Origin of the sequence: Pseudoclavibacter sp. AY1H1, assembly GCF_002931055.1 — a bacterium.
Lineage (GTDB): Bacteria > Actinomycetota > Actinomycetes > Actinomycetales > Microbacteriaceae > Pseudoclavibacter.
On record NZ_PSXX01000009.1, the window covers coordinates 55,919 to 111,565 of the forward strand.

Sequence of the window (55,647 nt, forward strand, 5' to 3'; positions counted from 1 at the left end):
CCTCCGTGAGGTCGGCGATGGGCCCTGCCCCGACCCAAGGGTTGCGGACGACGGCGACGGCACTCGCCTGCCGGATCGCGGTCGGGGCGTCGACGCCTCCGTCCGAGATGATGTCCTCGTAGGCAGTCGAGATCTTTCGCACGCCGAGGGCGACGGCGCGCTCGCGCAGCGTCTCGCCGCGACGCTCGGTCGCTGTGGCGGTGGTGGTCATGGTGGCTCCTGGTCTCCTCGAACGTCTGGTGTGCCCGGATGGGCGTCGGCGACTCAGGCGGTGATCGACTCGCTGTCGGCCGGGTTGCCGTGATCTGCCGGCGCGAGCGCTGCGCGGCTCGACGCCTCGACGTGCGTTCGCATGGCGAACTCGGCGCCGATCGCATCCTTCTCCACGATCGAGCGCACAACCGCGCGGTGCTCGTGGTTGGAGGCGAGCAGACGGCCGGGGCGCTCGATCGTGCGCAGCACGATGCGGTGGTAGGCGAGCTGGTTCATGAGGCGCTCGTAGTGCTCCGCGAGCTTGGCGTTGTCGGCGCCGAGCACGATGGTCCAGTGGAACTCGTGCACGAGGCGGGCGTACTCCGCCGTGTCGCCGGCCTTGGCGGCGGCGTCGCTCTCGTCGAGATTGCGCGACAGGGCGGCGACCTCCGAGGTGGGGCCTCGGCGGGCGAGCAGGTTCGCGGCGAGCCCTTCCAGCGATTCCTTGAGCTGGAACAGCTCGACGATCTCCCGCCGGGTGGGTGTTCGCACGAACGTCCCGACGCGGGGACGGATCTCGACGAGCCCCTCGTTCTCCAGCTGCTTGAGCGCCTCGCGGATGGGGGTGCGGCTCACGCCGAACTCCTGCGCGAGCACGAGCTCCGGCATCGGGTCGCCGGGTGGGTACGTGCCGCTCGTCACGAGACGGCGGAGTCGCTCGAGGAGAGGGAGGTCTGCGTACGCCTCATCGCTGAGACCCAACGGCGTGATCTGTTGCATACAAGAACGCTAGCTGGCATGCCACAGAATTGTCAACGACTCCGATTTTTCTCAGGAAACACAACGTTTACAACCAAGCGTTGACGCATGCATGAACCCAGGGTTACGCTCCGTTGCATGCAAGCAAACATCAAAGATGCTGTCGCAGCTGCATGGTCCGACGTCTGGGATCGGGGTGACTTCGGTGCGTTCGAAGCCCTCGTGACCACGGATTATCGGCGCGAGAGCACAAGATCGGGTCGGGTGTCCGCACTCGACGAGTTCAAGCAGGAGGTCACCGAGGTGCGCGCCGCGTTCCCGGACCTCGTCACGCGCATCGATCAGGTCCTGGTCGAGGACGACGCGCTCGCCGTCTTCTGGACCTCCGACGGCACGTTCAGCCAGCCGCTCGGCACTGTCCCCCCGACAGGCAAGCGCGTCGTCACGAACGGATCCAACTACGGCACCCTGCGGGACGGACGCGTCTCTTCCGAGCGCGTGACCTGGGACTCCGCCGAGCTGCTCACCCACCTCGGTCTCCCCTCCCTGCACTCGGCCTTCGAGGATGCTGACGCCGACTACGCCGACGAGTCCGCAGCTCCCCCGCGCGAGATGCTCAAGGCGTTCAACAAGCAGTTCATCTCCGGCGTCACCGTCGTCACGACGAAGGACGAGGAGGGCCGCCCCCGCGGCCTCGCCGTGAGCGCCTACTCCTCGGTGTCCCTCGACCCGCCCCTCGTGCTCGTGTGCGTGCAGAAGTCGTCGTCCACGTACCCCTCGCTCTTCCGGTCGACGAACCTCGGCATCAACATCCTGTCCAGCGAGCAGCAGCACGTGCTCGCGACCTTCGCCTCCAAGTCCCCGGACAAGTTCGCCGACATCACCTGGCACGAAGGGCCCGAGGGCAGCCCGCTCATCGACGGCTCCTCCGCCTCCATCGAGGTCGAGATCAAAGAGCGCTTCCAGGCGCTCACGCACACCATCTTCATCGGCCGCGTGCACCACGCGACGACCACCGACGACGCGCCCATTCTGTACAAGGCCGGCAAGTTCTTCGATGGACGAGGGCTCTCAGAGCTCTGACCAGGTCATCACAACCGCGATGACCGTTCCGCCCTCCCGGGCCTGCCTCCTCCGAAGTGGAGCAACACCATGACTCTTCACCATCCTCCGAAGCCCGAGCTGCATGATGACGACGCACTCGATGGTCACGGGCTCGAGCCGACGTCCGGCCCGAGTCGAGCTCAGGCGGCCGCCGACGCGCTGCGTCACCGACCCGGCGTCGTCTTCTGGGTTTCGATCGGCCTGATCCTGGCGTTCGTCTCGTGGGCGGCGATCTCGCCGGACACGCTCAACGGATCCATGACGGCCGCGATCAACTGGGCCTCGGCGACCGTGGGCTGGTCGTACCTCCTCGTGACGATCGGCTGCATCGGCCTGCTCGTGTACCTCGCCTGCAGCCGGTTCGGGCGCATCCGCCTCGGTGCTGACAGCGACCGGCCCGAGTTCAGCACGTGGGCCTGGCTCGCCATGATCCTCTCGGCCGTCATGGGCGTCGGCCTCATCAGCTACGGCGTCGCCGAGCCCATCTCCCACTTCGTCACGCCCCCGCACGGACTCGCCGAGTCCGGCACCGTCGAGGCCGCCGTCGTCGCCATGCAGTTCTCATACTTCGACTGGGGCCCCCACGCCTGGGCCGTCTTCGGCGTCTTCGGCGTCGCGATCGCCTACTCCACGCACCGCAAGGGCAACACGGGGCTCGTCTCCCCCATGCTGCGCCCCATCTTCGGCGACCGCGTCGACGGGTGGCTCGGCAACGTCATCGACATCTTCGCGATCATCGCGACCCTGTTCGGCACCACGACGTCCCTCGGGCTGGGCGCCTCGCAGATCACGGAGGGCCTCAACCGCGTCATGGGGCTGCCGACGGAGACCTTTATCCAGATCCTCGTGATCGCCGTCATCACGGTCATCTTCACGCTCTCCGCGCTGTCTGGCGTGAACCGCGGCATCAAGTACATCTCGCAGATCACGATGCTCGCCTCGGTGGCCCTCGGCATCTTCGTCTTCTTCGTGGGGCCGACGAACTTCATCACGAACCTCTTCGTGCGCTCGACCGGCGCCTACGTGAGCAACTTCTTCGAGATGAGCCTCACGACCCCGCTCACGGCCGACGACGGTCAGTGGATGCAGTGGTGGACGTACTTCATGATGGCCTGGTGGCTCAGCTGGGGCGCGTTCGTCGGCGTCTTCCTCGCGAAGATCTCGCGCGGCCGCACCATCCGCCAGTTCGTCCTCGGCGTCATGGTCGTGCCGAGCCTCGTGTTCTTCGGCTGGTTCACGATCTTCGGCGGCTCGGCCATCAAGTTCGACCTCGACGGCGACGGCAGCATCGGCACCGCGGCCACGGCCGACGTGAACTCGGCGTTCTTCGAGATGCTCTCGAACCTGCCGCTCGTGGAGATCACGTCGATCGTCGCGATCGTCCTCGTCGTGCTGTTCTTCATCTCGGGTGCCGACGCGAACACGTTCGTGCTGAGCATGCTCTCCTCCAGGGGCGCACTCGAACCGGCCAAGCCGGTCCTCGCGATCTGGGGCCTCCTCACCGGCCTGTGCGCATCCCTGCTGCTGCTCACCGGTGGACTCGCGGCGCTCCAGCAGGCGGCGATGCTCTCGGCGCTGCCGTTCACGATCATCGTCGCACTGCTGGGCATCTCCCTCATCCTGCAGCTGCGTGAGGACCCGCACTTCGACTACACGAGGGACGTGCGCCGCGAGGACCTCCGGACGGGCGTGCTGCGCCTGCCGGAGCACGGCCCGAGGCGCAAGCCGAATCCCGAGTCGCCGCGCCCCTGACCCCCGCGCCCCGAGACACCTGAGCCGGGAGCTGAGTTGTGGTCGTCAACATACCGTTGAAGCGACCACAACTCAGCTCCCGGTTCGGGCTATCGCGGCGTGGGCGGAGGAGAGGGGCGAGAGGACAGGTGATGTCTGCTCCAGCCCTGGAGAGCTATTCGACGAGCTTGCCCTCCACGGAGACCTCGCCGATGAGCTCGGCGATCTCGGCGGGGACGGGTGGGATCTCCTCCCGGGTGATGCCGCCGCCCGGCGACCACACGAGGTTGACCTGCATGGCGGGGTCGAGCTCGGGGAAGTCGCTGCGGTTGTGGCAGCCGCGCGTCTCACGACGCTCCAGGGCGGCCTCCAGGGTCGCCCTCGCGGCGAGCGCCGAGGACTTGAGGTCGAAGGCGTGCGCGAGGTCCTGGAAGCCGGCGATGTCTGGGTGGATGCCGACGTCCTCCATCCGAGCCTCGATGACGTCGAGCGCTGCGATGCCGGCCTTGAGCCCCTCCTCGTCTCGCACGACGCCCGCGTACTCGGTCATCGTGTCGCGGATGGCGCGCTGCAGGGCGCGCACGTTCTCACGACCGTCGGCGCTGAGCAGCTCGTCGATCTCACCGCGCGCCTGCGCGACGGCTGCCGGCGACCGGAGCTGTGCATCCAGGCTCTCGGAGTGGGCGACGGCCGCCCGGCCGACGATGCGGCCGAAGACGAGCAGCTCGATGAGCGAGTTGCCGCCGAGGCGGTTCGCGCCGTGGAGGCCGCTCGACGCCTCGCCGATCGCGTAGAGCCCGTCGACGTCGGTGCCGTGGTCGTCGGGGCGAACCCACACGCCACCCATCGAGTAGTGGGCGGTTGGCGCGATCTCGATCGGGCTCACGGTGATGTCGAGCATCTGCAGGTCGAGCATCTGCTGGTAGATGCGCGGCAGGCGGTTCATGATCGTCTCGCGGGGCAGGTGCGAGACGTCGAGCCAGACGCCGCCGTTCGCGGTGCCGCGGCCCTCCTTGATCTCGGTGTACGCGGCGAGCGCGACCCGGTCACGCGTCGAGAGCTCCATGCGCTCGGGGTCGTAGCGCTCCATGAAGCGCTCCCCGAGGCCGTTCGTGAGGATGCCGCCTTCGCCGCGGGCGGCTTCCGAGACGAGCGTGCCGGCCGCGTTCTCGGGCTCGATGATGCCGGAGGGGTGGAACTGCACGAGCTCGGGGTCGCGCAGGCGCCCGCCGGCTTCGACGGCGAGGCGGAACGAGTCGCCCGTGTTCTCGTCGCGTCGCGAGGAGGTGCGGCGCCAGATGCGGTTGTGCCCGCCGGCGGCGAGGATCACGGAGTCGGCGTGGATGAGGTACCTCGTGCCGTCGTTGATATCGAACCCGTAGGCACCGAAGACGACGTTGTCGCGCACGAGGATGCGGGTGATGTAGACGGTGTCGAGGATGGGGATGTTCAGCTGCTCCGTGCGGGCGACGAGCGAGCGCTGGATCTCGAGGCCCGTGTAGTCGCCGGCGAAGGCGGTGCGGCGGAACTTGTGGGCGCCGAAGAAGCGCTGCGAGATGCGGCCGTCGCCTTCGCGCTGGAAGCCCATGCCGTAGCGCTCGAGGTCGCGGATACCCTGCTCGGCGCCCCGGGTCACGATCTCGACGGTGTGCGGGTTGGCGAGCCAGTAGCTCTCCTTGATGGTGTCGGCGGCGTGCTGCTGCCAGCTGTCGTCCGCGTCCATCGTGCCGAGGGCCGCGTTGATGCCGCCGGCGGCGAGCGAGGTGTGGGCGTCGTGCTTGGGGCGCTTGCCCACGGCGAGCACGTCGACACCCTGCTCGGCGACTTCGATGGCGGCGCGCAGGCCGGAACCGCCGGTTCCGATGACGAGCACGGTGGTGGAGAACTGGCGTTCGATGGACTTGGTCGCGGTCATGTCAGCAACGTTAGAGAGCACCCGATGATTACTCCAATGCATAGTCCTGTTCGTCCTGATGCGCGTAGGCTATCGGCATGAACCTGGACCAGTTGCGGAGTTTCGTGGAGGTCGCCTCGCAGGGGCACTTCACACGGGCAGCGGAGGTGCTGCACCTCGCGCAGCCCTCGCTGAGCCGCCAGATCTCGACCCTCGAGCAGGACCTCGGCGCCCCGCTCTTCAACCGCACGCCAGGTCGAGTCGCGCTCACCGATGCGGGTGAGTCCCTGCTGCCGCTCGCGCGGCGAATGCTCGCCGACGCCGACTCGGTGCGGCGCGAGATGGCGGAGCTCGCCGACCTCAAGCGGGGCACGGTGCGGCTCGGCGCCACGCCCTCGCTGTGCGTGAGCCTCGTCGCGGACGCGCTGCAGTCGTTCCACGCCTCGCATCCCGGCATCGAGCTGCACGTCTCGGAGAGCGGCTCCCAGGGCCTCATCGAGCAGCTCGCGGAAGGCGCGCTCGATCTCGCGCTCATCACGACTCCCGAATCCAGGCAGACCCCGCGCGCCACCCTCACCAGGCTGCCGCTGCTCAACGAGGAACTCGTCGTGGTGTCCCCCGTCGACGGGGCCGCGGCGATCCGCTCCCCCACCATCTCCCTCGAGGAGCTCGCCGCCGCCCCGCAAGTGGTCTTCTCGCGGGGCTACGACCTCCGTGCAACAGCAGAGGCCGCGTTCCTCAAGGCCGATCTGCGACCGAACGTGGTGGTCGAGGGGCCGGAGATGGATGCGGTGCTGCGCTTCGTGGAGCTCGGACTCGGCGTCGCGGTTGTGCCGGCCATGGTCATCCGCGGGCGGGCGGGCTTCCGCTCCGCCAGGCTCACGAGCTCCATCCTGCAGCGCACCGTGAGCCTCGCGCACCGGAGCGACGTGCCCCTCTCACGCGCCGCACGCGCCATGGCGGCGACGATCGAATCGATCGCCGCCGCCATGGTCGGCCAGACGCCGGGAACCAGCAGCGTGGAGCCGTGAGGCAACTGCTGGGAACGGCGCGCTAGCTGTTCACGAGCTCCTTCTGCTCCTGCTTCGCACGCTTGCGAGCGACCAGGCGGCCGCGCACGGTGAAGGCGAGCACCAGCGCCAGGAGGGTGTAGAGCGCGATCGCGATCGGCCCCTGCACCAGCACCGAGAAGTCGCCGTTGGCGCTCATCGCCGCGTCCCGCAGGCTCGTCTCGGCCAGCGGGCCGAGGACCATGCCGATGATGAGCGGTGCGATCGGGAAGTCGAGGGCACGCATGAGGAAGCCGAGCAGGCCGACCCCAAGCAGCATCAGCAGGTCGAACGTCGAACCCGACGTGGCGTAGATGCCGAGCGCGCAGAAGATCGTGATGCCCGCGTACAGGTAGGGACGCGGGATCAGGAGCAGCTTCGCCCACAGCATCGCGAACGGCAGGTTCAGGACGAGCAGCACCACCATGGCGATGAAGAAGCTCGCCAGCAGCGCCCAGACCAGCTCGGGGGCGCGGTCGAAGAGCAGCGGGCCCGGCTGCAGGCCGTACTGACGGAACGCGGCGAGCATGATCGCCGCGGTCGCCGAGATGGGGAGGCCGAGCGCCAGGAGCGCGCCCATCGCCATACCGGTCGTCGCATTGCCAGCGGCCTCCGGGGCTGCGAGGCCCCTGATCGCGCCCTTGCCGAACTGCGGGTCCTTGCGGCGCGCATCCAGTCGCTTCTCCAGGCCGAAGGCGAGGAACGTGGGGATCTCGGAGCCGCCGGCCGGCACTACACCGAACGGGAGACCGATGACCGTGCCACGCAGCCAGGCCGGGGTGGCCTCCTTGAACTCCTTGCGGCTCAGCCACGGGCGACCCTTCGGACGGATCATGCCCTTGTCGTTGACGTGCCGCTCGAGGCAGGCGACGTAGATGACCTCGCCGAGCGCGAGGACCGCGACGGTCACGGTCACCAGCGAGATGCCGTCGAACAGCTGCGGGGAGTCCATCGTGAAGCGCGGGGCGCCGGAGACGCCATCGATGCCGATGACCGCGATGCCGAGGCCGATGAACAGGGCCGTGAGCCCCTTGACGACGTTGTCGGTGACCACCGTGGAGGTCGCCGCGAACGCGAACACCGCGAGGGCGAAGAACTCCGCCGGCCCGAAGCTGCTGGAGAAGTCGGCAAGCGCAGGGGCCAGGAAGACCACCACGATCGAGGCGATGAAGCCACCGATGAACGCGCCGATGGCAGCCGTCGCGAGTGCCTGGGCGGCCCGACCGTTCAGCGCCATCTTGTGGCCCTCGAACGTCGAGGCGATGGCCGAGGCCTGCCCGGGCGTGTTCATCAGGATGCCCATGGTCGAGTCGCCGAAGAGGCCACCGAAATAGACGCCGGCGAACATGATGAACGCGGCCGTCGGCTCGAGCGAGAACGTGACGGGCAGCAGGAGGGCGACCGCCATCGAGGAGCCGAGGCCCGGCAGCACGCCGACGGCGGTCCCGAGGAGGCAGCCGATGAAGACCCACATGAGGTTCTGCCAGGTGAGGGCACCGGCGAACCCCTCCATGAGGAGTTGGAGCGTTTCCATGTCAGATACCTCCGAGGATGCCGGACGGGAGCGACATGCCGAGTGCCATGTCGAAGGCGATGTAGGCGAGCGAGCTCAGCGTGAACCCCACGACGAGGCTCGCCACCGGCTTCGTCGAGCCGAAGCCGCGGGCCACGCACCAGAAGAGGAGGGCTGCTGCGATGACCCAGCCGAGCAGGTCGAGCGTCAGCGAGAACACCAGGAACGAGCCGACGACCCAGGCGAACGATTTCACGTCGACGCGCACCTTGCGGGGAGCGCCGGCTGCGCCCGCCGCAGCGAGCGCCTCGTCGTCGGCCAGCGCACGGGCGAGAAGCTCCTCCTCGGTCATCGTCGACGAGGCCGCGGTCGCGCGCAGCTCACGGACGGCACCGACGGCGAGTAGAGCCGCGAAGAGGTACAGGCCGGCGGCGATGAGGCCGGGGAAGAACTGCGGCCCGGGGAAGTCGGCCCCCTCTGGCACCTTCATCGTGAAGATGCCGTAGAGGAGGTAGGTGGCGAAGGCTGCGATGACCAGCGGCATCGTCAGCCCCTTGAGGAGGGTGGCCGTCTTGCTTGGGCCTGCGGCGAAGGTCAGGTCTCCGCCGATGACCGCCGACGCGGCAGTCGGGTTCGCGTGGTGCGTCATTGTCCCATCTCCTCGTAGAGCGCCGTGATGCGCAGTTCCTCTTCAGCGAGGAACGTGTCGAGCTCGTCGCCCGTGATGAGGCGCTCGTTCCAGTGGTACCTCTCGATGGCTTCCTGCCACTCGGGTGTCTCCGTCGTCTGCACCACGAGTTCGGCGAGGGCGTCCGTCTGCTCCTCGGTCAAGCCTGAGGGAGCGTGGATCGAGCGCCAGTTCGTGAGCGAGATGTCGTAACCCTGCTCGGCGGCTGTCGGAATGTCGACGCCTTCGATGGGCTCCTCCGCCACCACCGCGAGGGCCCGCAACCTGCCGGCTTCGATCTGGTCGATGTTGTCTGCGTAGCCTCCCGCCGCGGCCTTCGCCGTGCCGTTGAGGAGCGCCTGGATGGCCTCGCCACCGCCGTCAGACGAGATGTAGGTAGTGTCGACGGGCTCGATGCCTGCGCTCAGCGCGAGGTCGGTCACCACGAGCTGGTCGAACGAGCCACCGCCGGTCCACGGGATGGACTTCGGGTCGGCCTTCCATGCCGTGGCGAGTTCCTCGAGGGTCTCGTACGGGGAGTCGGCTGGGACGACGATGACGTCGTACTCCTCGACCATCACCGCGAGCGGCGTGACGTCTTCGAGCTTTGCCGCGGAGTCGTACTGGATGGTGGCGGCCAGCAGGCCGGTTCCACCGACGAGGAGGTTGTTGGGTTCGCCATCGAGCACGGAGACATTGCCAAGCGCGATCGTTCCGCCGGCCCCTGGCATGTTGACCACCTGCACGTTGTTGACGAGCCCCTCGGCTTTCTGCGCCTGCTGCAGTTCGCGGGCGACCGTGTCCCAGCCGCCACCGGCAGCTGCCGGGGCGATGATCGTCATGGACGCGTTGATGTCCTGACCCGCCGCGGCGGACGTGATCGACCCGAAGCTCGCGACGGCGATCGATGCGGCGGCTACGACTCCACCGATGACGCGGCCGACCACACGCCTGCCGCCGGGCTTGGCCTGCCGGCCCGGTTCGTCCGGCGCCGCCGGGTCTTTCGTTGCTCGGATCATCATTGCTCCATTCGCGCGGACATCGTTGTCTCCGCAATATCGACCTAGGATTGCACCGCGCTCGCACGTGAGGAGCTCCACGAGGAGTTGTGCTCATAAGTGCTCGCGAGCCCGGCGCGAAGAGGCGCCGCTCGGGTCTGCGCAGGCCGAAGGCTCGAGCCAGAAGCCGCAAGCCATGGGCGCGGGAAGTGAGGATAACGATGCCGTTCAAGCTCAGCCAGCGAGCCGTGCGCCTGGGGATGCTCGTGGTGCCGAGTCTCATCACGCTCGGCTCCGTCTCGATCACGGCCGCGATCGCCTTCTCGGCGCAGGAGAGGGAGCTTCGCGAGACCACCGCCGAGCGCGTGCATGAAGTCGCGTCGAGCCTGGCACAGCTGGACGAGGTACGTGGAGCGCTCGAAGCCGTCACGAATGCGGGCACCACCTCAGCGCTCGCGGACGCGGACGACCTCGCCGGGGCCACCGATGCCCTGCAGCCGCTTGCCAGCCTCGTGGAGAACGCGACGGGCGTCTACTACGTCGTCATCACCGACGACGAGGGCGTGCGCATCACGCATCCGGACCCCGCCGAGCGTGGGGTGCAGGTCTCGACGGCCAACGCCTCCGTCCTCGCCGGGGAGGCGTTCCACGGCACGGAGGAAGGTGCATCCGGCCCCTCGCTGCGCGCGAAGGTCCCCGTGGTCGGGCAAGACGACACCGTCCTCGGAATGGTCGCCGTCGGCGTGCTCGAGTCGAGCATCTCCGCGGACAGCGCCGAGGCCCTCGGGGAGCTCCTCCCCTGGACGATCGGCGCACTCGTCCTCGGCACGCTCGCCAGCTCGGCCCTCGCGTTCGCGGTCGAGCGCCGGTTCCGCAGACTCGACGCGCTCGCCGCCGAGCACGCGCAGATGCGGCGCACGACCACCGCCCTGCGCGAGCAGTCTCACGAGTTCAGCACCCGCATGCACGTGGTCCACGGCCTCGTCTCGAGAGGCGACACCCAGGACGCGCTCGAGTACATCGACGAGGTCGTGCCGGTTCGGACGGCAGGGGTCGACGCTTCCGACAGCACCGATTCGAGTCTCCACCTCCCCCTCCTCGACGCCACGACGCAGGCGGTGCGGGCCGAACTACACGAGCTGGGAGCGCAGGCGAGCTTCGACCTCGAGCTCGACGAGGACATCGACGACGGCGTCGTGACCGTCATCGCGAACCTCTGCCGGAACGCGGGCGAGGCGGGCGCATCCCAGGTCCTCTGCACGCTTCGCGAGAGCGGCAGCCGCATCATCGGGCTCGTCGACGACGACGGTCCCGGCCTGGACGCCGAAGCGAGCGGCCGTATCTTCGCCCCTGGGTTCTCTTCCAAGCCCGACCCGAGCGGACTCGGACGGGGCATCGGCCTCGAGCTCGTCCGCCGGACGGTCACGTCGCGCCGCGGCACCATCGAAGTCGGGGCGTCACGACTCGGCGGGTCCGCTTCGCCTTCGAGATCGAGCGGCTGCCATGACCGAGATCATCGACGCCGTCGTTGCGGCCAGGAGAGGAGCGGCATGAGCAGAACCGAGGAGAGCCCGCGGGCGGCCTCGAACCCGATCCGAGTGCTCGTGGTCGACGACGATCGTGGGGCCAGGGCCCTGCATAGCGGGTTCATCACCGACATCCCCGGATTCTCGCTCGCCGGTACCGCCAGCACCGGTGAGTCCGCGCTCGCGCAGAGCATGAGCGGGGTCGACCTCATGCTCCTTGACATGCGGCTTCCCGACATCAGCGGAGTCGAAGTCCTTCACCGGCTCAGAACACTCGGCGCGAAGGTACCGGACGTGCTGGTGATCAGCTCGTCCCGCGACCAGACGACGGTGCGACAGGCCCTCGCGGCCCACGTCGTCGGCTACCTCATCAAGCCGTTCACGCAGGCCGCCCTGCAGGAGCGCCTCGACCTCTACAGCGCCGAGCGTCGAGCGAGTCCGGAGAGCGACCGCGAGCGACCCCTCGGCCAGGGTGAGATCGACCGGCTGCTGGCCACAGGCAGCATTCGTCAGCCCGCCGTGCCGCGCGGCCACTCGAGCGTGGCGCGAAACGGTGCCGCGCAGTCGGCGCAGCTCCCGAAAGGGCTGGCACAGGTCACGCTCGAGCGGGTCGTCGCCTCGCTCGACCCGGTGATCCCGGCCACGGTGCTCGACGTCGCCGAGGCCTGCGACATCTCCCGTGCGACCGCGAGGCGCTACCTCGACCACCTCGTCGAGACGGGGGTGATCGACCTGGCGCACCGGTACGGCAAGCGCGGGCGGCCGCAGGTGCTCTACCGGTTGTCTCCCTCCCCCGAGCGCTGATCTCCCGGTCATGGTCACCGCGGTGCGCGCTGGGCGATCCCTACGCGCACCGCTTCTTCTGGATGTCCGAGACCAGGTCGCTCGTCGTTCCGACGACGCTGTAGTTGGCCCCGGGGTACTTCGAGGTCACGGCCCACGCAGTCTGAGGAACGCACGTCTGCGTGGCGAGCACCAGCGGATACCCGGTGCGCGCGGAGACGAGCAGGGCCACGGCGATGTCCGCGGAGCTTCCGGGGTTCGCGAGCGCGAAGCCCTTCGGACGGATGCTCCCGGCGTCGAAGTCGCCCAGGAGCGCCCCGTTGATGGCGAACGCGTCCGAGGAGTTGACCCGGGTCGTGTTCGAGACCTTGGCCTTCACCTCGTTGAAGACGGTCGCCGAGAGCGACGCCACTGGGCCGATGACACGGGCCGAGGTGACCTTGCCGGTTGCGAAGTAGGACTTGAAGCTGGCGCTGGTCTGCGTCGGCCCGGTCAGGAGCACCGGCGCCTTGGCGAGGGTGGCCCTCCCGGAGGCGTTGGCGATCTCCGTCGCCTTGCCGCTGTTGGCGATGTACACGTTGGGATCGTTGGGGAAGAACCGCTTCGCCACCACCAGCGCGGTCTCCGATTTGTCGGCGGCGGTCACGACCTCGAGCCTCGGCGTGAGCTTCCCGAGCGCGGTCTTCTGCGCCTCCGAGATCGTGCCGATGACGAAGATCGCCGAGGGTTTCAGCCTCGTCACCTCGGCGGAGATGCTGGACGGGAGCGCGTCTGGCTTCGTGAGCAGCAGGTTGCCGTTGATCTTGGCGGCGACGGGGGCCGCGAGGAGTGCATCCACACCGCCCTCGCCGTTTGCGATGACCAGCTTGTTGCCGACCGTGTTGACCTTGCCGGAGGCCGTGACCGCGTTGGCGTAGGTATCGGTGGAGCCCAGGCGGTCGACGACACCCGGTGCCGCCGTCGGGCTCGGCGTTGCCGGTGTCGTCGGCGTCGCGGTCGGTGTCGGCGTGGCGGTCGGCGCCCCGAACTGCGGGAGCTTCGTGCTCGAGGTGATCTCGCCCCACTTCGTGAGGGTCCATGGGATCTTGTTGATGAGGTCGACGCTGCCGTGCGCGTTGTGGACGATGCCTCCGGGGAGGTACGGGTTGGGCTTGCCCTGCGCGGTGTACGTGACGGGATGCTGCAGGTTGAGCGCCATGGTCCAGAAGTTCTGGTCGGTGATGATGCCGCCGTACTCCTGCAGGTTCTTGACGACGACCTTCTCGAAGCTGGAGAGACCGAGCGCGGCGATCTTCGCGTTCGTGGCCGCGTCGTTGGGAATCCAGAACCGCTGCCCCATCTTCGGGGCGTGCGCCTCGCTCAGCTTCCCGTCGGTCTGGTAGGCGGGCCACATGGCCGTGCCGGACCGCGTGGAGGGGAAGGTCCAGCTCGTGACGTGGTTGATGGAGCCAGCCGCGATCTCCTCAGCGCCTGCCATGAGGAACTCGTTCATGACGCCGCCGACGGAGCTCGTGCCCCGCTCCGCCTTGAGCCATTCGTTCTGGTCGAACCAGTTCGTCGACTTCGGGGAGTTGAGGGTGGTGAGGTAGCCGCCGCCCATCATCCAGGACCCGTCGCTCTGCTTCTCCGCGACGTAGTACCCGCGCACGATGCCAGTGGCGATATCGACGACGGTCATCGACTGGTCGCCGCCCGGAATCGGACCGCCGGGCAGGGCGTGCGCCGGGATGACGACCTTGCCGTAGTTCTTCGCGGTGGTCGCGAACGGAGTGATCTGGAACCCGTACGTGCCTCCGGTCGCCGAAGCGGTCGCCTTGCCCTCCATGACGGGGTGGATGTCCGGGTAGAGCGCGTAGCTCTGCATCTTCACCTTCACCCAGTTGGCGTCGGCTTTCGAGCTGTCGACCGTGTAGATGGGGATCGTGAAGTTCTCGCGGTTCGTGGAGGTCTTGAGTCGGCCCTTCCAGTAGTCGCTGAGGTACCGGTCGGGCAGCGTGTCGACCATCGCGGCCGTCTGGTCGGACAGTGACGAGACGGGCGCGCCCTGCGGTGTCGTCGTCGCGTAGCTGCCTTTGGCGACGTAGTTCGCTGGCGACATGACGTCTTGGCCCACGGTCCCGAAGTTCGCGGCCTGGGCTGGTCCGGTTCCGAGGAACGTCAGCAGTGAGGCCGCGAGCATCGCGGCGAGAGAGAGGGAGAGCGCTTTCTTCATGAGTCACATCCGTGTTCATTGATCGAGCGGTGGCCCCCTTTCCTGATCGTAGGGTGAAATACGGGGTGAAATCACTCGTGCATGTGAAATCACGTGAATTGGCACGGATTCGCGGAGCGACTACCGTCGCTGGCATGCGCAGCCTTCCGGGACACCTCACCCTCGGCGGATGTTCCCTCCGCTACTCCGACAGCCTCGACGCGGCCGACGCCGACGCCGACGCGGTTGTCCTGCTGCACGGGGCGGGCGCCGACCACACGATGTTCAGGCGCCAGGCGGATGCGCTTCGTCTGGCAGGCCTGCGCGTCGTGCTCGTCGACCTTCGCGGGCACGGGGCGTCGCGTCCGAACTCGACGGACCTCTCCCCCGAGCTGTTGGCGAGCGACGTCGAGCGGCTCATCGCGCACCTCGGCCTCGGCAGGGTCTCGCTGCTCGGGCATTCGCTCGGCGGGAATCTCGCGCAGGAGCTGGTTCGGCGCTCCCCGGAGCGGTTCCGGAGCCTCGTGGTGCTGGATTCCACCTGGAACGCCGGCCCGCTCAGCTTCCTGGAGCGTGCCGGTGTCCGCGCCGCGGCGCCCATCCTCCAGCTGATCCCGGCGAGGAGCCTGCCGAAGCTCATGGCGGATGCTTCAGCCGTGACGGCGACGGCACGTGCCGAGCTGACGCGAACGTTCAGCGCGATGTCGAAGCGGGAGTTTCTGGCGGTCTGGCGTGCGACGACGCAGTTCGTGCGTCCGACTCCCGGCTACCGCACGCCCGTGCCGACACTGCTGGTCCGTGGCGCGAGCGACACCACCGGGAACATCTCGCGAGCCATGCCTGCCTGGGCGGCGGCGGACGGACTCACGGAGCTCGTCGTCGCCGGCGCCGGCCATGTCGTGACGCTGGATGCGCCGGACGAGGTCTCTGCGGCGCTCGTCGAGTTCCTCGGTAGCTGAGCTTGACAGCAGCCGCTGCAACGCAATCGGCCGCGGTGACCCGCTTGTCGTCGAGGACAAGCGGGTCACCGCGGCCGAGACGCGCGATGCGCGCGCGATGCGGGTGGAGCGGAGGCTAGGCCGTGATGGCGCGTCCGCCGGGTCCGCGGTACTGCGCAGAGCCGTAGCCCACGATGAAGTACCCGATGATCGACAGCAGCCAGAGCAGGAAGAAGCTGAACACTCCGCCCTTGCCGAACGCCTTGCCGATGCGCATCGCGACGAAGATCGAGAACACGACGTTCACGATCGGGATGAGGTAGAGCAGCACCGTCGCGCCGTGGTACCCGGCGATCTTGACGAGGATGTAGACGTTGTAGATCGGGATGATGGCGCCCCAGCCCGGGTAGCCGGCCTTCCGGAAGACGGGCCAGAGGGCGATGATGAGGAGGACCCAGCCGACAAAGCCGCTGGCGGTGCCGCCGGGCGAGAGCGCTTCCCACTGCCAGGAGTCCATCTGGGTGGAGTTTTCGAGCGTGAACATAGTGACGTCCTTGAGGTCCGTGAAGCTGGTGAGATCCCCTGGGCTTCGGGGAGCGGAGCAACGCTACCGCGAGCTGTCAACTTCCTGGGAGCCTTTCGTCGCTGGAAGGCACGAATTGCACGCTTCGAGGCCTGAGGTGCAGGCTCGGCCAGTCGTCGACGTCCCGCAGGAGCTGCCGATCGTGGCTCGAGAGCACAACCGCGGCCTGCGTTCCCGCGAGCGCATCGGTCAGCTCGTCGACCAGGGCCATCGAGAGGTGGTTCGTGGGCTCGTCCAAGAGCAGCACGTGCGGCTTCGCGGCGAGGACCAGCGCGAGGTCGAGTCTGCGCTGCTGCCCCATCGACAGCTCGCCGACCCGCTTGCCCGCCTCCCTCGCCCGCAGCAGGCCGAGCTGCGAGAGCCCCACCGTCTCGCTCGGTGAGACGGTGCCGGCGGCTTCGAGCTCGCCCAGCCGCAGCTCGTACACCTCCGCCGCGCGCTGCTCGAGCGGGAGCGACGATTCCTGCGGGAGCACGCCGACTCGGGTGCCGGGCTGCACACGCACCGAACCCGCATCCGGGGCGAGGGAGCCCGCCAGCACGCGCAGGAGCGTCGACTTCCCTGCACCGTTCGGGCCGGTGACGGCCAGCCTGCCCCGATGGGAGAGCGCGAGGGACACGGGACCGTGGAGGCGCCCCGTGACGGCCACCCCGTCGACGCTCAGCAGCTCAGCTCCTGCCCGGGTGCGGAGCTCCGGGAACCGGAAGAGCCGCGGTGGTTCCGGCACCGTCACGGCGTGCGCTTCGAGGGCCTCCTGGCGACGGTGCACACTCTGCGCGAGGCCAGCTGCGCGGGTGGCTCGGCCGTGCTTGTTCGCGCCCTTGCCCGGGCGCCACCCCGTGACGAGGCGGTTCTGCGCCGCGCTCAGGCTCTCCTGCAGGCGGGCCTGCTCCTGCTGCTGGCGCTCGTAGTCCTGCTCCCACCGCTCGCGCTCGGCGGCGCGCGCCTCGCGGTACCCGGCGAAGCCATTGCCGGAGACGCGGGGCCGCTCGTCCGGCGTCGGGTCGAGGTCGACGATCGTCTCGGCGACGTCGGCGAGCAGCGCCCGGTCGTGGCTCACGACGACAACCGCCCCCGTGCGCGAGCGGAGCCGCTCGGTGAGGAAATCGAGCCCCGCGCGATCGAGGTGGTTGGTCGGCTCGTCGAGCAGCAGGAAGTCGTCGTCTGCCCCGAGGAGACAGGCGAGGCGGACCCGGTAGCGCTGTCCCACGGAGAGCTCGCGGAGGAGGCGGTCGGGATCGGTCTCGGCGTCGAGGGCCTCGAGCGCGATGAGCACTCGCCGCTCCGCGTCCCACGCGTCGAGCACCTCCGCGGCCTCGAGGGCCGCGGCGTAGCGCTCTTCGGCTCTCGGACCGCCCTCCGCGAGTGCCGCTCCTGCGGCGTCGAGCTCGGCGAGGATGGCGAGCGCCGTCGCGATGGAGTCTGCGATGGCCTGGCCGACGGTCCGAGCGTCGTCGGCGTGCATCTCCTGCTCGGCGAGACCGAGGGTGCCGATGCGCTGCACGGTGCCGCTGTCTGGCGGGAGGATGCCCGCGAGCACGTGCAGGAGCGACGACTTTCCGCGGCCGTTCTCGCCGACGATCGCGATGCGCGACGTGGCGGTGACCACGAGGTCGACGGAGGTGAGCACGGGCCTCGCGCCGCGCAGCAGCGAGACGTCGGTGAGGGTGAGCTGCGCGCGATGGCGCGCTGGAACTGACTTGGGGGTGGTGTGCACGATCATTCCTTCAGAGCGGCGCGGCGCGAGCCGCCGAGGGCTCGGAGAGGTCTCAAAGAGGGCTCGGCAAGGCGTCAGCGGCTGGGCGCGCGAAAACGGCGACCCGGAGTCGGGTCAGAGCAGGTGGCCACCGTGATGCTCGGGCGGTCTCGGTTCGAGAGACCGGCGTCAGCGAGCGCGGAAGGCCAGCTCAGCCGTTAGCAGAAGAGAAGAAGGAACACGCGTTCACGGTACCAGCGGGGCGCGACGTCGTCGAGCTCGCATGCGCGTCACGGCCAGGTCTGCGCCGAGCATGACGCCGCCGCCGAGCGCGTACACGAGCAGGTCCCTCACCTCGAACCCGGAGCCGAGGACCAGCCGGGCCGGTGCGAACGCCTCGTTCGCGCGGGCTGGCAGCTCGGTCAGCTGCAGCAGCTCGACCGCGAACGACCAGGCGACCGCGAGCGCGAACGCGGTCCACGCTCTGGCGCGGGGCGCGAGCAGGACGACCCCGAGGTAGACGGCGACCGTGTACAGGCCGGCACCGACGATGTCCCCGAACTCCCCATCCGGAAGCGCGTAGTGCACTGCGAGGCCCAGCGCGACGGTCGCGGCGAGCAGAACCGCGGCCGCGACTCGGCGGCGCAGGGCATCCACGCGCGAGGTCAGCTCCTGCTGGGCTTCAGCCGCGCCGCTCACGCTGGGCCGCCGCTCGTCTCGGTCAGGCGCTCGACGGCCCCGATCGCGGTGACCGCGCGGAGGCCGGAGACGACGGCGCCGTTGAGGGTCTGCTCGAGGCCCGTGTGCTCGCCCGCGAAGGCGACCCGGCCCGCTGGCACGTCGAACGCGTCGAGGTCGGCCGGAGTCCAGTCCAGCGAGGCCGCCGAGTAGGAGCCGCGCGTCCACGGGTCGTCGCTCCAGTCGGTGAGGAGCACGTCGCCGTCGATGACGAGCTCGGGCCGCAGCGCCTGCAGCTCGCTGACCCAGCGCCCCGGTCCCGCTTCCGTGTGCAGGGCGTCGAGGGTGGCCCTGCTCCCCGCGAAGCAGGACAGGGCGGGGATGCGGTGCTCGCCGTCGGCAGACAGGGAGCGCCAGGACCACCAGCTCAGGTCCGCGCTCTGCAGGGCGATGTCGTCGTCGACGGCGGCGAGGGGCACGCCGAGCTTCGCGGCGGTGCCCATGATGCGGTGCGAGAGGGCGGCATCCTGCCCCGGGGTGAGGGCGAAGCCGAGTCGCAGGCTGCGCAGGATGGGCAGCGGCACGGCGATCACGGCCGCGTCGGCGTGCAGCGTGCTTCCGTCAGCGAGGGTCACCTCGACCCCGCTGCTCGACTGGTCGATCGCCCGGGCCGGGTGCTCGAGCCGCACCGCGGCCCCGAGCCGGCGGGCCAGCTCGATGGCGAGCGACTGGTTGCCGCCCACGAAGCGCCCGCCGTCGTCGATGAACGGCTGGTCCGCATCCGGGTCGTAGAGGAACGCGGAGGCGGCGCTCACGAGGTTCGGGTCGTTCGCGAGGGAGGTGACCATGCGGCGGTAGACCGGGTGTTGCTGGTAGTCGGGGCCGAGCGCCTCACGGTGGGCGTCTTCGACCGAGACGCGCGTGAGTCCGTCGGCGAGCATCCCGCGGAGGGTCTCGGTGATCTGCTCGGTCGTCGCCTCAAGCTCGGCGAACGACACGTGCCGGCCGTCGACGGTGCGCCTCGCGTAGCGCACGTTGTGGCTCAGGATGGGCACCCCGAGCTCGGCGGAGAGCCGACGGATGGCGAACTCGGTCGGGAACACGTACTCGTCGCCGCGCTCGGTGATCGCGCCGTTGCCGAGCCGCTGCGACCAGGTTCGGCCCCCGACCCGGGCCCTGGCCTCCAGCACGCTGACGTCGTGGCCGCGCTTCCGCAGCTCCCAGGCGGCGGTGAGGCCCGCGAGGCCAGCTCCGATGACGATGATGCGCATGGGTCTCCGCCGCCTTCCGTGGTGAGCGGCCAGACGGGCCGCGCATCTGATTCTCGCGCAGTCGCGGCCCGTCGGGGGCGGCTCAGTGCTGGAGCTGCGCGAGTCTCCCGTCGACCAGCTGCACCGTGTCGTGCATCCGGGGCAGGTGGGTGAGGTCGTGCGTGACGAGCAGGGTTGCCGTGTCCAGCTCCTCGGTGAGGCGCAGGATGAGCTCGATGATCGCGGCCCCGCGCTCCTGGTCGAGCGCGCTTGTCGGCTCGTCGACGAGGAGCGCACTCGGGTCGTTCATGAGGGCCCTCGCGATGTTGACACGCTGCCGCTGGCCGCCGGAGAGCTGGTGCGGGCGCTTCGCGCCGTGCTCCGCGAGACCGACCGCGGCGAGCAGCTCGTCGGCGTGCGCCGCTGCGGCGGGCCTGCGGCGGCGGCTCCCGGGTGCACCGAGCTCGTTCATGACGAGCAGCTGCTCGCGCGCCGTGAGCGACGGGAGGAGGTTCGCCTGCTGGAAGACGATGCCGATGCTGGACCGACGCAGTGCCGCCGACTCCGTGCGGCTCATGTCGCTCGCATCGACGCCGCCGATCATCACGCTGCCGTAATCCGGGCGGATGAGGGTGGCCGCCACGGCGAGCAGGCTCGACTTGCCCGAGCCGCTCGGCCCCGTGATGCCGGTCACGGTCCCCCGGTCGGCGGTGAGGCTGACGCCGTCGAGCGCGGTCAGGCGCCCTCCCCCGTCGGGGAAGGTGAGGGTGATGTTGTCCAGTGCGATCATCGGTTGCTCCCGAGTGCGGTGAGGGGGTCGGCTGTGGTCACGGAGCGCAGCGCGAACGCGGCCCCGGCGAGCCCGAGGGCGATCATGATGGCTCCCGGGAGGAGGGTGGTGAGGGGGCTCAGCAGGAACGGCAGGGCCTGGCCCGCGAGGGCGCCGAGGATGGCGACGAGCCCCACCCCCACGCCGATTCCGGCGACGAGCACCAGGAGGGCCTGGCCGAGGGCATCCCGTGCGAGCGATCGTGTGCTCGCCCCGAGCGCCTTGAGCACGGCGATGTCGCCCTGCCGCTGCATGGTCCACACCGTGAAGAACGCGCCGATCACGAGCCCGGAGATGCCGAACAGCATTGCGACCATGAGCAGCAGCGAGCCGACCTCGGAGCGGAACGCGGCGAGCGCGCCGAGGGCGCCGAGCAGGGACTCGGAGACGGTGCGGGTCTCCGCATCCGCTGCGGCCCAGTCCGCATTCCCCGAGACGGCGAGCACGGTGGCGTAGGCGCCGGGAGCCCCCGTCTGCTCCGCGAGCGCCTGCCAGTCGGCGAGGGTGATCTGCACGACCGGCGTGTGGCTGTACCAGGCCTCCGGTCCGATCGAGGCGACCTCGAAGGCAGCGCCGCCGATGGTGACCTCGTCGCCGACCGTGGCGTCGAGGTCCTCTGCCGCGGATTCGGAGAGCGTGATCTCGCCTCCTGCCGCTGGCGAGGTATCCGCGAACCCGACCGGGACCCCGAAGACGGCGACGGCGGCCCCCGTCTCGGCGGTCTCGGCCCGCAGCTGGCTGATGCCGAGCGGGTCGACGCTGCTCACGCCGGGGAAGGAGGCGAGCGTGTCCGCCTGCTCACGAGACGGTGACGAGGTGGAGAAGCTCGGTGCGTCGTCGCCGGCCGGGACGGTGAAGACGAGGCGGTCGGCTGGCAGCGCCAGGACTCCCGAGATGTTCTGGGTGGCGAGGCCGCCCGTGAGCCCACTGAGGAACCCGACGAGCACGGTGATGAGCGCGACGACGGCGCCGATCAGCACGAATCGGCCTCTCGCGAAGCGGAGGTCGCGGAGCGCGACGAACATGGTGGTCCTTTCCTGCCGCCAGTTCCGGCGGCTCAGGCAACCCTCCCGCCGAGCACCCCCGCCCGGCATCGCCCGTCGGCACACTCCTCGCGGACCGCACGATGGAGTCGTCGCTCCACCTTTCGAAGGATGACCACGACGCGAGCCGTGTCTAGGCTGAGCCGCATGCCGACCACTGCGCTCACTCCCGTCTTCGTGGGACTGCGCACGGGGCTCCACGCCCTCTTCTTCGGACTCCTGGCGCTGGTCGCCGTGCGCGCGGTGCTCACCCCCGAGCAGAGCACGGCGCTCGTGCTGGCCGCGACGCTGCTCTTCGGCGCGACGTACGCGCTCGGGGCGATCGCCGCATCCAGGCGCACGCGGCTGGTGGCCGCACTGCCCAGGCAGCGGCTGCTCTGGGTACTCGCCCTGACGCTCGAGTGGATGCTGCTGCTCTGGCTCTCCCGGGAGGCCGCGTACCTCGTCTTCCCGCTCTTCTTCGTGTACCTGCACCTGCTCGGCCGACGGGCTGGCATGCTCGCGGTCGCCGCGACGACGGCCATCGCCGTCATCGGCCTCGGGCTTCACGAGGGCTGGTCGGTCGCCGGTGTCATCGGCCCCTGCATCGGCGCGGGCGTCGCGGTGCTCATCGGGATCGGCTACGAGGCGCTCGCGAAGGAGGCGAGGGAGCGGGAGCAGCTGATGCGGGAGCTGCTCGCGACGCAGGAGCACCTCGTCGCGACGGAGCGGGAGGCTGGCACCCTCACGGAGCGCTCCCGCCTCGCCCGCGAGATCCACGACACGGTCGCGCAGGGCCTCGCGAGCATCCAGATGCTGCTGCACGCCGCCGAGCGCGCCGACCCCGCCGGCGCCGGGGTCGGGCACATCCGGCTGGCGAGGGAGACGGCCGCCGACAACCTGGCCGAGACGCGACGCTTCATCCGCGAGCTGTCGCCGCCGGACCTCGACGGCATGGACCTCGAGCAGGCGCTGCGGCGGCTCGCGGACGCGACGTCGGCCGCGCACGGCATCCACGTCGAAGTGCACAGCAGCGCGGACTCCCTGCCCATGCCCGTGCAGACCGCCCTGCTGCGCATCGCGCAGGGCGCTATCGCCAACGTCGTGCAGCACGCTGGCGCGAGCCGCGCGACCATCACCCTCGACGAGTCGGCGGCCGGGCTCGTCTTCGCCGTCGCCGACGACGGCCGCGGCTTCGACGCCAGCACCCACGAGCAGGCTGGCGGCGCGAACTCGGACTCGTTCGGGCTCGTCGCCACCCGCGAGCGAGTGCAGCAGCTCGGCGGCTCCCTCGACGTCACCTCCAGCGTCGGCCAGGGCACCACCCTGACCGTCACACTCCCAACGCTCCCCCGGGAAGGCACCGCATGATCCGCGTCGTGATCGCCGACGACCACCCCGTCGTGCGAGCAGGCCTCCGCGCCCTCCTCGGCCTCGAGCCCGACATCGAGGTCGCGGCGGAGGCGTCCACCGCCGAGGAGGCCGTGCAGGCGGCGGCCACCGAGCGGCCCGACCTCGTGCTCATGGACCTCCAGTTCGGTGCGCGCGAGAACGAGTCCGGCGCATCCGCGACCCGCCGCATCCGCAGCCTCCCAGACCCGCCGCACGTGCTCGTCGTAACGAACTACGACTCAGAGGGCGACATCCTCGGGGCCGTCGAAGCCGGCGCCAGCGGCTACCTGCTGAAGGATGCGCCGCCCCACGAGCTGCTCGCGGCGGTCCGGGCCGCGGCGAGCGGTGCGAGCGCGCTCGCGCCGCCCATCGCCTCCCGCCTCATGGACCGGCTCCGCACGCCCCAGCAGAGCCTCTCGCCGCGGGAGATCGAAGTGCTCGAGCTCGTCGCATCCGGGCTCTCGAACACGGACGTCGCCGCGGCGCTCTTCGTCACGGAGACGACCGTGAAGTCGCACCTCGCGCACGTCTTCACGAAGCTCGGCGCCACGTCCCGCACCGCGGCGGTCTCCGAGGCGAGGGCACGCGGCATCCTCCGGTAGCCTGCTCGTTCCCCCCGTCGAAGCCGCGCCTGAGCGCAGCAGGCTGAGACCCGTTCCAGGGAAGGCGTTTGCATGGCAGTCCTCACACCGCGGCGACGGCGTTCGGCTCACCCCGCGCAGCGCCCGTCTCCCGCGGGGTCTCCGTCAGGCTCTCCCGCCGGCGATCGAGCCGCGCGATGATCACAGGCGCACTGCAGAAGCTCGGCTGGTGGGCGCTCGATTACGTCTACGCGGTCGAGCGGCAGGTCCGTGCCGCCTTCAGCCGCGCCGAGGCCAGCTCGTACCTCAGCGGCGACGGGGCCCCCGTCGTCATCATCCCCGGCGTCTACGAGCCCTGGCGGTTCATGCTGCCGCTCATCGAGGCCATCCACGAGAACGGCCACCCCGTGCACGTGCTCGAGCCGCTCGGCTTCAACCACCGGCCGGTCCCGGACGCGGCCGAGCACGTCGCCGCGTACCTGCGGGCCAACGACCTCACGGACGTGCTCCTCGTGACGCACAGCAAGGGCGGGCTCGTCGGCAAGTTCGCCATGTCGTTCGGCGACAGCGCCGAGCGGATCGCGGGGATGCTCGCCATCGCGACGCCGTTCGCGGGCTCCCGCTACGCCCGCGCGATGGCCGTCTCGAGCCTGCGCATCTTCTCCCCCAGCGACGCGACGATCCTCGCGCTGGCCCGCGAGAGCGACGCGAACTCCCGCATCGTCTCCGTGTTCGGCCGCTTCGACCCGCACATCCCCGACGGCAGTGTGCTCGAGCTCGCGCGGAACATCGAGCTGCCGACGGGCGGCCACTTCCGCATCCTCACCCACCCCGGCATCCTGCGGGGCTTCGCGGTGCTGAAGGAGCTGACCGGGGCCTGAGCCGGCGAAGCTGAGGCGCACCCGGCCTGGCGGCGACCGGTCACGGCCCGGGATTCGCGACACAGGACTCGCGACCCGGGACTGACTGCCTGGGATCACGCCCCAGAGTTCGTGCCCCGGGTTTCAGCTCAGTGGTGCTCGCCGCGCAGCAGCTGCACGGGGTCGATGCCCTGCCGGCGCAGGCGGCGGTTGGTGAAGGCGCACGCGATCGCGATGACGGCCGTCATGGCGAGCGTCGCGAGCAGCTGCTCCCGTGAGCCCTCGTTGAGCATCGTCAGGACGACGATCACGACGAGGATGACGCCGGCGAGGATGCTCAGCCACGGGAACCCGGGCATGCGGGCCGTGAGGGTCTCGCCGCGCGCATCCGCCCGCCGCCGCAGCACGAACTGCGATGCCGTGACCGTCGCCCACAGCACGATGAGCGTCGAACCGACGATGTTGAGGAGCGTCGGGAGCACGGCGTCTGGGGCGAGGAAGTTGAAGATCACCGTGAGGAAGCCGACACCGACCGAGACGAGCACCGCGATGGTCGGAGTGCCGTTCTTCGCGAGGCGCTGCATGCCGCGGGGCGCGAAGCGACGCTCGGAGAGCGAGTAGACCATGCGGGAGGCGCCGTAGAGGTTGGCGTTGAGCGCCGAGAGGAGGGCGATGACGATGATGGCCGACATGATGAGGTCGACGCCCGGGATGTTCGTGAGTGCGAGCACCGCGGCGAAGGGCCCCGCGACGACGGCGGGGTCCGTCCAGGAGAGGGCGGCGACGATGACGAACACGGAGCCGATGTAGAAGAGCAGGATGCGCCACAGCACGCTGCGCACGGCGCGGCGGATGCTCGTGGTCGGGTCGCGCGTCTCGGCGGCGGCGATCGCGGTGAGCTCGGTGCCGCCGAAGCTGAACATGACGATGAGCAGGGCCGCGGAGATGCCGAGGATGCCGGTTGGCGCGAATCCGTCGCCGGCGACGAGGTTCGAGAGGCCCGGGGACGGGACGTCGGGGATGAGCCCGAAGAGGAGGGCGGCGCCCAGCACGAGGAAGCCGATGATGGCGGCGACCTTGAGCACCGCGAACCAGAACTCGAAGGAGCCGTAGCGGCGCACGCCGAGGAGGTTGATGAGCGTGAACGCGACCATGAAGGCGAGCGCCCACACACCCTGCGGGATGCCGGGCGTCCAGGCTGCGACGATCGCGGCCGCGCCCGTCGCCTCGGCGGCGATGACGATGACGAGCTGCATCCAGTAGAACCAGCCGAGCGTCGCGCCGGCCGTGGCGCCGAAGGCCTTCGCCGCGTACACGGAGAAGGCGCCGCTCTGCGGGTCGGCGGCGGCCATCTCGGCGAGCATGAACAGCACGAGGATGACGAGCAGGCCCGCGACCGCGTAGGAGACGAGCACGGCGGGGCCCGCGACGGCGATCGCCTGCCCCGAGCCGACGAAGAGGCCGGCGCCGATCGCGCCGCCGAGGCCCATCATCGCGAGCTGGCGTGGCGAGAGGGAACGCTGCAGGTGGTGGGCGGAGCTCGCCTGCCTGGCCACCGCTTGCGGTTCTCGCGCAGCCTCGTGCTGGTTGGTGTTCTCGGATGCGCTGGCGGAAGTCACAAGCCGGAAGTCTCTCACGAATGGCGACCCCGGCACGGCGCCCGTGGCTTCCCCCGCGCTGGCGGGTATCGTCCGCGTATCGAAACCCGCATACGCCGCCGCAACACGCCCCTCGAGAGGCTGTAGCCATGAGCTACAGCCGAGCAGACCAGACCCTGGAACTCCCGACGACCGGGGCGTTCGCCACCGCCCAGCGGGCCCCGCGGACTCGTCGACGCTCGCGGGCGCCGCGCTTCCTCGTGGCCGTGCTCTTCCTCGCGTACCTGGTGCTGCTGACGTGGCTCATCGTGTGGAAGCTCGAGGTGCCGTTCGTCGGGTGGGGCGAGACGAGGCAGCTGAAGCTCATCCCCTTCATCGCAAGCGAGGGGTACGCGGCGAGCAAGCCGCTGGAGGTGCTCGCGAACGTCGCCGTCTTCGTGCCGTTCGGCCTCTGCACCGGGTACCTGTGGCGCGTCCTGCCTGGCCCGAAGACGTTCTTCGCGGCCGGCTTCACGAGCCTCGCGATGGAGACGACGCAGTTCGCGCTCGCCGTCGGCAGCTTCGACACGAGCGACATCGTCGCGAACACCGTGGGTGCGCTGCTCGGCGCGGCCGTCGTCGCCCCGAGCGTGCGTCGCGCGGCGTTCAGCTAGCGCGGGCGCTCGGCTGGGAGCCGAACTCAGCCCGGGTCGCGGCCCGCGTGGCCGGCGGCAGCTGGACGGTCACGCGCAGCCCGCCCCCGTCCCGGGCCGCGAGGCGCATCGTCCCGCCGTGGGCCTTGACGACGCTCTTCACGATCGCGAGGCCCAGCCCCACTCCGGCGTGGTCGCTGCGGGCGCGCTGCTCGCCGCGCTGGAACGGCTCCGTGAGGGTTGCCAGCAGCTCGGGGCCGACCATGCTTCCCGTGTTCTCGACGACGAGGGTCGCCGCATCCGGTGCCGACGCCGTCGTCAGGCGCACCATGCCGCCCTCGGGGAGATTGTGGACGATCGCGTTGTGCAGCAGGTTCGTCGTGAGGAGGGAGATGAGAGCAGGCGAGCCGATCGTGTCCGCGGCCTCCCCCTCCGTCTCGATGGCGACGCCGCGCTTCTCGGCGAGCGGCAGCAGCGTCTCGGCCGCCTCCTCGGCGACGAGCGACAGGTCGACGCGCTCGGTCGCGAAGGTGCCGTGCTCGGTGCGGCTCAGCACAAGCAGCGCCTCGGTCAGCTCGATCGCGCGCGCGTTGACCGAGTGGAGGCGCCCGAGTACCTCGTCGTGGTCGTGCCCCGGGTCTCGGCGGGCGACGTCGAGGAGCGTCTGTGAGATCGCGAGTGGCGTTCGCAGCTCGTGCGAGGCGTTCGCCGCGAAGCGCTGCTGCTGCGCGACGTGCGCCTCGAGCTGCGCGAGCATGGCGTCGAAGCTGTCCGCCAGCTCGGTGAACTCGTCGCTCTTGCCGTCGAGGCGGATGCGGTGCGACAGCGACCCGGCCGCCGCGGCCCGCGTGGCGTGGGTGATGCGGGTGAGCGGGGCGAGCATCCGCCCCGCCAGGAACCAGCCGCCGACCAGCGCGAAGACGAGCAGGAACAGCAGCGCCCAGGCCGCGGCCGGCACGAACGCGCGGACGAGGTCGGTGCGGCCGGGGAAGAAGGTCCACTCGCTGGCCATCGCCTCGGCCGGCACGTAGCGGAGGAGGAAGGCGTAGACGACGGCGAGCAGCAGGGCGCCCGCGATCATGAGGAAGCCTGCGTAGCTCAGCGCGAGCTTCAAGCGCACGCTGAGGCCGCGCTGCCTCGTCACCGGAGTTCGTTCTCGTCGAGCACCGATGCTGCCTCGGCGTCGATGCGGTAGCCGACGCCGGGCACGGTCACGATGAGCCACGGCTCGCCGAGTCGTTTGCGGAGTGCGGAGACCGTGATGCGCACGGCGTTCGTGAAGGGGTCCGCGTTCTCGTCCCACGCCTTCTCGAGCAGCTCCTCAGCGCTGATCACTCCCCCGCCGGCGCTCATGAGCACTTCGAGCACCGCGAACTGCTTGCGGGTGAGGGCGACGTAGCGCCCGTCGCGGTACACCTCGCGGCGGAACGGGTCGAGCTTGAGGCCGGCGATCTCGTGGATGGGCGGGCGGCTGTGCGCGCGGCGGCGGTTGAGGGCGCGCAGCCGGAGCACGAGCTCCTGCAGCTCGAACGGCTTCGTGAGGTAGTCGTCGGCGCCGAGCTCGAAGCCCGACGCCTTGTCGTCGAGGCGGTCGGCGGCCGTGAGCATGAGGATGAGCACCCCGCTCTTGGAGGCGACGATGCGTCTCGCGACCTCGTCGCCGGACGGGCCGGGGATGTCGCGGTCGAGCACGGCGACGTCGTAGTCGTTGACGCTCAGCAGCTCCAGCGCCGCGTGCCCGTCGCCGGCGACGTCGGCGGCGATCGCCTCGAGCCGCAGCCCGTCACGGATGGCCTCCGCCATGTAGGGCTCGTCCTCTACCAACAGCACACGCATGTGCCGATGATACGAGCCGCGGCATATCGCCCGCATATGGGAAACCCGCAACGCCACGGCAACGTGCGCTCGCCTGAACTTGTCCCATGACGCTCACCAGCTCGCCCCGCCACCAGCGCACCGTCGCCGACCCACCCGCGAAGAAGCGCAGCGTGCGCCTCCTCGTGGGCGGCGCATCCCTCGTCGCGCTCGCAGGTCTCGGCGTCGCGCTCTTCTCGGCGCAGCTCGGGCAGACAGCCGCGTCGCACCGTGAGGCTCCGGCGCCGGATGCGGTGCTCGCCGCCCCCTCCACGGCCGGGTCGGGCGGCGAGTCAGCAGTCGACACCAGCTCGGGGAATGCCGGCGCGGAGAACCCAGACGGGCGGCTCCAGTTCGGCACGACGGCGTTCGAGACCGAGTACGCCGGCATCGCCAACCTCTCCCCCGTGCTCCTCGATGCGCTGCAGGAGGCGACGAGCGACGCCGAGCTGGACGGCGTGTACGTCATGGTCAACAGCGGGTGGCGGTCGGCGGAGCTGCAGCGGCAGCTGCTGCAAGATGCGGTCGCCGAGTACGGGTCGTTGGAGGAGGCGTCGCGCTGGGTCGCCTCCCCGGAGACCTCCCTGCACGTCTCGGGCGACGCCGTCGACGTGGAAGGCGGGGGCGCATCCGACTGGCTCACCACCAACGGGTCGCGGTACGGCCTCTGCCAGACCTACCTCAACGAGCCGTGGCACTTCGAGTTCCAAGCCTCAGCCCCCGCAAACGGCTGCGCCGAGCAATACCCAGACCCGACGTACGACCCGCGGCTGCGGAGCTAGGTTCAGCGCCCTCGCGTCGGCTCTCCCGCCTCTTCCTCCTCGTCGAGCAGGTGCCCCGCGTGGACGGCGTCGCGCGGGTCGGCGAGGCCAAGCGGCTTCACAGCGCGCAGCGCCCAGGTGAGACCGAGGTAGAGGGCGAAGCTCACCGCGAAGGCCGGGATGTTCGCCCCGATGGGGCTCGGAGCGACGTACGCGAGCACGTACGAGAGCGCGGCGCCGAAGATCCACACGAACACCGCCACCCAGTTGATGCCACCCAGGTACCAGTAGCGGCTCTCGGGCCGCTCCTGCAGGATCTGCCGCGAGTAGCTGCGGCGCTTCAGCAGGTAGTAGTCGGCGATCATGATCGCGAACACGGGCACGAAGAACGCGCTGATGATGAAGAGGAAGTCGGTGAACTGGTTCAGCAGGCCGAGGAACGTGGATCCGATGATCGAGATGATGCCGAGCACGATCGCCGTCGGCAGGAAGCGCAGGTGCCACTTCGACTGCGCGTTGATGACCGAGGTGACCATGCCGAAGACGACCATGGTGTTGGTCGCCATCACCGACAGGAAGATCGCGATGCCGAGCGGCCAGCCGAACTCGGCGACGATCACGGTCGGGTCGAAGGCGATCGCCTCGCCTCCGCGAAGGAGCACGACGCTGAACGCGACGAGGCCGAGGAACATGGCGATCGTGGTCGAGAGCGTGTAGCCCACGCCCGAGCCGACGACTCCGGCAACGCTGTTCTTCGCGTGCCGATTCATGTCTGCGGAGAGCACGGTCCACGAGATGGCCGTCGCGATGACCAGGTCAAGCGTGATGAACGGGGTGCCGCCGAGCTCCGCATCCACGGGCAGCGCCGCGAAGTCGCCGGGGCTGAACGCGCCGAACGCTGCCGCGAACACGAAGCCCATGACCACGAGGATCACGAGCGCAAGCCACGGCTCGACTCGCGAGATACCGGTGTGGCCGAAGATCGCGAGCACCACGACGATGCCCTGGCAGATGGCTGAGAACAGCATCGGGTTCGAGAAGCCCGTCGCCTCGAACACGAGGAAGTCGACGGTGACGCCGGCGAGCATCGCCTGCACCCAACTCCATCCCATCAGCACGACGAGGTTGGATGCCGCCGGCACGAGGCTGCCGCGGATGCCGAACGCGCCACGCGTGAGCGCCATCGTCGGGAGGCCTGTGCGGGTGCCCATGTTGCCGATGAGCACGAGCACGATGACGCCGATCAGGGTGCCGAGCACGATCATGCCGGTCGCTGTGCCGAACGAGACGCCCGGCACGAAGAGCGTGCCCGTGAGGAGCGTCGTGACGACGAGGTTCGCGGCGAGCCAGATGAGGGCGATGCGGATGAGCGACTGCGTTCCCCGCACGGGTCCCGCGGAGTCGTCCTGGCCGTCGAGGTTCAGGGCCATGGTCTTGGGGCCGGTCATGAGGCTGCCTCCGCGTCAGTCGTCGGCGCAGAGAGGTGCTCGTGGATCGCGATGAGCGAGCCTCCGTCTCCGACCGTGAAAACGATGCTCTCCCGCTCGAGGTAGGAAGCCGGTCCATCGGCGGAGTCGACGCTCGTCGCGACCGTGTGGCTGAAGACCGCGCCGCCCGGGAAGACCTGCACGAGGCGGTCGGTGGATGCGCAGGAGGTGACCCGCCACCCCGCCGCGACCCAGCCCGCCCACAGCGCCTCGTACTCGGCGCGCGAGTCGAGGCGCGCTGGCTCTGGATGGAAGACGAACGACGCGTCCGGCGCGAATCCGGCGAAGTACGCCTCGGTGTCTGTCGCGCGGAACGCGTCGATGATGGCGTCGGCGGCAGCGAGCACCGCATCCTGCGTGGGTGTGGTCGACATTCAAGTGCTCCTTTGGACTTGGTGGGCTCTGCTGACAAGCATCAACCGGCGATCGGTGCTTCCGGCCGTCACAGTGCAGTTGCCGCACTCACCAAGCAAACACCCACCCGCCGAGCCTCGTACAGGGAGGAACCGAACTCATTTCGGTTGACAAAGGGCATTATGTCCGAGTCGTCCAGCGCTCAGCGCGCCGCATCGGTCATGGTCAGTCGTGGGACGGGCGCCTGCGCTGCGCCTTCGTCGCCGACCGCTGGCCTTTCGACTCGAGCCTGCGGCGCTGCGAGCCCTTCGTCGGCTTGGTCGCCCGACGCTTCGGTCCGGGCGGGGCGAGGCCCTCGCGCACGAGGTTCGCGAGCTTCTCTAGCGCCGCCTCGCGGTTGCGCAGCTGGGAGCGCCGCTCGGAGGATGCAACCGTGACCACCCCGGACACGAGGCGCTTGCCGAGTCGCGACAGGAGTATCCGCCGCTGCTCGTCGCTGAGCACGAGCGAGGCTTCGACGTTCCAGAAGAGCTCGACGCGGCTGTCGGAGGTGTTGACGTGCTGCCCGCCCGGCCCGGAGGATCGCGAGAAGCGCCAGCCGAGCTCCGCGGCTGGAATCGTGAGCGAGCGTGACACCTCCAAATCCATGCGCCAAGCCTCCCACGCGCCGGGACGTTCGGAACGGCGGCTCGTGGATCGCGAATGCCTAGGGTGGCCCCATGGCGCACACGCATCCGAAGATCGTCGACCTCACGCATCCGCTCACCTCAGGCATGCAGATCTACCCGGGCGACCCTGAGGTGCAGATTGCGCCTGCCACCTCGCTCGCCGAAGACGGGGTCGTGGTGCACGCCCTGCAGCTCGGGACGCACACCGGCACGCACCTGGATGCGCCCTCGCACTCGATCGCGGACGGCCACACCGTCGACGGCCTCGATCTCGGCCGGCTCGTGGCGCCGCTGCTGGTCGTCGATGTGACTGAGTTCGCGCAGCCCGGAGGCAGGATCGAACTCGCTCAGGTCGCTGGTCAGCTCGAGCGGCTCACGCCTGGCGCGATTGTCGTCTTCCGGACCGACTGGTCGAAGCGGTTCGGGCGGCCCGAGTACCTCGAGCACCCCTTCTTGGACGCGGCGATCGCCGAGCGTCTGCTTGCTGCAGGTGTGACGGTCGTCGGTGTCGACACCCTCAGCCCGGACCGCACCGACGCGACTGCGGAGTCGGCCGACCTCCCGTTCCACGACGTGTTCCTGGGCGCGGGCGGCGTCATCATCGAGAACCTCTCGAACCTGTCGGCCATCGACACCGCGCGCGACCCGTGGATCTCCGCGCTGCCGCTGCCGTTCACGGGCCTCGACGGGTCGCCGGTTCGCGCCGTCGCGATGCACCGCTCATAGCCGTCGGAGGCCTCGCGATCGCCGAGCGGATTTCGGCCGTGAAGGTGGCGCGAAACGGAGACCAGGCCAAGCTCTCCTTCTCCCCCGACGTCCCGAGCACCCCGGACGGCGTCGCGGAGGACAACGCGTCCGTCGAGGCCGAATCGGAGCAGGTGTGGATTACCTACATCGAACGTCCTTCGCCCCTGGCGGACAACCGCAATCGCGGGCAGACCGCGATCTAGGCTGAGCCTCCTGCTGACGGGAAGGAACCGCTATGAGCATGGAAGGCGCTGCCTGGAGTTCGCTCTACAAGATTTCGTCCGCCAGGGATGGAAAGCACGGCTTCTCGCGTGAATCGGTGCGGCGCATCCTGACGTTCGCGGTGCCCTACCGGACCAAGCTGGTGCTGTTCATCGCCCTGTCAATCGTTGGCGCGTTCCTCGCGGTCGCGACGCCGGTGCTCGCCGGCCAGGTGGTCGACGTCATCGTCGCCCGGGGTGCAGTCAGCACGATCGTGTGGATCGCCGTGGTCATCGCGGTCGTGGCCATCGCCGACGCGGCCGTGTCGCTCGTGACGCGCTGGTACTCGGCGAGGATCGGCGAGGGCGTGATCCTTGACCTCCGCACCGCCGTCTTCAACCACGTGCAGAAGATGCCCATCGCGTTCTTCACCCGCACGCGGACGGGCGCTCTCGTGAGCCGCCTGAACAACGACGTGATCGGCGCTCAGCAGGCCTTCAGCGGCACGCTGTCTGGCGTGGTCACGAACCTCGTGGCGCTCATCCTGACCCTGATCGTCATGCTCAGCACGTCCTGGCTCGTCACCGTGCTCGCCGTGATCATGCTCCCCATTTTCCTGATCCCCGCGCGCCGCATGGGCAGCCGCCTCGCCGCGCTGCGCCGCGAGGCCGCCGACCACAACTCGGCCATGAGCACGCAGATGACCGAGCGCTTCTCGGCACCCGGCGCCACTCTCGTCAAGCTGTTCGGCCGGCCCGATGAGGAGGCCGAGGAATTCCGCGTGCGCGCCGCGCGTGTCCGCGACATCGGCGTTCGCACGGCGATGCTGCAGTTCGTCTTTTTCACGGCGCTGATGCTGGTCTCCGCGCTCGCCCTCGCGCTCGTCTACGGGCTCGGCGGCGTGCTCGCGCTCGGCGGCCAGCTGGAAACCGGTGACGTGGTCACCCTCGCGCTGCTCCTCACGCGTCTCTACGCGCCGCTCACGAGCCTCGCGAACGCACGCGTCGAAATCATGAGCGCGGTGGTCAGCTTCGAGCGCGTCTTCGAGGTGCTGGATCTCGAGCCGCTCATCCAGGAGAAGCCCGACGCGACCGTCGTCCCCGAGGGCCCGGTGTCGGTCGAGTTCGACGACGTCCGCTTCGCCTACCCGTCCGCGGACAAGGTGTCGCTCGCCTCCCTCGAGGAGGTCGCCACGCTGGATACCCGAGGCGGCGAGGAGGTGCTGCACGGGGTGTCCTTCCGCATCGAGCCGGGGCAGACCGTCGCCCTGGTCGGCACGTCCGGTGCCGGCAAGTCCACGATCGCGCAGCTCCTCTCGCGCCTCTACGACGTCGACAGTGGTGCCGTGCGGCTCGCGGGGACGGATGTCCGCGACGTCACCTTCGCCTCGATGCGCCACACCCTGGGCATGGTGACGCAGGACGGGCATCTCTTCCACGAGACCATCCTCTCCAACCTGCGCCTCGCGAGGCCCGAGGCGACCGACGACGAGGTGTGGGACGCGGTGCGCCGTGCGCGGCTCGAGCCACTCATCCGGTCGCTGCCCGACCAGCTGGACACCATGGTGGGCGAGCGCGGCTACCGGCTGTCCGGCGGTGAGCGCCAGCGGATGACCATCGCGAGGCTGCTCCTCGCCCAGCCGCGGGTTGTCATCCTCGACGAGGCGACGGCCGCGCTCGACTCGACGTCGGAGGCCGCTGTACAGGCGGCGCTGAGCGAGGCGCTCGAGGGACGCACCGCGATGGTGATCGCCCACCGCCTGTCCACCATCCGCAGCGCGGACCAGATCCTCGTGATCGAGGACGGCTCCATCGTCGAGCGCGGCACGCACGAGGAGCTGCTCGCCGCGGCCGGGCGGTACGAGGAACTGCACCGGACCCAGTTCGCCGTGCAGAAGAGTGTCGCGGTGGATGAGGATGCCAACGTTTGAGTTCGCAACGGGAAGCTGCTTCCACCGCACCTGCCCACAGCACGGTCCGCGTAGGGTGAGCTGATGCCTGAAATCACTTCCTCGAATCCTGCGCCCGTTCCTGTAGACCTCCCGCTCGAGCAGCGGCTGGCGGCTGCCGTCGAGCGATACGGCCAGTCCGAGTTCGTTGAGCGGGTACTCAACCTCATGAAGGGGTACGACGAAGGCGACGACCTTCTCCTCTACGTTGGCGGCGATCACGCGCAAGGGATCCTCGACGGCGCGCCGGTGCTCTACTGGCCCGAGCTCTGGGGCACCCGAGCGCTGCTGTACGTCTGGGATGAGTCGGCCTCACCCGCGGTGATCGGCACGCTCGGCAACCCGGCATGGCGCGTCCGTGAAATGGGGGCACGGGTTGTCGCAGCGCGCGAGCTCCCAGCAGCATCCGAACTGGCCGGGCTGCTCGGCGACAGCGTGGCTCGAGTGCGATCGGCAGCCGCGAGGTCTTTGGCAGCCGTGGGCGCGCTCGAAGACGTGGATCGCCTGCGCCCGCTGCTGAAGGACCCCGAAATCGAGGTGCGGCGAAGCGCTCAGCAGGGCCTCGACGCGCTGCGCGCGAGGTTCCCGAAGAACTAGGGCATGCTGACGAGGTTGCGGCGTCAGACGAACCCTCGCCCGAACCCCATGAAACTCCTCATCCAAGACCTGGGTGTGACGGTCATCAATGCCGCTGCCGGCGAAGTCCTGCGCGAGCTCACCATCGATCTCGGCAAGGCCTACCAAGCCACCGACAACCCCAAGGGCCCGGCCAGAAAAACGGAATAGCCCGAACACGCAGTTGCAGGTTCGAGCTATTTCTATGTCTTGCGACATCGCATGGTCGGGCTGACAGGATTTGAACCTGCGACCCCCTAGACCCCAGGTAGACGGAAGGCCCGTTTTTGGCTTGGAACCGAGGTTCTTCCGTTCCATTCGTCACAGGGCGCGTCACTCATTCCATGCGTTGCAGGAGATCTGACCACAAGATTGGCCCACTGACGTCCGCCAACTCATGGCTGACGACCCTAGGCGCCTTGCGGAGCGTTGCACACCCCGTCACCGACGGCATGTCGTTCTCATTGCTGGCCTTAGCTCGGCCCTGTAAGGTCCTCCATACCCGCTTCGCCTCGTCCAGGCTTCATCTCGGCACTTCTCGGTTGCGACGACGGCTTCCTCTCCCCCGACGGCTTCGGGTCCGGCACGTCGGGATACTGCATGTACTCGTAGGATGGAAACGGGAGATATCCATCGTCGGGGTGGTCCTCCGGATGGTTCCAACTCGCGACGAGGTCGATCAGATAGAGGTAGGCCGATCGGGTCACCTGCAGCGCGAGGATCGTGGAGTCGACGAGCTCGAACAGATCGATGCGGCTCCGTGCATCGATCGTTACACCAGTTGCTTCTCGGATCGCAGCGTGCACGATACGGTGCGTTCCTGCGTTGCGCATGGCTTGCGACGGCGCATACATGCCGTCCTTGTCCATGTCGAAGGCAAGCTCCGAGAGGGCGAACGCCGCTAGCGACCGCTGCGGAGTTGCTTGGAGTCCCACGCGGACACCGCCGTCTTTGCCCGCCCAGAACTGACGGAAGGAGACTCGACTCGGGTTGTCTCCGACTCCGAAGTGCTCGTTCGCGACCACGGCAGTCTTGTCGAGCACGTCGAGGGCGGACCGCTGCGCGAGAAGCAGCTTCGAGTACTGCGTTCCGTAGAGCGAGTAGTCAAGTGTCTCGATGTAGTACCCCGAGTCGTCGCCTTTCTGGTCCGGACCTTCCGCGACCTGCGTGTACCCGTCGAACGCCAAGCGACGGGAGACGAGGAAGTCGGACTTGAGCACGTTCATTTCTGCCAGAATCGGCGGAGTCATCTCCTCGATCGACGTACCGAAAAGAAACTCTATGGCTGCGTCGTCCCAGTGCGCATCCTCCGATCCGAGCCCCTCGACGGCCGCGGAGAGAGCCAGGCGGTATGTCGCGACCCACGACCGGTACTCGCCGTCTTGGCCATCCGTATCGTCCAGCCCGTGTGAGAGATGTCCGGGACTCTGCGTCGCCTCAAGACCGTCCCACCTCGCTGCCGTCCCTTCACCCGCGAAAGCGACCGTTCCCTCCCGCAACGATTGAGCGAGCCGGACGTACTTGTCGTAGACAGCCGCGATATGCCCCGTTTGCCCGACACCCGAACGAATGCGGTTCATCAGGAGCTGTGCGAGGTTGCCCGCCGCGTTGCCGTTCGTCGGGTCAACATCGAGGGCGAGAAGGTAGAAGTCGTAAGCTTCCGCCCAGCGTTCGGAATGATCGAGGCAGTTGGCGAGATTGCAATATGCTGCAGACCTGGTACGAGGATCGGCGATCGGTGACGATCCAATGGTCTTGAGTATCCGACGAATGTCACGGAGCGCCGTTCGGTTCGTCCGGCGGTTCTCTCCGACACCGGCGAGCTGCTCCTCCCGCGTTCCACCGGCCGGCAGTCCGAGGTCGAACACCTCGAGCGCAGCGTTCGCGACGTTGTACATGCACTGGTAGTGCAACGGCTCATCTGATGGCGTGGCCTTCTGTGCCCGTGCCGCGAGCTCCTTTCCCAGAGTCAGCAGATCGACATCACCAAGGTCGGCGCCTGCGTTGATGACGAGCGACGAGCACGTGAATCGGAGTGCCGCCTTGTCCAGCTCGGAGAGGCTCGATGAGCTGATCTCCTCAGCGACATCCAGAACACTACGTGCATTTGCTGCTCGATCCGGAGCCTCGTCATGGGCTGTCAGGATCCTCTGAAACCAGGCGGTCGTCGATACCATGATCCTCCGATCCTCGATGGGTTGCTCGCTTCTTGCTCACGGTGGCAGGTCAGGATCTCCAGGCTACTCACGAGCGCCGACATTGCCGTCGACGGCCTCTGGTTCCGCTGCAACCGGAGTAGATCTACTGACCGCTGACATCCCACACTCTCGACAGTCCGCATCACGTGCTTCCGACTTCGGTGCGGTCAACGGCGCGGGCGGGCACGCAAGCGAACGGTGCCCTGCCCACGATCGTGCTGGTCGTCGCTGTGCTCATGATTCCCGTCCGCACGATCGGCTGGACCCCCGCCTCCGTTACAAGAACGCGCACCTCGTGCACAGAAGTTTCGGCTCGGCGCGTTCTGCGTCCTCGCCGCCGCCGCGCTCGCCGGGGCCAACGTCATTTGGGTGAACGTCATCCTCGCGCTCGGGGACGCCCTTGAGCAAGATGTCTTGTGCGTAGCACTCAGCGAGCCGACACAGCGGGGTCAGGAGGAACGCGATTCGGTTGGCATCCCGCAGGCTGGCATACGGTCCGCCCGCGGAGGTCTCGCCGAACTGGCCTTCGACTAGGAAGTACCAGCCAACGAGATCCCCAACGGATTGGACGTCCGCGGCCTTGAGAATATTCGGGATTGCGTCCTTCCGCATGCGCACGGCAGACAATTTCTCGTCTCGAAAGCCGGAGTTGATCCAGTCGGCCTTAGTGGTCTTGATCTTGCCCCAGACGATGGAGGTGGCGTCCGTGGGGTGGTAGACCTCGACATACTGGCACCCCTCGGCGATCGTGGTGCGGGTCCCGTCACTGAGGGTCAACGGCCTCCGATCGACACAGAACTCCGGGGAGCTGATGAGCTTACGTAGCAGCGGCCGCAACCCGGTCGATCCTGCTTGCACGGCCCGATCGTTTCCACGGCGTTGATGCGTGATCCCAATGCCACCGATCGCGCCTGGAGTGTCTTGAGTTTTCGTTCGTCCGCCCTTCGGAGGTTCGAGGCGGATCTGCATTTCTTCGCAGGTGTTGATGACAGCGTCGGCTTCTTCGAGTCCTCGTTGGGCGATCTGCTCGTCGGACTCGGTCCTGTAGCCGCATCCATCAAGGTGGTTGCCGCAGAACGTCGAGGCTTTCCCGTCCTTGGATCGCTTGCGCCAATGAAACCCTACGCGGCAGACAGCATCGGGGCAGGTGATCCCTCCCCGATAGAGGCGACGATCGGATTCGTGGATCTCCCAGGCGTCGATGTCGGCCGTTCCGTCAAGTCGCGCCCAACGCATCCGCGAACCCCATATCTGCCCCTCGAGGTCGGCATTGTTCGTGAGCGCCGCTGACGGACGAAGTCCTTTCGTGCTTCGCCCGGAGATGAAGTCACGCCCAAATGGGTAGTGTTCCATTGCCCACGCAACGATCGCCGCGTTAAGGTACTCACCTTCCAGCGGGACGATGCACAGCTCACGGACTTCAAGGTGATGCTCAGTGCTCGGACAGAGTGGATGCCGAGGATCTGCAGCGCCTTCTCGTTCACCGGTTCAAACGCACACTCCACGAACGTCGCGCACGCCTTCTTCAGTGCGAGACGAAGCACCGTTCGGATTGTGTCCGACAATAGCCCTGTCGGCAGCGATCCCAGGATCTCTGCGACGAGACGGTGGACGAGGCCGCCTGCGATCGCATCCACGGCCGACGCGAACTCTTTCCTAGCTTGCAGGACGAGCACGCACAACGCACAGAGGAGATGGAGTTCCGGGAGGATCAGCTTGAGCTGTGCACGCTCTTCGGATGAGAGTTTAGAGTTCGCAATCTCGCCGACGAACGGACCGACGATCTGCGTGATTCCTTCCTCAACGCGCTGCGCCTAATCAGGCTCGTCTCGCAGGACGACTGCATCGACGATGAGCGTCAATAACAGGTCGGTGCCGCGCATTGTAAGCGCGTCACCGTCGGCATTCCGGAACTCGTTGCGCGTAGCGGTGACTTGTCGGCCGGAATAGCTCCGCCGATTTGCGAAATCCTGATCAGTGACGATAAGAGCGCGTGCGCGCCACGTGTACGGGCCGCCGCGGAACGCGCCACAACAGGCGCATTCGCATTCCTCGGCCGTTGTGACTACCGCTTCTGCGCAACTTTCGACGTGCCCGTTGATTCGTGTTCCGACCATGCTTACCCCCTCGTAGCGATGATTCAGGCTACTCAATCAGCGGTTCCCTTTCCCCCGAGCTTCGCGACTGGGCGTCGATGGAACTGCGCGGGTACGAGAAGAGTGCCGAACTGCCGTCGTATCGAAAAGTCGCCGCGCCCCTCCAAATCGACGGAACAGTCCCGGGCGGCATCACTCGTCACCAGACAATAGGGTCGATGGGCATTCCCGACTTCGCACGGGACGCGATCAACGAAATCGTGGCGCTGCGCATGGGCGTACGTGAAATCCACAGCATGGTCGATCAGCACCAGAAGGACCACCTCGTGAAGCTCCAGCTTCCGGAGCCGCAGACATCGTCACGTACATGAACGGCACGCAGCAGATGAACGGGCGGCTCACGGAGCTATACCGGAGTGTCACCACCAGTACGCTCGAAGGTGCCTTCGACCAGATCCGAACCCGCCTCGCCGAGCTAACCGCCGAGCTCCGATCTGGCACACCGCAAGGCCAGGCTCTACCCAGGCCGATCCAGGCCGCCAACGCTGTCAACTTGGTTATCAACGGTAAGGGAAACTGGGTGAGCATCGCTCAGGCCAGTGATGGAGGCGTCGCTACAACCTCGCAAGAGGGAGTTCACTCAGGCTTCTGGACGAAGGCTCGAATCGTCGGGGTGAGCATCGTTGGCCTGGCCACCATCACGGCGACGGTGATCGCAATGGTGCAGTGTCCGTTCTGATCCGCGGAGAGGAGATGCGCAGTGAGTCAGTTAGAGGCATAGTCACGCCAGCATCACAGCTGAGCCTCCTCCTCGTTGGAGCTCCGGCAGCTGCTTGGAGTGATGTCCGTCGTGCTCCGTAGTCTGAGGCCATGACCTTCACACCGCTGCACCGATCCCTGGACCTGGATCTGGATCTGGATCTGGATCCAAGCATCCTCACCGATGAGATCCTTGATGCGGCGGTCGCCGCAGGCGTCTCGGAGACAGACGACTCGGATTGAACGGCTGGACTCCCGCCGATCAAAAATATCTCGCAACCCGACGTTCCAAAAGACATCCCTGCGATGGCCAACAGCCGCGGCGGCATGATCGTTTACGGGGTCGAAGAGTCGCAGAAGACAGCCTCGGGTTGAGTAAATGCGTGTGAATCCACGGAGGGGTACGAACCCGCCTATCGGAGCCCTGCAGTGTCGGAGATCTCACCGCCTGCTTCGGCCTGGAAGTTTATCGACTCGGCAACGATCCCCGCACGGACTCAATTGCGTCACACGCATCGCAGGGCCGGTTGTCGCTAGATATCAGGTGAACAGTGCAGATGGCGCTCTTTGGGGCGTCAGTATTGTCACTCTCTTACGTGCCCGCGTCACGGCGACGTTCAAACTCTTGCGAGCTGGCAAAAGATCCGTCTCACCCTGGCGCACGAATGGAGTGTGCAGTTCCTCGTAGACGAACACCTCGTCGAATTCCTTTCCCTTGGCACGGTGTATATTCATCACGATAAGCCTGTGGCTTCCGCGTTTGGCGTTCAGTAGCTGATATTTAACCACGGACTCTCGCATCACTCCGGCGGCTCCTGCGTATGAGCTGTTCCGTCGCCACACTTCGGACAGTCCGGACTCGAGATCGCTCCCGCGGGTGAGTAGCTGAACGGTGCGAGCGTTCTTGCCTGCGGATGCTAACTCGCTTATCGCACTCTCACTTGCGATCGTCAGGGAAGTTAGATAATCGGCAAACGGATGGCCAGAGCGTGCTCGGGCCAGGTGCGCAGTAACCGCAATTCTAAGCCGCTTAGTTGCGACCAATTCTCGTCCGGGTGCCCCGGTTTCCAAGCGCGTCGCCTCGCTCAGCATCTTCACACTGAGCTCCCTGCTTGCTTTCGCGAGTTTGGCGCTTCGGGTAAGCAGGTAGCGGGAGAATGCTCGACATGCCGCGGCTACTGTCGCGTCACCGTCATCGGTGAATTCCAGCAGCGTAGCGATGAGTATCACCGCGGCGAAAGCTTCATCCTTGTCAGAGTTGATGTCGAGGTCGAGGCTCGGCAGCTGAATAGACTGTGCTTGTCTGAAGTAGTCGTACACGCGGGCGGCCAGTGCCCTGGTTGGAGTCAATATCGCGATGGTGCCATTGGACTCGCTCACTCGCTTGAGCCCGGCGAGGACTGCCCATTTGAGCTCCGAGAGCGGCTGGTATCCGGTGCGCATTAGGTGGACCGAATCGTAGTCATCACGGAGCCGCCCGGACAGCACATCCTGTCCGAATGTGGCGATAGCACCCTCGGGACTGCGCCAATTCCATGCGGAAAGGTCGAATTCGACAGGCGAGTACGTGTCGCGGAAGTCCTCGAACCTCCGGTCGCTTGCACCGGGGAGATGGCCGTAGATTCGCTGATCCGGGTCGCCAAGGGCCACGAGCGTACTGGTCACCCCCAACGCCCGGATCATTTCCCACTGGCTGTCGGAAGTATCTTGAAACTCATCGAGGAAGATCACGGGGTGCGCAGTCGAGTATGCGCCTGCGATCGCAGGGTTGGTGACCAGGATTTCAGCCGCCAGTTCGGCGAAGAGATCAAACGGAACCTGACCAAAGTCTGTGAACAGACGTCGGAACTCACCGCTGATGTCAGCATCCGGGTCTCCGAGAGTGGCGCGGAAGGCATTTTCCTCGCCGGGACTGAGGATCGCTAGAGCTCGCGGCGATCCGAGGAGGTAACCATGACTTCGAAGAATAGACCACGCCAGGCCGTGGTATGTGCTGACCTCCAACTGCTTTCGCACGGTGCTGTCCAGCAACGAGCCCGCATGTTCAGTAACCCTATCGATAGTTGCATTCGCGAAGCTCAAGAACAAAACAGTACTGTGCGGGTAAACCAACCCACGGCTAATGGCCAGCGCCGCCTTGCGCAGAGCCGCCGTAGTCTTCCCACTACCTGCGCCGCCTGTAACCATGAGGTGCTCGTCAGCATCGAGGAGCTTCCGGATGAGGTTCTGATATTCGACTTCGCTAGCCCCACCACTATTGTTGGGGGTCAACGGCTTCACCTTCCGGCTGCTGATCGCCATCTACTAAGCCCTCAGACGCTGGCGCCTCTGCGCGAGTAAAATTACGTATGCCGTCCAACACACTCCGCATGGTCGCGGGATAGTCTGCGGAATCAAGCGTGGACAGCAAATGCATAGCGACGCCCTCGCCTTTAGTTTTCTTGAACAGCGCACTGAGCGCCTTATCGAGGGCCTCATCAGTGTCGTCAGCTGGGCCGGAAACGTGCCCGGGCCAGCCTCCTTCCCTTTGGAGATCTTCTACGAATGCTCGTTTCGCCGTCATGGGGACCTCAGCGACGAGAAGGTCCTCGAAACCCGCATACGGCTGCTCGAACGCCACATCGCTCGCTGCATAAATCGCCGCGAGCCTATCGGCGGGTTGGGTGTCAAAGATGGTGATGACGCCCTTCCCGAGCCCCTTGAAGAATCGGGCGAAGGACGCAACGTTAGTTTCCCCTTCCGCGTCGAACACCGCCCAGCCGTCAGTGTCCATACGAGAGTAGTCATCCGGTGCCGCGGCCGCGCCTCGCTTTGCGAGATAGGGGTAGGCCAGCGCTTCAGATCGCCCCTCACAGACAATGATCCGGCGCGCAAGCAGCGCCTCAGAAAACCTGGTTCGCATTCCCTGCATAAACACCTTGTGTTTAAGCTCTGGAGGCAGGTCGACCTTCGCGCCAGCCATCTCTCCGCTCGCGAGATCTCGAGAGACAACAACGAGCTGCTCTGGTTCAAATTCCTCGAGAACGTACGGGGAATGCGACGTGAAAATTGATTGACCCGCAATGTCGCGAATGAGGTCGACGATTCGCTTCTGCGCGGTCGGCGGCAGCGATATCTCGGGCTCTTCCATAGCGAAAATCACTGCCTTGTCGCGCCGCTCGGCGATGAGGCTAAGCATCGCGATGACGAGGGAGTTGATGGTGCCGGAACCCTGATGGTTGAAAGGGGCTGCGTAGTCGCCGGTGCCTGTGGCCATGAAGGCGCGCAAGACGTGCCGCAGGTCTTCGCGTGTCAGGTCGGAGACACGGAGGTGGGGAGCGTCAGCCCACTCCGAGGTGACGATCTTCTTCATGGCGGTATCGAGGCTTGTGAGCACTGCTCCGAACTGGTCGTTGTCCTCGCCTGCCACAGGAACGGTGCGGAGTTTGTCGAGTAGTTGCTCCCACATCTGAACTTCGACTTCGAAGGCCCTCAGCACAACGTCGAGCAACGATCCGCGCTCCATCGACATGGCCCTGTTGCCGGTCCTCAGAGCACGCAGGAGGAGGAACCCAAAAGCACGTTTGTCTGTAGAGGTACACCGCTGCGACGGCTCTGACGCCTCCCGCAGTGGGACGGCGAACCAAGTCTCGCCAACAAAGTCATCCTCTTCGGGATCGTAGCGGCCGGTGAAGAGGATGCGGATGCAGAACTCCGGCTCACCTGCAGGGGCTGACTCGAGGACAGCGTTCGCTAACATGTCCCAGTACTCTAGATTGGCGCGAAATCTTGATTGAATCTCTTCGGAGAGACCGGCGAGAGTCACTTCGATGGATATCGCCTCGTCCAGGTATTTACCGGCATGGAAGTCGTGCTCGTCAATTGGTGGTCGACGATAGAGCCGGTCCGGGCCCAGGGCGAGCTCAATGGCCTCAAGAACAGTCGACTTCCCTGAGTTGTTGTCGCCCAGTAGGAGTGCGGTGGCCCCGAGGCCAATCCGGGCGTGCTTGATGCCGCGGAAATTCTCTATCTTCACTTGAGCGACATACATGGCGTCCTTAATGGGTCAGGTTGCTGGTTGTGACTAGGGTATCGATTGCTACCATCGCGCAGAGCGCGCCACTCCATACACTGGGGTACCCTCCAGTCTTGGACATTGGTTGAAGCAGGCCTGTTGGCCTGCTGGAATGGATGTACTGATGAGCTCGAGAATGAAGTACACGACGCTGTATCGGATCGAGACGGCGAGGCTCGTGATCGAGACGGGGCGCCCGATCGCGCACGTCGCGGCCGAGTTCTGTGTGCGGGAGCAGCTGCTGGGCCGGTGAGTGCAGGCGAAACGGCGAGGTTACGGAGCGCTGAGACGCTTCAGGATGACCCATTGGGCGTGGACGAGCAGGCGGATCTCGCGCGTTTGCGCGTCGAGGTAAGGGAGATTCGCTTGGACAACGAATGCTTGAAAAGCAGCAGCCTACTTCGCGTCGAAGCCACCACGCAGGAATGGTTCGACCTGATGGACGCGAAGAAAGCGAAATTGGGGATCAGCCGACTGGCGCGGCTCTTGCGCGTGGCGGTCTCGCCCAGCCGGAGTCCGAGCGGGCCGCCAGGAGATGCTGGATGTGCTGGCCAGGGACGCACTTCACGACTCAAACGGCATCTATGACGCGCCGCGCGTACATGCAGATCTCGCCGAGGCAGGTGCGAGCGTGAACGTGAAGACCGTCGCGCTGTCGCTGCGCCGGCAGGGGCTCGAGTGCATCGGCCCGCGCAAGATCCAGCCTGTCACGATGATCCCCAGCTTCGCGACGCACGCGATCCAGGATCTCCTGAATCGCCGCGGGGACCGAGGCGAGCTGAACCGGGTGCGGATCTCAGATATCACCTACCTCCGCACGGGGGACGGATGGCTTGCCCTACCTCGCGGTCGTTCGCGACACCTGCTCCAGGAGAGCGCTGGGCCGGGCGGTGGGCCAGACGCTGACCACCGATCTCTTCGAGCGGGCACTGCGCATGGCGCTCCGCGGCGAGGTGCCTGAGCACGTCGTGTTCCGCGCCGACCGAGGCACGCAATACACATCCGAGCAGGCCTACGACTTCTGACAGCAGCTCGGGCTGCGTCGCTCCGCGGGCCGGATCGCGGTCTGCTGATACAACGGGATGGCCGAGCCGTTCTGGTCGACTCTCAGGACCGAGTTCCACGACCGCCGCGCCTGGCCGCCCACGAGGGTCCAAGCGAAACGGGCTCTGTCGCCTACGTGCGACACCGCATCACCACCGACCACGACCTCGTCGAGCTCACGTTCGCTGTCTAGCCACCTGCCCACGACTTGCGGAGAACCCCAGCCGCGACGTCACTGTCATCAACGCCACCATCAGCGAAGTCCTCCGCGAACTCACCATCGACTTCAGCAAGGGCTACCAACCCGCCGGCATCCCGAGAGGGGACTATGGGCCAAAACGCGTGGATGGAAACTTGATCGAGGCCCGTCGTTGCAGGCGTGTTGAGGGTGGTCTTAGTCCGGGACCCTGGGTCGTGGGAAGCGACACTAACTCGACGACTTGTTTGGTATGCGGGCAACGGCTCGTGAAGAACGTGAGAACCGTGGCAGGGGCCCAGCGGTGGCGGTGCCTCAGCTGTGGATCGTCGTGGGTCAGGGGAAGAGCTGACCTCGCACGCGGCAACGAGCTGCGTGAGTTTCTCGAAGTGCTTCTCGGGAAGCGATCCCAGCAGGAGATCACGAACACGAAGACCGGTCGCTCGCTGCGCCGGAGGACGTCCTGGTGTTGGGAGGTCGAACCGGCCCTTGGCCCGGTCGAGACGATCTACCCGGTCGTGCTCGTTGATGGCATCTATCTGGGGTCGTGGTGTCTGTTGATCGCGGTCACGGAGGACTTGCAGGTGCTGGCGTGGCAGTGGTGCTCGACCGAGTCAGCGGCCGCTTGGACGGCGCTCTTAGCGCGCATCCCCGCTCCGGTGGTGGTCTGCGATGGCGGTTCCGGGTTCGCGTCGGCCGCCGGCGCCTGCTGGCCAGACACGAAGATCCAGCGCTGCATGTTTCGTGTGCCGATGAACGTGCGCCGTCACCTCACGCTGCGCCCGAGAACCCATGGTGGCCGGGACTTGCTGGAGCTCTCCAGAGCGCTCTCCCGGGTTGTCGACGCGGGCACCGCGTCGCCTGGCAGCTGGGGTTGCAGGCCTGGTGGCAGCAACACGGGCAGCTCTCGAAGCAACGCTCCACCGATGGGTGGAGCAAGTGGTGGACCCACGACCGGCTCCGGAAAGCGTGGCTGTTACTGAGCCACCTCTCGGGCAACGGGCACCTGTTCACGTTCGTGACCCACGGCAACGCGGGCACCACGAGCCCGCTCGAGGGTGGCATCAACAACGGCATCCGCACCACGCTGCGCAACCACCGGGGCATGAGCGAAGCCCATATGAAACGCGCCACGGAATGGTTCCTCTGCACGCGCGAGCTCATCCACAAGTTTTGTCCTACAAGCTCCAAACAAAATAGCCCGAACCTGCAACTGCAGGTTCGGGCTATTTCCATGTCTTGCGACATCTCACCGTCGGGCTGACAAGATTTGAACTTGCGACCCCTTGACCCCCAGTCAAGTGCGCTACCAAGCTGCGCCACAGCCCGTGGCTTGTGTTCTCCGCGAGGACAACTCGACCATCCTAGCGGAACCTGGGGGCTCCGCGCACCACCGTGTCGCCGTCGTGTCGCGAGGGGCGAAATGGCGCGCGGAGCCACCCCAGCTAGTTGTAGAGCATCCCGCCGTCGACGAGCAGCACCTGGCCGGTCACGTAGCCGGCGTTCGGGCTCGCGAAGAACGAGACAACTCCAGCGACGTCCTCTGGCGTCTCGATGCGGCCGAGCTGGATCGACTCGACGTTCTCCTGCAGGTTCTGGCCGAGCGGCTTGCCGTTGATCTTCGACAGCTCGCTGTCGATGAGCTCCCACATGCCCGTGCCCACGATGCCGGGGCCGTACGCGTTCACCGTGATGCCGTGCGTCGCAAGTTCCTGCGCGGCGACCTGCGTGAGGCCGCGCACCGCGAACTTCGATGCCGAGTACGCGCCGAGGATCGGGAAGCCCTTGATGGCCGCGATCGACGCCGCCGAGATGATGCGACCCTTCACGCCCCGCTCGATGAACGACTTCGCGGCGGCCTGGATGCCGTAGACGACCGAGTTCACGTTGATCTGGAAGATCTTGTTGAGCTCTTCCTCCGTGACCTCGAGGATCGGCTTCACCTGGGCGATGCCAGCGTTGTTGACGATCACGTCGAACCCGCCGAGCTTCTCGACCGCCGTCGCGACGGCAGCCTCGACGTCGGCCTTCTTCGACACATCCGCCGCCACGAAAACGGCGCGACGCCCCAGCGCTTCGATCTCGGCGACAACCCCGGCAGCCTTCTCCGCCTGGAAGTCGAGGTCGGCAACCACGATGTCGTAACCATCCGCAGCCAGCTTCAGCGCAATCCCGCGCCCAATTCCCTGACCCGCTCCGGTAACAAGCGCGACCTGTGTGTCGGTCATGACAACTCCTAACTCGAGGTGCGGCCGACCAGGCTTCGCCTTCGACCGCTGAACGACGCCACGGTAGGCCCGCATCCAGGCCACCAGCGAAGGCACCGGATGCACGACACGGCTCCCCCGCGACATGCCGCCCGACGACACGACACGCAACCCTCGGCAACCCCTGATCACCTCCTCCAGGCAACCCGCACGCGAATGGGGTTGAATCGACTCCTGGCGCCCCGACTTCAGCACGATGCCAGCAGATGCAACGACGCGAGCCGGTCCGCCAGAAAGGCGACGGCATGACGCTCTCCCTCGAAGCGGCGTTCCCCTCCGCACAAGATCTCACCTCATACTCGCGCCTCCTCAGCGACGTGTACGACGCGGAATTCTCGAGCAAACGAGCACCCGCACATCCGCGAGACGTCATCGCCGACTCGTGGGCGCGGCTTCGCCGCCGCGGAGTCCGCCCGAGTCGCGCCCCCGCGAGCGCAAAACACGCCGAAGCCACTTCCGCTGGAGCCCCCGCAACGAGCGATCTCGACTCCGACGCCCTCCTGCTGACGTCGCTCATCCGCGCGAACCTGGGCCACCTCTCGACCCTGCTTCGCGACGACACCGCCGTCCTCGTCGTCAGCAACCGCCACGGCCGCATCGTCGCCCGCAGCGGCGGCACGCAGATGCTGTCCCGCGCCGACGACCTCGGCTTCGTCGAAGGCGCAGCCTGGGGCGAGAACAGCGTCGGAACGAACGCCATCGGCACGGCCCTCGCCGCCCGCCGCCAGGTCCAGGTGCACGGAGCCGAGCACTACTCCCGCTCCCAGCACCTCTGGAGTTGCACCGCAGCCCCCGTCCGCGACCCTAGAAACGGCCGAACGCTCGGCACCGTCGACCTCTCCTTCGAAGTCGCCGACGCGCACCCCATGTCGCTCGGCCTCATCTCCCTCCTCGCTCGGGCGGCCGCACAAGACCTCCGCGAGCGCCACCACCGCGACATCACCGAGCTGCGAGCCGCGAGCTTTAGCGCCACCCGCGAGCTCGACCATCCGTGGGCCGTCGTCGACGAATGGGGCTGGGTTGCCGCGTCATACGGCGTCGACGTGAGCTCCCGCATCCCGCTCCCCCGCGGCCTCAAGTCGGGCGACACCTGGACCACCCCATCAGGTGAAGTGCTAGTGACCGGGCTGGAGCGCGGCTTCCTGCTGAGCCCGGCACGTGCATCGAGAAGACCAGCGGATGCGCCGCCCGAGACCACGATCACCCTGTCGGCAATAGGCACTGGTGCGCTCGTCGAACTGCGCACCCCGACCGGCTCCCGCGAAGTGCGCATCCCCTCCCGCCAAGCCGACATCCTCTTCCTCCTGGCCGCCTCGCCCCGAGGACTCACCGCTCCCGAGCTCTCCGCTCGCCTCTACGGGACGTCGGAACACGACGTGACCGTGCGGGCCGAGATCAGCCGTCTCCGCCGCCACCTCGGCGACGTGCTCGTCGCCGCGCCCTACCGGTTCGCGCCCGGCATCGCCGTCACTGCGACGGACAACTGACCCACCACATCCACTCGGCCGATTGTTCGCACATTCTCCCGGCTGGGAATAGCCTGGTACCTCCGCAGTGTTGCGAACCCAGTCCCCTATCTCAGAAGCAGAGGTCCGCAACATGCAGGTCATGCCAGAACTCACCCCCTTCCGGCGCGGAATCGCCCTCTTCGCGCTCGCGCTCGGAGGCTTCGGCATCGGCGTCACCGAGTTCGCCACGATGGGCCTGCTGCCCGACATCGCCCGCGAGCTGCTCCCCGGCTTCGAGCAGAACCCGGATGCGGTGATCGCGCAGGCCGGCATCCTCATCTCCGCCTACGCCCTCGGCGTCGTCGTCGGCGCCCCCGTCTTCGCGGTGCTCGCGGCCCGCATGTCGCAGACGAAGCTCGCCTTCTGGCTCCTCGGCATCTTCATTGTCGCCTCTGCTGCTTCCGCGCTCATGCCCGACTTCGGCACGACCGCCGTCATGCGCTTCATCGCGGCGCTCCCCCACGGCGCGTACTTCGGCGTCGCCTCCCTGCTCGCCGCCCGCATCATGGGCCCAGGCAAGCAGGGCCAGGGCGTCGCACTCGCCCTCTCCGGCCTCACGATCGCCAACATCTTCGGTGTGCCCCTCGCGACCTGGCTCGGCCAGGCCAGCGGCTGGCGCTACGCGTACGTGCTCGTCGCCGCGATCTTCTTCGTCACGTTCCTGCTCGTGTTCTTCTTCGTGCCCCGCTACCCCGGCAACCCGGAACGCAGCGCCATGAAGGAGCTCATCGCCTTCAAGAACCCGCGCCTCTGGATCATGGTCGCCGTCGGCGCCATCGGCTTCGGCGGCTTCTTCGCCGTCTACTCGTACATCGCCGAGGTCACGACCCGCGAGACGGGCCTCGGCCCCGGCATCGTGCCGTGGGTGCTCGCGACCCTGGGCGTCGGCATGACGCTCGGCAACCTCATCGGCGGATGGGCGGCAGACCGCAACCTGACCCGAACCATGTTCGTCGGTTTCGGCTCGTTCATCGCCTCGCTCGTCTTCTACAGCCTCATCGCGTCGAACCCGGTCGGCCTGTTCGTGGCCGTGTTCTTCCTCGGCCTCACCTCGTCCTCGCTGCTGCCGGCCATCCAGTCGCGCCTCGTGCGCATCGCCGACGAAGCCGCGCTGCTCGGAGCAGCCATCAACCACGCGGCGTTCAACGTCGGCAACAGCCTCGGCGCCTGGCTCGGCGGCATGGTCATCGCGGGCGGCCTCGGCTACCTCGCACCCGGCTGGGTGGGCGTCGTCCTCGCCGTCCTTGGCATGGCCCTCACCGCGCTCGGCGTCTCGGTGGAACGCCGCGACAAGCGCCACTCCCTCGACACCACCGGCCTCCGCACGATCCCCGCAGCCGAACGCGCCGACATCGGGGCCTGACCAACCAATCGTTGCCCGGCGTTTCGCCCTCTGGAGATGACCCCAGAGGGCGAAACGCCGGGCAGCGATCGCCGAGAGAACCCAGGCAGAGGCGGCGTCGGCGGGCAGCGATGGACAGCGAGAGAGCGAAGACCCGCGCCGCAGACTGGCGGCAGTTCTTCGCAGGAGCGAGTCGGCCCCACAATCATGCGTTGCCCCAACGGCCGCCCCGCACTAAGGCGTGCTCAACGTTGGTCCCCGTGTATCCCCGGGCCTTCGCGCACCGGAGAACGTCCCTAGGATTCAGAGACCCCCGACGATCGGACATGCAATGGCGCTGGACTTCGTTTCAATCGACTTCGAGACCGCAAACCACCAGCGAGGCTCGGTGTGCCAGATCGGCGTCACCGACGTGCGCGACGGTCGCATCGTCTCCACCGACTCGTGGTTCATCAATCCACCAACCGGCCTGGTCTTCACGAACACGCACATCCACGGCATCAGCGCCTCGCACGTGCAGCAAGCGCCCACCTGGGGTGAGACTCTTCGGCGCCTGACCACGGTGGTGCAATCGGCCCCGATCGTTGCGTACAGTTCCTTCGACAAGGGCGCGTATAACGCTGCCAACTCGCTCCTGGGCCTCAGCGACCCGGGCTTCGAGTTCTTCGACGCTCTCGTCCTCGCGAAAGCGCGGCTGCAGCTCGACAGCTACAAGCTGCCCCACGTCGCCAAGCACCTCGGCCTCCCCTCGTTCTCTCACCACGACGCCGGGGCGGATGCGCTCGCGTGCGCCCAGATCGTCCTGCACCTCTCGACCCACACTGGAGTCAGCGACGTCACCAGCGCGTGGCCCGAGTCGAGACCCGCGAAAGCACGAGCCAGCCGGTCCGCGTATGCGCACAAGCAGAGCGTCATCCCGGAAACGAACGCACACGCCGACCCCACGCATCCGCTCTTCGGTGAGGTGATTTGCTTCTCCGGCGACCTCGACAGCCACACCCGCGGAGATGCGCAGAAGCTGGTCGCAGAAAAGGGAGCGACGGTGAGCGGCGGCGTGACGAAGAAGACGACGCTTGTCGTGATGGGCGGCTACGATCCGGCCACGCTTCGCCCCGGCGCGAAGGTCAGCAGCAAGATCCAGAAGGCCATGGACCTCGCCGCGAAGGGGCAGCGGGTCGAGATCGTCACCGAGCAGGTGTTCCTCGAACTGATCGCACGCTGAGCGCACTCGGCGTCTCCGTCGAGCGCCGCGACAAGCGCCACTCCCTCGACACCACCGGCCTCCGCACGATCCCCGCGGCCGAACGTGCCGACATCGGAGCCTGACCCACCAATCGCTGCCCGGCGTTTCGCCCGCTGAAGGTCACCTCAGAGGGCGAAACGCCGGGCAGCGATCGCCGAGAGCGCCCGCGCAGAGCGCAAGCCCCCCACGCCTACTGCACCGTCGACGCGAACATATTCAGGCCGAGCTTGTTCGACAGGTGCCGGGTGGCGCGGATGCCGCGCACGCTGTTGCCGGCCGCATCCAGTGGCGGGGAGAACGTCGCGAGCGAGCCCTTGCCGGGCGCGATCGTGACGATGCCGCCGGAGACGCCGCTCTTGCCCGGCATGCCCACCTCGAACAGCCAGTCACCGCTCGCCTCGTACATGCCGTTCGTCGCCATCACCGACAGCACGTCGCGGCTCACGGACGGATCGACGACATCCACGCCGGAGATGGGGCACTCGCCGCCGTCGGCGAGCGTCGCGCCCATCGTGGCGAGGTCCTCGGCGGTCACGAGCAGCGAGCACTGCCGCGTGTACAGCTCGGTCACCTGCGTCGGGTCGAGCGAGATGTGCCCGTAGCTCTCGAGCAGCCTCGCGATGCTGCGGTTGCGCGTGTTGGTCTTCATCTCCGACTCGTAGACGCGCTCGTCGATCTCGAGCGGGTGGCCGACGAAGTTCGACAGCCCCGCGTGGATGAAGTCCCACTTCTCATCCCAGGTCTTCCCGGGCACGAGCGACGTCGTCGCGATCGCCCCCGCGTTGACAAGCGGGTTCATGGTGCGTCCGCCGTTGAGCTCGATCGCCATGACCGAGTTGAACGGCAGCCCCGTGTTGTTGACGCCGATGCGCTCGCGCACCTCCTCGTGCCCCAGCTCCTGCACGACCAGCGCGTAGACGAACGCCTTCGAGATCGACTGGATCGAGAACTTGAGCTGCGCGTCCCCGAACGAGAACCGGTGCCCGTTCGCCGAGGTGAGGCTCAGCCCGAACCAGGACGAGTCGGCCTCCGCGAGCGCGGGAATGTAGTCGGCGACGGCGCCGTCCTGCACGTGGCGGTACCGCTCGTACGTCTCGGAGAGCATCTCCCGCACGTGATCGGCATCCGGCAGCCTGCCAGTCGACACCACGCGGGTGTCGGGATGCACGAGGTCCGGCTCGCTGGGGAACGCGGTCGGGTGTTCCGGCAGGAGCGTCTGTTCGGGGAGAGTCGTCACGACCCCGAATCTAGTCCTGCACGGTGCCCGACGCGAAGAGGTTCATGCCGAGCTCGTTCGACAGGTGCCTGGCCGCCTTGATGCCGCGCACGCTGTTGCCGGCGTCGTCGAGCCGCGGCGAGTAGCTCGCGAAGCCGCCCTTGCCTGGGGCGATCGTCACGAGCCCGCCCGAGACGCCGCTCTTCGCGGGCATCCCGATCTCGTACAGCCACTCGCCGCTCGCCTCGTAGAGGCCGTTCGCGGCCATCACGGCGAGCGCATCCCTCGATGCACCCTGCCCGATGACCTGCTCGCCAGTCTTCGGGTTCCTCCCGCCGTCGGCGAGCGTCGCGCCCATGACGGCCAGGTCCTCGGTGGTGACGAGCAGCGCGCACTGCCGCGTGTAGAGCTCGGTGACCTCGTGCGGGTCGAGGGTGATGTGCCCGTAGCTCTGCAGGAGGCGCGCGATGCCCTGGTTGCGGATGTTGTTCTCACGCTCCGACGCGAACGCGTCCTCGTCGATCTCGAGGTCGCGCCCCGCGAAGGCGGAGAGGCCACTCAGGATGAAGTCCCACTTCTCCTCCCACGTCTCCCCCGGCGCGAGCGCCGACGTGGCCAGCGCGCCCGCGTTGACGAGGGGGTTCATGGTGCGGCCGCCGTTCAGCTCGATCGCCATGACCGAGTCGAACGGCAGGCCCGTGTTGTTGACGCCCACCAGCTCGCGCGCCTTCGTGTGCCCGACCTCCTCGCGCACGAGCGCGAACACGAAGGCCTTCGAGATCGACTGGATCGTGAACAGCAGCTCAGCGTCGCCGCGACTGTACGACTGCCCCTCGGTGGAGACGATGCAGATCCCGAACAGGTCCGGGTCCGCATCCGCCAGCGCCGGAATGTAGTCGGGCACCTCGCCGTCGTCGACCGACGAGAACTGCTCGTACGTCTCGTCGACCGCGGTCTTGACGTCGTCGGAGTCGGGTAGCTGCCCCGTCGAGATCGCCGAGCGGCTCGAGTGCACCATCTCCGGCTCGTCGCCGAACATGTGCGTTGCGTCCACCGTGGTCTGCGTCATGTGGGCAACCCTAGCCAGCCCCGCACGGCGGGCAGCTGACCGAACCGGGGCGAAGCCGGGATCGGCCCAGGCAGGTGAGAGAACCCTGGACATCCGGTTGGCCCGGTTGCGGCAACTACTTGCATAAATGAAACTAGATGCACGCATCAATCGATGGAGAGGAAGGTCGATGACCGAAGCAGAGCACCCCGAGCAGCTCCGACTGCCACAGAGCCCCAAGCGCACACTCTCGGCCTTCGATTGGGTGATGCTCCTCGGCATCCCCGTTGTCGCCTACTTCGGCGTCGCGGGGGCGGCCGTCGGCAACACCGCCGGCCTCGTCCTCACCGGATTCGCCGCGCTCGCCATGGTCGCCTTCCGCGCGCTTCGTGTCGGCAGGAAGAACGAGCCGCACATCGCGCCGTGGACCCACTGGCTGTCGATCGGCGTCGCTGTCGCCTCCTTCGTCACCGCGTGGAACGCGTTCCGAGCCGCTCCCCTCGACACCGGCATCGTCTTCACGCTGCCCCTCGTCCCGGTCGCTCTGTTCTTCGCCCTCGTCATCGCCGTCTTTCGGAAGCCGCGGCCGTGAGCGAGACGCCAGAGCTTCGAGCGCTGTTCTCACCGCCGCGGTTCAAGGTGCTCGGGTTCCTCGTGCAGGTCGAGGAGTCTGACTACGCCTCCATCGGGGAGTTCACCGACCTCGGCGTTCCGGAGATCTCGAGAACCGTGAAGTTCCTGGACGAGGCAGGCCTCGTCCAGGTCAGAAAGGGCCAGAAAGGCCGCTACCCGCAGACCCTCGTGCGCGCTACGCCGAGCGGACGGGAGCGGTTCCGCGAACTCCTGGCCGACTTGCAGCGCTACGGGCTGGGTGGTTGAACCACCCAGCCCGTAGCCGACTTGCCCAGGAATGGGCGACCCGTCAGGAAGCCCCGATCAGTCGCTGAAGAGGCTGCACTGCACGGCACCCGCCGCGAGACTTGCGGCCACGCCCGCGATGCCGCCGGCAACTCCGGCGCGCACGAGCTTCGGGCCGACCTTCTCCGCGACCTCGTCCCACTTCTTGTCGCGGATGAGCTCGGCGATCTCGCCGCTGACGATGCCGGAGATCAGTCCGATGACACTGTTCTCGACCATGCAGTCCACGAACGCGTTCCCCGTGGATGCGGCGCGGGCCTGGGATGACTGCAATGCCTGCGGCCCAGCGCCCTGCGCACGCGCCGCCTCGAGCGAGGCACCGATGTCGGCGGCTTCCTGCTCGCCGATGATCGATGCGGCCTTCTCCTGGTCGTAGGAGACGACGCCATCGGGCCCGAGGATGAGCGCCTCTTCGAAGAGGCTCTCGAGGGTCTGCGCCAATTCGGCTTCCTGCCCCTGCGTCATCGCACCGGACGATGCCGCCGTGAACGTCGTCGTGCTCGGCGAAGCTGTTGCGGTCGTGGGAACGAAGAATGCAGCAGCGAGCGTCGCGGCCGTCGCGCTCATGACCAACCTGTTGCGGACCTTCATGATCACTCCAATTCATCTTGTGCGTCGGGCGGGGGCGAACCCCCGCTTTCTGTGTGAGATTTCCTT

54 protein-coding genes, 1 tRNA gene and 2 pseudogenes (1 of these 57 running past the window's edge) are annotated in these 55,647 nt (G+C 67.5%); 30 read left to right on the plus strand and 27 right to left on the minus strand.

Annotated features, from left to right (window positions below; genetic code table 11):
* Positions 1-211, minus strand: the 5' portion of a protein-coding gene (locus C5E05_RS13810; RefSeq protein ID WP_104240961.1) for an amino acid synthesis family protein. It extends 446 nt beyond the left edge of the window; 211 of the gene's 657 nt are visible here — the first part of the coding sequence; it begins with the start codon at positions 209-211; the stop codon falls past the left edge of the window.
* A 53-nt stretch (positions 212-264) separates the two neighbouring features.
* On the minus strand, positions 265-972 hold the full coding sequence (locus C5E05_RS13815) for a GntR family transcriptional regulator (protein WP_104240960.1): 708 nt from the start codon (positions 970-972) through the stop codon (positions 265-267).
* A gap of 117 nt (positions 973-1,089) precedes the next feature.
* Between C5E05_RS13815 and C5E05_RS13820 the strand changes: the two genes are divergently transcribed.
* Positions 1,090-2,034 (plus strand): flavin reductase, encoded by a 945-nt coding sequence (locus C5E05_RS13820; protein ID WP_104342231.1) that lies wholly within the window; start codon positions 1,090-1,092, stop codon positions 2,032-2,034.
* Positions 2,035-2,103: 69 nt separating this feature from the next.
* Positions 2,104-3,807, plus strand: coding sequence for a BCCT family transporter (locus C5E05_RS13825; RefSeq protein WP_104342232.1), 1,704 nt, complete (start codon positions 2,104-2,106; stop codon positions 3,805-3,807).
* 154 nt (positions 3,808-3,961) lie between these two features.
* On the opposite strand, the gene C5E05_RS13830 is transcribed toward C5E05_RS13825, so the two are convergent.
* Complete coding sequence (locus tag C5E05_RS13830; RefSeq protein ID WP_104342233.1) at positions 3,962-5,701, minus strand: L-aspartate oxidase; 1,740 nt, start codon at positions 5,699-5,701, stop codon at positions 3,962-3,964.
* 77 nt (positions 5,702-5,778) lie between these two features.
* Here C5E05_RS13830 and C5E05_RS13835 point away from each other — a divergent pair, with 77 nt between their 5' ends.
* Positions 5,779-6,711 (plus strand): LysR family transcriptional regulator, encoded by a 933-nt coding sequence (locus tag C5E05_RS13835; protein ID WP_104306454.1) that lies wholly within the window; start codon positions 5,779-5,781, stop codon positions 6,709-6,711.
* A 22-nt stretch (positions 6,712-6,733) separates the two neighbouring features.
* Here C5E05_RS13835 and C5E05_RS13840 read toward each other — a convergent pair whose 3' ends face one another.
* The 3 genes from C5E05_RS13840 to C5E05_RS13850 are packed head-to-tail and all read right to left on the minus strand — an operon-like array spanning position 6,734 to position 9,928.
* Positions 6,734-8,263, minus strand: a complete 1,530-nt coding sequence (locus tag C5E05_RS13840) for a tripartite tricarboxylate transporter permease (protein ID WP_104342234.1) — start codon at positions 8,261-8,263, stop codon at positions 6,734-6,736.
* A gap of 1 nt (position 8,264) precedes the next feature.
* Positions 8,265-8,891, minus strand: a complete 627-nt coding sequence (locus C5E05_RS13845; protein WP_104240954.1) for a tripartite tricarboxylate transporter TctB family protein — start codon at positions 8,889-8,891, stop codon at positions 8,265-8,267.
* Positions 8,888-9,928, minus strand: a complete 1,041-nt coding sequence (locus tag C5E05_RS13850; RefSeq protein ID WP_181059606.1) for a tripartite tricarboxylate transporter substrate binding protein — start codon at positions 9,926-9,928, stop codon at positions 8,888-8,890. Before C5E05_RS13850 ends, C5E05_RS13845 begins: the two co-directional genes overlap by 4 nt.
* A 200-nt stretch (positions 9,929-10,128) precedes the next feature.
* Between C5E05_RS13850 and C5E05_RS20540 the strand changes: the two genes are divergently transcribed.
* A complete protein-coding gene (locus C5E05_RS20540) occupies positions 10,129-12,237 on the plus strand; it encodes a response regulator (RefSeq protein ID WP_258064876.1) in 2,109 nt (702 codons plus the stop codon).
* Between the two features lie 40 nt (positions 12,238-12,277).
* Here C5E05_RS20540 and C5E05_RS13865 read toward each other — a convergent pair whose 3' ends face one another.
* Positions 12,278-14,428: a cell wall-binding repeat-containing protein gene (locus C5E05_RS13865; RefSeq protein WP_104342236.1), complete on the minus strand. Its 2,151-nt coding sequence runs from the start codon at positions 14,426-14,428 to the stop codon at positions 12,278-12,280.
* A 134-nt stretch (positions 14,429-14,562) separates the two neighbouring features.
* Here C5E05_RS13865 and C5E05_RS13870 point away from each other — a divergent pair, with 134 nt between their 5' ends.
* Complete coding sequence (locus C5E05_RS13870) at positions 14,563-15,366, plus strand: alpha/beta fold hydrolase (RefSeq protein WP_104342237.1); 804 nt, start codon at positions 14,563-14,565, stop codon at positions 15,364-15,366.
* 115 nt (positions 15,367-15,481) lie between these two features.
* On the opposite strand, the gene C5E05_RS13875 is transcribed toward C5E05_RS13870, so the two are convergent.
* The 6 genes from C5E05_RS13875 to C5E05_RS13900 all read right to left on the minus strand — a co-directional run bounded on the left by C5E05_RS13875 (position 15,482) and on the right by C5E05_RS13900 (position 21,406).
* Complete coding sequence (locus C5E05_RS13875; protein ID WP_104240949.1) at positions 15,482-15,889, minus strand: DUF5684 domain-containing protein; 408 nt, start codon at positions 15,887-15,889, stop codon at positions 15,482-15,484.
* 76 nt (positions 15,890-15,965) lie between these two features.
* Positions 15,966-17,651: an ABC-F family ATP-binding cassette domain-containing protein gene (locus C5E05_RS13880; RefSeq protein ID WP_104342238.1), complete on the minus strand. Its 1,686-nt coding sequence runs from the start codon at positions 17,649-17,651 to the stop codon at positions 15,966-15,968.
* A 219-nt stretch (positions 17,652-17,870) separates the two neighbouring features.
* A complete protein-coding gene (locus tag C5E05_RS13885; RefSeq protein ID WP_219819539.1) occupies positions 17,871-18,323 on the minus strand; it encodes a DUF2809 domain-containing protein in 453 nt (150 codons plus the stop codon).
* Positions 18,320-19,573, minus strand: coding sequence for an NAD(P)/FAD-dependent oxidoreductase (locus C5E05_RS13890; RefSeq protein WP_104342239.1), 1,254 nt, complete (start codon positions 19,571-19,573; stop codon positions 18,320-18,322). Before C5E05_RS13890 ends, C5E05_RS13885 begins: the two co-directional genes overlap by 4 nt.
* Before the next feature lie 82 nt (positions 19,574-19,655).
* Positions 19,656-20,342, minus strand: a complete 687-nt coding sequence (locus C5E05_RS13895) for an ABC transporter ATP-binding protein (RefSeq protein ID WP_104342240.1) — start codon at positions 20,340-20,342, stop codon at positions 19,656-19,658.
* Positions 20,339-21,406, minus strand: a complete 1,068-nt coding sequence (locus tag C5E05_RS13900) for an ABC transporter permease (protein ID WP_104306447.1) — start codon at positions 21,404-21,406, stop codon at positions 20,339-20,341. Before C5E05_RS13900 ends, C5E05_RS13895 begins: the two co-directional genes overlap by 4 nt.
* 165 nt (positions 21,407-21,571) lie before the next feature.
* On the opposite strand from C5E05_RS13900, the gene C5E05_RS13905 reads away from it, so the two are divergent.
* The 3 genes from C5E05_RS13905 (at position 21,572) to C5E05_RS13915 (ending at position 24,257) form a co-directional block, all read left to right on the plus strand.
* Positions 21,572-22,774 carry a sensor histidine kinase gene (locus tag C5E05_RS13905; RefSeq protein ID WP_104342241.1) on the plus strand — a complete coding sequence of 401 codons (1,203 nt, stop codon included), beginning with the start codon at positions 21,572-21,574 and terminating at the stop codon, positions 22,772-22,774.
* Positions 22,771-23,397 (plus strand): response regulator transcription factor, encoded by a 627-nt coding sequence (locus C5E05_RS13910; protein WP_104240942.1) that lies wholly within the window; start codon positions 22,771-22,773, stop codon positions 23,395-23,397. The genes C5E05_RS13905 and C5E05_RS13910 overlap by 4 nt, the downstream gene beginning before the upstream one ends.
* Before the next feature lie 176 nt (positions 23,398-23,573).
* Positions 23,574-24,257, plus strand: coding sequence for a triacylglycerol lipase (locus C5E05_RS13915; protein WP_104342242.1), 684 nt, complete (start codon positions 23,574-23,576; stop codon positions 24,255-24,257).
* Between the two features lie 128 nt (positions 24,258-24,385).
* Here C5E05_RS13915 and C5E05_RS13920 read toward each other — a convergent pair whose 3' ends face one another.
* Positions 24,386-25,855, minus strand: a complete 1,470-nt coding sequence (locus C5E05_RS13920; RefSeq protein ID WP_308471901.1) for an amino acid permease — start codon at positions 25,853-25,855, stop codon at positions 24,386-24,388.
* A 128-nt stretch (positions 25,856-25,983) separates the two neighbouring features.
* Here C5E05_RS13920 and C5E05_RS13925 point away from each other — a divergent pair, with 128 nt between their 5' ends.
* Positions 25,984-26,487: a VanZ family protein gene (locus tag C5E05_RS13925; RefSeq protein WP_181059608.1), complete on the plus strand. Its 504-nt coding sequence runs from the start codon at positions 25,984-25,986 to the stop codon at positions 26,485-26,487.
* Here C5E05_RS13925 and C5E05_RS13930 read toward each other — a convergent pair.
* On the minus strand, positions 26,480-27,610 hold the full coding sequence (locus C5E05_RS13930; RefSeq protein ID WP_181059610.1) for a HAMP domain-containing sensor histidine kinase: 1,131 nt from the start codon (positions 27,608-27,610) through the stop codon (positions 26,480-26,482). The genes C5E05_RS13925 and C5E05_RS13930 overlap by 8 nt on opposite strands.
* A complete protein-coding gene (locus C5E05_RS13935; protein ID WP_104342244.1) occupies positions 27,607-28,302 on the minus strand; it encodes a response regulator transcription factor in 696 nt (231 codons plus the stop codon). Before C5E05_RS13935 ends, C5E05_RS13930 begins: the two co-directional genes overlap by 4 nt.
* 86 nt (positions 28,303-28,388) lie before the next feature.
* On the opposite strand from C5E05_RS13935, the gene C5E05_RS13940 reads away from it, so the two are divergent.
* Positions 28,389-29,102: a M15 family metallopeptidase gene (locus C5E05_RS13940; protein ID WP_104342245.1), complete on the plus strand. Its 714-nt coding sequence runs from the start codon at positions 28,389-28,391 to the stop codon at positions 29,100-29,102.
* A gap of 2 nt (positions 29,103-29,104) precedes the next feature.
* Here the strand turns inward: C5E05_RS13940 and C5E05_RS13945 are convergent, their stop codons facing one another.
* The 3 genes from C5E05_RS13945 to arfB form a co-directional block, all read right to left on the minus strand.
* A complete protein-coding gene (locus C5E05_RS13945; protein WP_104342246.1) occupies positions 29,105-30,529 on the minus strand; it encodes a cytosine permease in 1,425 nt (474 codons plus the stop codon).
* Positions 30,526-30,942 (minus strand): nuclear transport factor 2 family protein, encoded by a 417-nt coding sequence (locus C5E05_RS13950; RefSeq protein ID WP_104342247.1) that lies wholly within the window; start codon positions 30,940-30,942, stop codon positions 30,526-30,528. The genes C5E05_RS13945 and C5E05_RS13950 overlap by 4 nt, the downstream gene beginning before the upstream one ends.
* A gap of 205 nt (positions 30,943-31,147) precedes the next feature.
* Positions 31,148-31,570, minus strand: a complete 423-nt coding sequence (gene arfB / locus C5E05_RS13955; protein ID WP_104240934.1) for an alternative ribosome rescue aminoacyl-tRNA hydrolase ArfB — start codon at positions 31,568-31,570, stop codon at positions 31,148-31,150.
* A gap of 71 nt (positions 31,571-31,641) precedes the next feature.
* Here arfB and C5E05_RS13960 point away from each other — a divergent pair, with 71 nt between their 5' ends.
* From C5E05_RS13960 to C5E05_RS20220, 5 genes are all read left to right on the plus strand, one after another.
* A complete protein-coding gene (locus C5E05_RS13960) occupies positions 31,642-32,316 on the plus strand; it encodes a cyclase family protein (protein ID WP_104342248.1) in 675 nt (224 codons plus the stop codon).
* Positions 32,317-32,354: 38 nt separating this feature from the next.
* Positions 32,355-32,540, plus strand: a complete 186-nt coding sequence (locus tag C5E05_RS13965) for a hypothetical protein (RefSeq protein ID WP_104342249.1) — start codon at positions 32,355-32,357, stop codon at positions 32,538-32,540.
* A gap of 32 nt (positions 32,541-32,572) precedes the next feature.
* Entirely contained in the window at positions 32,573-34,468 is a 1,896-nt protein-coding gene (locus C5E05_RS13970; protein WP_104342250.1) for an ABC transporter ATP-binding protein, read from the plus strand.
* A 63-nt stretch (positions 34,469-34,531) separates the two neighbouring features.
* Positions 34,532-35,083, plus strand: coding sequence for a HEAT repeat domain-containing protein (locus C5E05_RS13975; protein WP_181059612.1), 552 nt, complete (start codon positions 34,532-34,534; stop codon positions 35,081-35,083).
* A 48-nt stretch (positions 35,084-35,131) separates the two neighbouring features.
* Entirely contained in the window at positions 35,132-35,272 is a 141-nt protein-coding gene (locus C5E05_RS20220; RefSeq protein ID WP_181059614.1) for a hypothetical protein, read from the plus strand.
* Positions 35,273-35,574: 302 nt separating this feature from the next.
* Here the strand turns inward: C5E05_RS20220 and C5E05_RS13980 are convergent, their stop codons facing one another.
* Positions 35,575-37,278, minus strand: coding sequence for an LA2681 family HEPN domain-containing protein (locus C5E05_RS13980; protein ID WP_104342251.1), 1,704 nt, complete (start codon positions 37,276-37,278; stop codon positions 35,575-35,577).
* A 366-nt stretch (positions 37,279-37,644) separates the two neighbouring features.
* Here C5E05_RS13980 and C5E05_RS20710 point away from each other — a divergent pair.
* From C5E05_RS20710 to C5E05_RS20715, 5 genes and pseudogenes are all read left to right on the plus strand, one after another.
* Positions 37,645-37,833 (plus strand): annotated as a pseudogene (locus C5E05_RS20710) (hypothetical protein); the annotation flags it as partial.
* A 1,570-nt stretch (positions 37,834-39,403) separates the two neighbouring features.
* The gene (locus C5E05_RS20225) at positions 39,404-39,766 is read left to right on the plus strand and encodes a hypothetical protein (RefSeq protein ID WP_258064877.1); all 363 of its coding nucleotides are present in this window, start codon (positions 39,404-39,406) and stop codon (positions 39,764-39,766) included.
* Complete coding sequence (locus tag C5E05_RS13995) at positions 39,763-40,134, plus strand: hypothetical protein (RefSeq protein WP_104342254.1); 372 nt, start codon at positions 39,763-39,765, stop codon at positions 40,132-40,134. Before C5E05_RS20225 ends, C5E05_RS13995 begins: the two co-directional genes overlap by 4 nt.
* Positions 40,135-40,265: 131 nt before the next feature.
* On the plus strand, positions 40,266-40,397 hold the full coding sequence (locus C5E05_RS20550) for a hypothetical protein (protein ID WP_258064878.1): 132 nt from the start codon (positions 40,266-40,268) through the stop codon (positions 40,395-40,397).
* Positions 40,398-40,424: 27 nt separating this feature from the next.
* Entirely contained in the window at positions 40,425-40,529 is a 105-nt protein-coding gene (locus tag C5E05_RS20715) for an RNA-binding domain-containing protein (protein ID WP_374953453.1), read from the plus strand.
* A gap of 165 nt (positions 40,530-40,694) precedes the next feature.
* Here the strand turns inward: C5E05_RS20715 and C5E05_RS14000 are convergent, their stop codons facing one another.
* Both C5E05_RS14000 and C5E05_RS14005 read right to left on the minus strand, forming a co-directional pair.
* Positions 40,695-42,455, minus strand: a complete 1,761-nt coding sequence (locus C5E05_RS14000) for a UvrD-helicase domain-containing protein (RefSeq protein ID WP_104342255.1) — start codon at positions 42,453-42,455, stop codon at positions 40,695-40,697.
* Complete coding sequence (locus C5E05_RS14005; protein WP_104342256.1) at positions 42,409-44,184, minus strand: ATP-dependent endonuclease; 1,776 nt, start codon at positions 44,182-44,184, stop codon at positions 42,409-42,411. The genes C5E05_RS14000 and C5E05_RS14005 overlap by 47 nt, the downstream gene beginning before the upstream one ends.
* Before the next feature lie 148 nt (positions 44,185-44,332).
* Here C5E05_RS14005 and C5E05_RS20555 point away from each other — a divergent pair, with 148 nt between their 5' ends.
* From C5E05_RS20555 to C5E05_RS20730, 5 genes and pseudogenes are all read left to right on the plus strand, one after another.
* Positions 44,333-44,461, plus strand: coding sequence for a hypothetical protein (locus C5E05_RS20555; RefSeq protein ID WP_258064879.1), 129 nt, complete (start codon positions 44,333-44,335; stop codon positions 44,459-44,461).
* Positions 44,462-44,743: 282 nt separating this feature from the next.
* Positions 44,744-44,893 (plus strand): annotated as a pseudogene (locus tag C5E05_RS20720) (IS3 family transposase); the annotation flags it as partial.
* A 148-nt stretch (positions 44,894-45,041) separates the two neighbouring features.
* On the plus strand, positions 45,042-45,233 hold the full coding sequence (locus C5E05_RS20560) for a DDE-type integrase/transposase/recombinase (RefSeq protein ID WP_181059616.1): 192 nt from the start codon (positions 45,042-45,044) through the stop codon (positions 45,231-45,233).
* 733 nt (positions 45,234-45,966) lie between these two features.
* The gene (locus tag C5E05_RS20725) at positions 45,967-46,431 is read left to right on the plus strand and encodes a transposase (protein WP_374953454.1); all 465 of its coding nucleotides are present in this window, start codon (positions 45,967-45,969) and stop codon (positions 46,429-46,431) included.
* Between the two features lie 35 nt (positions 46,432-46,466).
* Positions 46,467-46,712 carry a hypothetical protein gene (locus tag C5E05_RS20730; protein ID WP_374953451.1) on the plus strand — a complete coding sequence of 82 codons (246 nt, stop codon included), beginning with the start codon at positions 46,467-46,469 and terminating at the stop codon, positions 46,710-46,712.
* Here the strand turns inward: C5E05_RS20730 and C5E05_RS14020 are convergent.
* Together C5E05_RS14020 and C5E05_RS14025 are read right to left on the minus strand one after the other, a co-directional pair.
* A tRNA-Pro gene (locus C5E05_RS14020) sits at positions 46,704-46,777 on the minus strand. The two genes, C5E05_RS20730 and C5E05_RS14020, sit on opposite strands and share 9 nt — an antisense overlap.
* A 116-nt stretch (positions 46,778-46,893) precedes the next feature.
* Positions 46,894-47,676 carry an acetoin reductase gene (locus C5E05_RS14025; protein WP_104342259.1) on the minus strand — a complete coding sequence of 261 codons (783 nt, stop codon included), beginning with the start codon at positions 47,674-47,676 and terminating at the stop codon, positions 46,894-46,896.
* A gap of 284 nt (positions 47,677-47,960) precedes the next feature.
* Between C5E05_RS14025 and C5E05_RS14030 the strand changes: the two genes are divergently transcribed.
* The 3 genes from C5E05_RS14030 to C5E05_RS14040 all read left to right on the plus strand — a co-directional run bounded on the left by C5E05_RS14030 (position 47,961) and on the right by C5E05_RS14040 (position 51,787).
* Positions 47,961-49,202 (plus strand): helix-turn-helix domain-containing protein, encoded by a 1,242-nt coding sequence (locus tag C5E05_RS14030; protein ID WP_181059618.1) that lies wholly within the window; start codon positions 47,961-47,963, stop codon positions 49,200-49,202.
* A 121-nt stretch (positions 49,203-49,323) separates the two neighbouring features.
* Positions 49,324-50,586 carry an MFS transporter gene (locus C5E05_RS14035; protein ID WP_104342312.1) on the plus strand — a complete coding sequence of 421 codons (1,263 nt, stop codon included), beginning with the start codon at positions 49,324-49,326 and terminating at the stop codon, positions 50,584-50,586.
* Positions 50,587-50,896: 310 nt separating this feature from the next.
* Positions 50,897-51,787 carry an exonuclease domain-containing protein gene (locus C5E05_RS14040; protein ID WP_104342261.1) on the plus strand — a complete coding sequence of 297 codons (891 nt, stop codon included), beginning with the start codon at positions 50,897-50,899 and terminating at the stop codon, positions 51,785-51,787.
* Between the two features lie 211 nt (positions 51,788-51,998).
* Here the strand turns inward: C5E05_RS14040 and glsA (C5E05_RS14045) are convergent, their stop codons facing one another.
* Positions 51,999-53,045, minus strand: coding sequence for a glutaminase A (glsA, locus tag C5E05_RS14045; RefSeq protein ID WP_308471902.1), 1,047 nt, complete (start codon positions 53,043-53,045; stop codon positions 51,999-52,001).
* Positions 53,046-53,055: 10 nt separating this feature from the next.
* Positions 53,056-54,093 (minus strand): glutaminase A, encoded by a 1,038-nt coding sequence (glsA, locus tag C5E05_RS14050; protein WP_258063177.1) that lies wholly within the window; start codon positions 54,091-54,093, stop codon positions 53,056-53,058.
* Positions 54,094-54,262: 169 nt separating this feature from the next.
* Between glsA (C5E05_RS14050) and C5E05_RS20565 the strand changes: the two genes are divergently transcribed.
* Both C5E05_RS20565 and C5E05_RS20570 read left to right on the plus strand, forming a co-directional pair.
* Complete coding sequence (locus tag C5E05_RS20565; protein ID WP_146081122.1) at positions 54,263-54,664, plus strand: hypothetical protein; 402 nt, start codon at positions 54,263-54,265, stop codon at positions 54,662-54,664.
* Positions 54,661-54,951 (plus strand): transcriptional regulator, encoded by a 291-nt coding sequence (locus tag C5E05_RS20570; protein ID WP_146081123.1) that lies wholly within the window; start codon positions 54,661-54,663, stop codon positions 54,949-54,951. Before C5E05_RS20565 ends, C5E05_RS20570 begins: the two co-directional genes overlap by 4 nt.
* A 57-nt stretch (positions 54,952-55,008) precedes the next feature.
* Here the strand turns inward: C5E05_RS20570 and C5E05_RS14060 are convergent, their stop codons facing one another.
* Positions 55,009-55,581, minus strand: a complete 573-nt coding sequence (locus tag C5E05_RS14060) for a hypothetical protein (protein ID WP_146080238.1) — start codon at positions 55,579-55,581, stop codon at positions 55,009-55,011.
* Positions 55,582-55,647 lie beyond the last annotated feature (66 nt).

Bases quoted from the DNA above. Each gene is read 5' to 3' on its own strand.
- C5E05_RS13820 (WP_104342231.1), top strand. From the start codon at position 1,090: ATGCAAGCAAACATCAAAGATGCTGTCGCAGCTGCATGGTCCGACGTC.
- C5E05_RS13850 (WP_181059606.1), bottom strand. From the start codon at position 9,928: ATGATCCGAGCAACGAAAGACCCGGCGGCGCCGGACGAACCGGGCCGG.
- C5E05_RS13970 (WP_104342250.1), top strand. From the start codon at position 32,573: ATGAGCATGGAAGGCGCTGCCTGGAGTTCGCTCTACAAGATTTCGTCC.
- C5E05_RS13835 (WP_104306454.1), top strand. From the start codon at position 5,779: ATGAACCTGGACCAGTTGCGGAGTTTCGTGGAGGTCGCCTCGCAGGGG.
- C5E05_RS14025 (WP_104342259.1), bottom strand. From the start codon at position 47,676: ATGACCGACACACAGGTCGCGCTTGTTACCGGAGCGGGTCAGGGAATT.
- C5E05_RS13890 (WP_104342239.1), bottom strand. From the start codon at position 19,573: ATGCGCATCATCGTCATCGGAGCTGGCCTCGCGGGCCTCACCGCCGCC.
- C5E05_RS13845 (WP_104240954.1), bottom strand. From the start codon at position 8,891: ATGACGCACCACGCGAACCCGACTGCCGCGTCGGCGGTCATCGGCGGA.
- C5E05_RS13900 (WP_104306447.1), bottom strand. From the start codon at position 21,406: ATGTTCGTCGCGCTCCGCGACCTCCGCTTCGCGAGAGGCCGATTCGTG.
- C5E05_RS20565 (WP_146081122.1), top strand. From the start codon at position 54,263: ATGACCGAAGCAGAGCACCCCGAGCAGCTCCGACTGCCACAGAGCCCC.
- C5E05_RS13880 (WP_104342238.1), bottom strand. From the start codon at position 17,651: ATGATCGTGCACACCACCCCCAAGTCAGTTCCAGCGCGCCATCGCGCG.
- arfB (WP_104240934.1), bottom strand. From the start codon at position 31,570: ATGGATTTGGAGGTGTCACGCTCGCTCACGATTCCAGCCGCGGAGCTC.
- C5E05_RS13825 (WP_104342232.1), top strand. From the start codon at position 2,104: ATGACTCTTCACCATCCTCCGAAGCCCGAGCTGCATGATGACGACGCA.
- C5E05_RS14005 (WP_104342256.1), bottom strand. From the start codon at position 44,184: ATGTATGTCGCTCAAGTGAAGATAGAGAATTTCCGCGGCATCAAGCAC.
- C5E05_RS13905 (WP_104342241.1), top strand. From the start codon at position 21,572: ATGCCGACCACTGCGCTCACTCCCGTCTTCGTGGGACTGCGCACGGGG.
- C5E05_RS13925 (WP_181059608.1), top strand. From the start codon at position 25,984: ATGAGCTACAGCCGAGCAGACCAGACCCTGGAACTCCCGACGACCGGG.
- C5E05_RS14030 (WP_181059618.1), top strand. From the start codon at position 47,961: ATGACGCTCTCCCTCGAAGCGGCGTTCCCCTCCGCACAAGATCTCACC.
- C5E05_RS20550 (WP_258064878.1), top strand. From the start codon at position 40,266: ATGACCTTCACACCGCTGCACCGATCCCTGGACCTGGATCTGGATCTG.
- C5E05_RS13865 (WP_104342236.1), bottom strand. From the start codon at position 14,428: ATGAAGAAAGCGCTCTCCCTCTCTCTCGCCGCGATGCTCGCGGCCTCA.
- C5E05_RS13915 (WP_104342242.1), top strand. From the start codon at position 23,574: ATGATCACAGGCGCACTGCAGAAGCTCGGCTGGTGGGCGCTCGATTAC.
- C5E05_RS13945 (WP_104342246.1), bottom strand. From the start codon at position 30,529: ATGACCGGCCCCAAGACCATGGCCCTGAACCTCGACGGCCAGGACGAC.
- C5E05_RS13935 (WP_104342244.1), bottom strand. From the start codon at position 28,302: ATGCGTGTGCTGTTGGTAGAGGACGAGCCCTACATGGCGGAGGCCATC.
- C5E05_RS13960 (WP_104342248.1), top strand. From the start codon at position 31,642: ATGGCGCACACGCATCCGAAGATCGTCGACCTCACGCATCCGCTCACC.
- C5E05_RS14060 (WP_146080238.1), bottom strand. From the start codon at position 55,581: ATGAAGGTCCGCAACAGGTTGGTCATGAGCGCGACGGCCGCGACGCTC.
- C5E05_RS20220 (WP_181059614.1), top strand. From the start codon at position 35,132: ATGAAACTCCTCATCCAAGACCTGGGTGTGACGGTCATCAATGCCGCT.
- C5E05_RS13895 (WP_104342240.1), bottom strand. From the start codon at position 20,342: ATGATCGCACTGGACAACATCACCCTCACCTTCCCCGACGGGGGAGGG.
- C5E05_RS14000 (WP_104342255.1), bottom strand. From the start codon at position 42,455: ATGGCGATCAGCAGCCGGAAGGTGAAGCCGTTGACCCCCAACAATAGT.
- C5E05_RS13840 (WP_104342234.1), bottom strand. From the start codon at position 8,263: ATGGAAACGCTCCAACTCCTCATGGAGGGGTTCGCCGGTGCCCTCACC.
- C5E05_RS13995 (WP_104342254.1), top strand. From the start codon at position 39,763: ATGAACGGCACGCAGCAGATGAACGGGCGGCTCACGGAGCTATACCGG.
- C5E05_RS13980 (WP_104342251.1), bottom strand. From the start codon at position 37,278: ATGGTATCGACGACCGCCTGGTTTCAGAGGATCCTGACAGCCCATGAC.
- C5E05_RS13830 (WP_104342233.1), bottom strand. From the start codon at position 5,701: ATGACCGCGACCAAGTCCATCGAACGCCAGTTCTCCACCACCGTGCTC.
- C5E05_RS13950 (WP_104342247.1), bottom strand. From the start codon at position 30,942: ATGTCGACCACACCCACGCAGGATGCGGTGCTCGCTGCCGCCGACGCC.
- C5E05_RS14035 (WP_104342312.1), top strand. From the start codon at position 49,324: ATGCCAGAACTCACCCCCTTCCGGCGCGGAATCGCCCTCTTCGCGCTC.
- C5E05_RS13975 (WP_181059612.1), top strand. From the start codon at position 34,532: ATGCCTGAAATCACTTCCTCGAATCCTGCGCCCGTTCCTGTAGACCTC.
- C5E05_RS13910 (WP_104240942.1), top strand. From the start codon at position 22,771: ATGATCCGCGTCGTGATCGCCGACGACCACCCCGTCGTGCGAGCAGGC.
- C5E05_RS14040 (WP_104342261.1), top strand. From the start codon at position 50,897: ATGGCGCTGGACTTCGTTTCAATCGACTTCGAGACCGCAAACCACCAG.
- C5E05_RS13875 (WP_104240949.1), bottom strand. From the start codon at position 15,889: ATGTTCACGCTCGAAAACTCCACCCAGATGGACTCCTGGCAGTGGGAA.
- C5E05_RS13815 (WP_104240960.1), bottom strand. From the start codon at position 972: ATGCAACAGATCACGCCGTTGGGTCTCAGCGATGAGGCGTACGCAGAC.
- glsA (WP_258063177.1), bottom strand. From the start codon at position 54,093: ATGACGCAGACCACGGTGGACGCAACGCACATGTTCGGCGACGAGCCG.
- C5E05_RS13940 (WP_104342245.1), top strand. From the start codon at position 28,389: ATGACGCTCACCAGCTCGCCCCGCCACCAGCGCACCGTCGCCGACCCA.
- C5E05_RS20540 (WP_258064876.1), top strand. From the start codon at position 10,129: ATGCCGTTCAAGCTCAGCCAGCGAGCCGTGCGCCTGGGGATGCTCGTG.
- C5E05_RS20555 (WP_258064879.1), top strand. From the start codon at position 44,333: ATGAGCTCGAGAATGAAGTACACGACGCTGTATCGGATCGAGACGGCG.
- C5E05_RS13870 (WP_104342237.1), top strand. From the start codon at position 14,563: ATGCGCAGCCTTCCGGGACACCTCACCCTCGGCGGATGTTCCCTCCGC.